Consider the following 57,671-nt stretch of genomic DNA (forward strand, 5'->3'; position numbering starts at 1 on the left):
TATTATAATAACCACATATTGAGTTTAGAGGGAGCAATTATCTGAATGGGTGATAAGGATATGAAAATGACAGAAGAGAATACAGAGAAGAACGCAGAGCTTATCATGGAAGAGACGATGAAAGAAATCTACGATGAGGTGAACAGGAATGAAGAAGAGGGGTCTGTCCGGCAACATAAAAAAGTGGAAAAAGCGGGCAAAACGAATCGGAAGAAAGCATCGGATCGCTCAGGCAGCCATTTATCTGTGGATGACCTGGGTTCTTCGCAGACCGCAGGTCGGGATAAGAAGGCTGATAAGAAGAATGAAGAAGACTCGTTAGAGGTGAAGTACAAGGCACAGCGTGGCCGGAAGGTGAAGAAAGAAAAAAGAAAACCACTTCCGGAGGAGGAATATGAGGAAGAACTCCTGCTGGATGCAAAGGACGGCGAAGAGCTGGAGCCGGTATTGAGTGCGGAAGATGGAGAAGCTTTTGAAGAGGAGTTTGACGACAGCTTCGATGAGGAAGAAGAAACCGATGAGGAGAAGGCTGAGCGCCGCAGAAAGCGGAAGAAGGTCGCAAAGATCGTGCTGGCGTCGATCCTGGGAGTTACAGCGGCTGTTTATCTGGGGTTTGCGTTCTTTTTCATGAGTCATTTTCAGTTCCAGACCACGATTAACGGAACAGACCACGCACTTGAATCCGTCAGCGATGTGGAAAATTACATGAAGGAACAGGTGGCGGGCTACACGCTTACATTGCATGAGTCTGACGGAGATACGGAGACGATCAGTGGCAGCGAGATTGATCTTACTTATAAAAAAAGTGAAGAACTGGAGAAGCTTCTGAAAGAACAGAATGCCTTTTTGTGGCCGATGAGCCTCTGGAAAGCGCCTGAGATCACAGCTTCAATCGGGGTGGAGTATGACAGCGCGAAGCTGACCGGGGTTCTGGACGGACTTGCGTGCATGAAAGAGGAAAATCAGCAGGCACCGGTTTCCGCGATTCCGGAATACAACGGGACAGAATTCGTGGTTAAGAAAGAAGAAACAGGATCTCAGATTAACCGTGAAGTATTTGAGGTAAAGGTCAGCGAATATATTGCCGGTTTTCTTCCGGAGATGGATATGACGGAAGAAGAGTGCTATGTGAAACCGCAGTTTACGGAGCAGTCCCAGGAAGTCATTGATGCATGTTCGGCGATGAATAAATATCTGACTGCAAGTATTACCTATACATTCGGTTCTTCAACCGAAGTGGTCGATAAAGAACTGATCTCACAGTGGGTGAAGGTGGATGGGAATATGGCCGTCACCTTTGACACGGATCAGGTGGCTGAATACATCAAGGGGCTTGCAAGTAAATATAATACGTATGGAAGACAGCGTACGTTTACGGCGGGAAATGGAAATACAGTCAATGTAGAAGGCGGAGATTACGGATGGTCGATTGACCGGGATGCGGAATATGAGGCACTTGTTGCCAGTATCCAGAAGGGAGAGACTGTGACGAAGGAGCCTGCATACAGGACAACGGCGGCGACACACGACGGCCCTGACTGGGGGAATACGTATGTGGAAGTGGATCTCACAAACCAGTATTTGTATTTGTTCGTTAACGGAGCGGTCGTAACCCAGGGACCGATTGTTACGGGACTTCCGAGCAGGGGCGATGCGACGCCGCAGGGAGTTTATTACATTAAGTATTGCCAGAAAAATGCGACGCTTCGAGGACCGAAGCAGCCGGACGGCACATACGAGTGGGAATCACCGGTATCTTTCTGGATGCCGTTTAACGGAGGAATCGGGCTGCATGATGCACCGTGGCAGGCTGCGTTCGGAGGAACCCGCTATCTGACACACGGTTCAAGGGGATGTGTGAACCTTCCGTACAGTGTAGCGGAGACTGTATTTAACAACGTGTCAGCTGGGACACCGGTCGTGTGTCACTATTAAAACAAAATCATATGAAATGAATGGATTCAGGACGACAGGAATGCCGTCCTGATACGTTGAAAGAGGGTATTATGTACGAATTAATAAAAAGAGACGGTCTTGCCAAAAGAGGAAGACTCCACACGGTTCACGGAGTGATCGAGACTCCGGTGTTTATGAATGTCGGTACCGTGGCGGCTATCAAGGGAGCAGTGTCTACAGCGGATCTTCAGGAGATCGGAACGCAGGTGGAACTTTCGAACACTTATCATCTGCATGTGCGTCCGGGGGATCAGGTGATCCGGAAGCTTGGAGGACTGCATAAATTTATGGTATGGGACAAGCCGATCCTTACGGATTCCGGTGGATTTCAGGTGTTTTCGCTGGCAGGTCTTAGAAAGATCAAAGAAGAGGGCGTGTATTTCCAGTCCCACATCGATGGAAGAAAGATTTTCATGGGGCCGGAAGAGAGCATGCAGATCCAGTCGAATCTGGCATCCACGATCGCGATGGCATTTGACGAATGTCCGTCGAGTGTGGCGACAAGAGAATATATTCAGGCTTCTGTGGACCGGACAACGAGATGGCTGGCGCGCTGTAAGAAGGAGATGGAGCGTTTGAATTCCCTTGAGGATACGATCAACCGGCAGCAGATGCTGTTCGGGATCAATCAGGGAGCCATTTATGAGGATATCCGGGTGGAACACGCGCAACAAATCGCCGAAATGGATCTGGATGGGTATGCAATCGGCGGACTTGCAGTCGGTGAGTCTCATGAAGAGATGTACCGCATTCTTGACGCAGTCGTTCCACATCTTCCGCTTAACAAGCCGACCTATCTGATGGGAGTGGGAACTCCGGCCAATATTCTGGAAGCGGTGGACAGAGGAGTGGATTTCTTTGACTGTGTCTACCCGAGCAGAAACGGAAGGCACGGGCATGTTTATACCAGACATGGAAAATTGAATCTGTTTAATGCGAAATATGAGCTGGATACCCGGCCGATTGAAGAGGGATGCCAGTGCCCGGCGTGCCGGAAGTATTCAAGAGCATATATCCGTCATCTGTTGAAAGCAAAAGAAATGCTGGGAATGAGGCTTTGCGTTCTGCACAATCTGTATTACTATAATCACCTGATGGAGCAGATCCGGGATGCCATCGACGAAGGAAGATACAGCCAGTTTAAGGCCGAAACGCTTCGTGCGATGGAAGAGAAAGAAGACTAAATGATAGTAAAATCAGAAAAATCCGGATGAAATTGTGAAAATCACTTGATGAAATCCAAGTTATTGTGTATGATAGCAATAGCGTTTATGAAGATTTAGGAGGAAGTAACATGAATAATTTAGTAATTATTGCAGTTTATGCATTGTTCTTTGGTGGGCTCTGGTTCCTGTTGATCCGTCCTCAGAAGAAAGAGCAGAAGAGAGTACAGCTTATGCTTTCAGAACTTGAAGTAGGAGATACGATTCTTACAACGAGTGGATTTTACGGTGTTGTGATTGATATTACCGAGAATGATGTGATTGTTGAATTCGGAAGCAACAAGAACTGCCGTATCCCGATGCAGAAGCAGGCTATTATGCAGGTTGAAAAGCCGGGAGCAGCTCAGTAGTGCTGTAAGGGTGAAAAAAGCATTGCATGTTTATGCAGTGCTTTTAAAATATATTAATTGGAAACGTTACCGATAACGTTTCCGGAAAGAGTAAGAGGTGCAGATATGAGAGCAAGTGGTATACTGATGCCGGTGGCAAGTCTTCCGTCAGAATATGGAATCGGGGCGTTTTCAAAAGAAGCCTACAAATTCGTTGATATGCTTAAGAAAGCCGGTCAGCGTTACTGGCAGATTCTTCCTCTGGGACCGACCGGATATGGGGATTCGCCGTATCAGTCTTTTTCAACGTTTGCAGGGAATCCGTATTTTATCGATTTGAATACGCTGGTTAAAAAGGGCTGGCTTAAGAAGAAAGAATGCCGTGCCTGTGATTTCGGAAATGACAGCCGCTATATCGATTATGAGAAGATCTATTTGAACCGTTTTGAGATCCTGAAGAAGGCATTTAAGAGAAGCGGGATCGAAAGCGCTCCGGAGTTTCAGACATTTTGCAAAGAAAACGAGGAATGGCTGGATGATTATGCCCTGTATATGGAGCTGAAGCAGGCGAATGGCGGAAAGAGCTGGAGCGAATGGGCGGATCCATATCGTTTGAGAAATGCTGAGGCATTGGAAGCGTTCAGAAAAGAGCATAAAAAAGGGATCCGTTTCCAGAAGTTCCTGCAGTTCGAATTTCTGGAAGAGTGGAAAGCATTGAAAGATTATGCAAATCATAAAGGTATCGAGATCATCGGAGATATTCCGATCTACGTGGCATTTGACAGTGCGGATGCGTGGGCACATCCGGAATTGTTCCAGTTTGACGAGAACAGAATGCCGGTCGGGGTTGCGGGATGTCCGCCGGACGCCTTCAGCGCAACCGGGCAGCTCTGGGGCAATCCACTCTATGACTGGGCGTACCACAAAGAGACGGGATTTGAGTGGTGGATCAAACGGGTCGCGCACTGTCAGAAGTTGTATGATATTATACGAATCGACCACTTCCGAGGATTTGATGAGTATTACTGGATCCCGGCGGCAGATGAGACGGCTGAATTCGGTCACTGGGAGAAAGGGCCGGGCATGGATATTTTCCGGGCCGTGGAAGAAAAACTTGGAAAGCTCAGGATCATTGCGGAAGATCTGGGCTTCCTTACGGATTCCGTGCTGCAGCTTGTGGCTGATTCCGGATTCCCGGGAATGAAAGTTCTGGAGTTTGCGTTTGATTCCAGAGAACCGAGCGATTACCTTCCGCATAATTATACCAGAAATTGTGTGGTTTATACGGGCACTCATGATAATGAGACGCTTGCGGGATGGTATCGTGAACTGAATGAGAAAGACAAACGCCTTGCACTGAAATATATGGGATATAAAGAACTGGAAGAGCAGGATGCCGTCTGGGCGGTTATCCGCCTGGCACAGGCAAGTGTGGCCGATACCTGTATTATTCCGATCCAGGATTATTTGTGTCTGGGAAATGAGGCGCGAATCAATCAGCCTTCCACGCTTGGCGGCAACTGGATCTGGCGACTTCAGAAAGAAGAGGTTAGCAAGGAACTTATTAAGAAGATCCGGAAGATGACGAAGCTCTACGGAAGACTGCCGGAATAATTGACGAGAGGACTGTTGAACTTTGGGAATGACGATCAAGGATATTGCAAAGAAATGTGGTGTTGGCATCAGTACGGTATCGCGTGCGCTGAACGATCATCCGGATATCAATCCGGAGACGAAAGAGAGAATTCTGAAGACCGTGGCAGAATCGGATTTTGTGCCGAACAACAGTGCCAGAAATCTGAAACGGACCGATGCGCAGGCGATTGCGGTGATGGTTAAAGAGATTGATGATCCGTTCTTTGCAACTATGATGCAAGTCCTGGAGCGTGAGATACGGAAGAGACATTATGCTTTTTTCATCCGGCATATGACTCGTGGAAGAGACGAGCTGGAGGAAGCGGCCGAATTGATCGCGGAGAAGCGGCTGAGAGGCCTGATCTTTCTCGGAGGAAGCTTTGAGAATAAGATGGACCGCCTGAAGAAAATTAAGGTTCCTTTTGTGGTTTGTACGGCTTCTCTGACTGCGGTTCCAGAAGGAAGACTGGCATCCTGGGTCGCCACAGATGACTATCATGCAAGCAGGGAGATCGTAAATTATCTCTGTGAAACAGGCAATAGAAATATTGCAATTCTGGCTTCGGATAAGAATGACAGCAATGTGGGTTATCTTCGGATGAAAGGGTATGAGAAGGCACTTGAGGAACATCAGATTCCTTTGCGGGACGAACTGATCTGCTATCTGGATGAAACGGATACAGCTTATTCTATGGAAAACGGATATCGGATGATGCAGAAGCTGCTCATAAGAAAATGTGGATTTACAGCTGTTTTTGCAATTTCGGATCTGATGGCAGTCGGGGCGATCCGGGCTTTGCGAGAAGCCGGAAAGCGAATCCCGCAGGATGTGGCGGTTGCGGGATTTGACGGTCTTGCATTTGCAGAGTATTTTGAACCACCGATTACAACGATGGTGCAGCCTGTCGAAGAAATTGCAAAAGAGTCGGTGGTGATCTTATTTCAGATGATTGAAACGCAGAAAAGTTGCGAGGGGAGAATTCTGCCGGCGAAGCTGGTTGTCAGAAAATCGACAGAGAGGGGACATATCTAACAGATAGGTCCCTTTTTCATTTTGTTTGATGCCAAAAACAGAGAGCACTCTAATTTTTGCGCTTTTACGAATTAAAGGCTTGAAACTATGATGAAAATAGGATATTATAGTGTTTAACAGATTTTGAGGGGACGATGGTCTGACCTCTGAACCGGAGATTAACGGAAGGAATGAATAAGATGAATCTGAATATTGGTGTGATTAAGGGAGACGGAATCGGTCCGGAGATCGTGACCGAGGCAATGAAAGTTCTGGACAAGACCGGAGAAATATATGGTTTCCGGTGTACATACGAGCAGCTTCTGATGGGAGGAGCATCGATCGATGTGCATGGAGTGCCGCTGACAGATGAGACGATTGCGAGAGCAAAGGCAAGTGATGCGGTTCTGATGGGATCGATCGGCGGGGATGCGAAGACATCTCCATGGTACCAGCTGGAACCATCAAAAAGACCGGAAGCCGGCCTGCTTAAGATTCGTAAAGCGCTGAATTTGTTTGCAAATCTGCGTCCGGCAGTTCTCTATGAAGAACTTGCAGCCGCTTGTCCTTTGAAAGAAGAGATAACAGAGGGCGGATTCGATCTGATGATCATGCGTGAACTGACCGGCGGATTGTATTTCGGAGAGAGAAAAACAGTTGAAGAAGAAGGAGTCAGAACAGCTTATGATTCTTTGACATATAATGAGAATGAAATACGCAGGATTGCCGTGAGAGCGTTTGATATAGCTATGAAGAGAAGAAAGAAAGTGACCAGCGTTGATAAAGCAAATGTACTGGATTCTTCCAGACTCTGGAGAAAGGTTGTCGAGGAAGTCGCGGCGGATTACCCGGAAGTGACGCTGGAACACATGCTGGTGGATAACTGTGCAATGCAGCTTGTAAGAGATCCGAAGCAGTTTGACGTCATTCTGACTGAGAACATGTTCGGTGATATTTTGTCGGATGAGGCCAGTATGGTAACCGGATCAATCGGAATGCTTGCGAGCGCAAGCCTGAATGAGACGAAGTTCGGTCTTTATGAACCGAGCGGTGGGTCCGCACCGGATATTGCCGGTAAGGGAATCGCGAATCCGATTGCGACGATTTTGTCTGCAGCAATGATGCTTCGGTTTAGCTTTGATCTTGACAAAGCAGCGGATGCAATTGAAGCAGCTGTTTCGCAGGTACTGAAGGACGGCTATCGTACCGGTGATATTATGTCGGAGGGATGCACGAAAGTCGGAACTGCACAGATGGGGGATTTGATCTGTGAACGGATTCATTAGGAAGTCTTGCTTGGCTGAAGTCAGTATAAAGCATACATAGAGGATATTCAGGAGGATACATAGAAATGAAAAGCGATAATGTTAAAAAAGGGATGCAACAGGCACCACATCGGTCCCTGTTCAACGCATTAGGATATACCAAAGAGGAGCTGGATCGTCCATTGGTCGGAATCGTCAGTTCTTACAATGAGATCGTTCCGGGACATATGAATCTGGATAAGATCGTGAACGCAGTAAAAATGGGAGTTGCCATGGCAGGAGGAACACCGGTTATGTTCCCGGCGATCGCTGTCTGCGATGGAATTGCGATGGGACATATCGGAATGAAATACTCTCTGGTAACCAGAGATCTGATTGCAGATTCCACCGAGGCAATGGCACTGGCTCATCAGTTTGATGCACTTGTTATGGTTCCGAACTGTGACAAGAATGTGCCCGGACTTCTGATGGCAGCAGCACGAATCAACGTGCCTACTATATTTGTCAGCGGTGGCCCGATGCTTGCCGGTCATGTAAAAGGCCAGAAGAGAAGCCTTTCCAGCATGTTTGAAGCAGTTGGTTCTTATGCTGCAGGCACGATGACAGAAGAAGATGTATGTGAATTTGAAAATAAAGTATGCCCGACCTGTGGTTCTTGCTCCGGTATGTATACCGCGAACAGTATGAACTGTCTGACAGAAGTACTCGGTATGGGACTTCCGGGCAATGGAACCATTCCGGCAGTTTATTCAGAGCGTATCCGTCTTGCAAAGCATGCAGGCATGCAGGTAATGGAACTTTACAGAAAGAATATCCGTCCGAGAGATATTATGACAAAAGAAGCGATCCTGAATGCCCTCACTGTAGATATGGCTTTGGGATGCTCTACCAACAGTATGCTGCATCTTCCGGCTATTGCTCATGAGATCGGCATGGATTTCGAGATCGATTTCGCAAACGGAATCAGTGCAAAGACTCCGAATCTTTGCCATCTTGCACCGGCAGGCCCGACTTATATGGAAGATCTGAATGAGGCCGGTGGTGTCTATGCAGTGATGAACGAATTGAATAAGAAGAACCTTCTGAATACAGAGTGTATGACCGTAACCGGTAAAACGGTGGGAGAAAATATTGCGGGATGTGTTAATAAGAATCCGGAAGTTATCCGTCCGATCGACAATCCATACAGCCAGACAGGCGGCCTTGCAGTATTGAAAGGAAATATCGCGCCGGACGGAAGTGTTGTAAAACGTTCGGCAGTTGTAGAAGAAATGCTCGTCCACGAAGGACCGGCCAGAGTATTTGAATGTGAAGAGGATGCAATCACAGCCATCAAGGGCGGACAGATTCATCCGGGAGATGTTGTCGTAATCCGTTATGTCGGACCGAAGGGTGGACCGGGTATGCCGGAAATGCTGAATCCGACTTCTGCAATCGCAGGAATGGGACTTGGCTCATCGGTTGCTCTTATCACCGACGGGCGTTTCAGCGGAGCTTCCAGAGGCGCATCTATCGGACATGTTTCGCCGGAAGCAGCAGTAGGCGGCCCAATTGCACTGATCGAAGAAGGAGATATCATTGAGATCGATATCCCGAATCTGAAACTGAATGTCAGAGTTTCGGATGAAGAACTGGCAGCGAGAAAAGAAAAATGGCAGCCGAGAGAACCGGAAGTTACAACCGGTTATCTTGCACGATATGCATCAATGGTAACATCCGGAAACCGCGGTGCGGTGCTGGAGATACCGCGTTAAGAATAAAGTACAAAGGGGAATGCACAACATGCGGTTAAATGGTTCTGAAATATTGATAGAATGTTTAAAAGAACAAGGCGTTGATACCGTTTTCGGATATCCGGGCGGGGCAATTTTGAATGTATATGACGAATTATATAAGCATAGTAATGAAATTAAGCACATTCTGACTTCTCACGAGCAGGGCGCGTCTCATGCAGCAGACGGTTATGCCCGCGCCACCGGAAAAGTCGGTGTATGTTTTGCAACAAGCGGTCCGGGAGCCACCAATCTGGTAACCGGAATCGCAACAGCATTTATGGATTCGATTCCAATCGTGGCTATCACATGTAATGTCGGGGTGCCGCTTCTTGGAAAAGACAGTTTCCAGGAAATTGATATCACTGGAATCACCATGCCAATCACAAAATATAATTTTATCGTGAAAGATGTCAATGAGCTTGCAAAGACGATCAGAAAAGCATTTGCCATCGCACAGTCAGGAAGACCGGGGCCGGTTCTGATCGATATCCCGAAGGATGTTACCGCAAACATGGCAGAGTATGAACCGATGAAGATCGAGCCGGTGAAGAAGTACAAAAAAGATATTTGTATGGAAGATGTAGAACAAGCGTTACAGATGATTCGTGAAGCTCAAAAGCCTTATATTTTCGTCGGAGGCGGGGCAATCCTCTCTGATGCAAGTGAGGAATTAAGAGCGTTTGTAGAGAAAGTTCAGGCGCCGGTATGTGATACTCTGATGGGAAAAGGAGCATTTCCGGGTACAGATGAACTGTATACAGGAATGCTTGGTATGCATGGAACCAAAACTTCGAATTTTGGTGTCAGCGGATGTGATCTTCTGATCGTAATCGGTGCGAGATTCTCAGATCGTGTTACAGGAAATGCAAAAAGATTTGCGGAAAAGGCCAAGATCCTTCAGATCGATATCGATGTAGCAGAGATGAACAAAAATGTTATGATTGATTGTGGTGTCGTAGGCGATATCAAGGAAGTACTTACCTTGATCAATGAGAGACTTCCGAAGCAGAATCATGATGAATGGATTCGGAAGATTCAGGAGTACAAACAGAAATATCCACTGACTTATCATCCGGATATTCTGACGGGACCTTTTGTTGTCGAAGAGATCTACAGACAGACAAAAGGGGAGGCACTGATCGTCACAGAGGTCGGACAGCATCAGATGTGGGCGGCACAGTATTATAAATATACCAAGCCGAGAACCCTGCTGACTTCCGGAGGACTTGGAACCATGGGATATGGACTTGGTGCATCCATTGGTGCCAAGATGGGATGCCCCGAGAAAACGGTTGTTAATATTGCGGGAGACGGCTGCTTTCGTATGAATATGAATGAGATCGCCACAGCTGCCAGATATCAGATTCCGATCATCCAGGTGGTAATCAATAATCACGTACTCGGAATGGTGCGTCAGTGGCAGAATCTGTTTTATGGTCAGCGTTATTCAGCGACGGTACTGAATGATGCAGTGGATTTTGTAAAACTTTCAGAAGCTATGGGAGCGAAGGCAATTCGCGCAACGACGAAGAAGGACTTTGAAGCCGCTTTTCAGTCGGCGCTTGCGTGTGACGGTCCGTTCGTAATAGATTGCCAGATTGATTGTGATGATAAGGTATGGCCGATGGTGGCACCTGGAGCTGCAATCAGCGAGGCGTTTGATGAAGGAGACCTGCAGGCAGAAAAACAAGAACAATAATTTTAAAGCAGGAATGGAGGAAAAGACTATGAAAAGAGTTTACAACTTTTCAGCAGGACCGGCAGTGCTGCCGGAAGAAGTGCTTAAAGAAGCAGCAGAGGAAATGCTGGATTACCAGGGAACAGGGATGTCCGTTATGGAGATGAGTCATCGTTCCAAAGCTTTTGAGAAAATTATCACAGAAGCGGAACAGGATCTTCGTGATCTTATGAATATTCCGGACAACTATAAAGTATTATTCTTACAGGGCGGAGCAAGCCAGCAGTTTGCAATGATTCCGATGAACCTGATGAAGAATAAGGTTGCTGATTACATTATCACAGGTCAGTGGGCGAAAAAGGCTGCCGCTGAAGCTGAGAAATACGGAAAGGTAAACCGTATCGCATCTTCTGCAGATAAGACATTCAGCTATATTCCGGATTGCTCTGATCTTCCGATTGACGACGATGCAGATTATGTTTATATCTGTGAGAATAACACAATTTACGGAACAAAATACAAAGAACTTCCGAACACCAAGGGAAAACTTCTGGTAGCTGATGTATCTTCCTGTTTCCTTTCTGAGCCGGTTGATGTGACAAAATACGGCATCATTTACGGTGGCGTTCAGAAAAATATCGGACCGGCAGGTACCGTAATTGTGATCATCAGAGAAGATCTGATTACAGAGGATGTTCTTCCGGGAACTCCGACCATGCTGCAGTATAAAACACATGCAGATGCGAAATCACTTTACAACACACCTCCGGCATATGGCATTTACATTTGCGGAAAAGTGTTCAAATGGCTCAAGAAGATGGGCGGTCTTGAAGTGATGAAAGAGCGCAATGAGAAGAAAGCGAAACTTCTCTATGATTATCTGGATCAGAGTAAGCTATTCAAGGGCACCGTTGAGAAGAAGGATCGGTCTCTTATGAACGTACCGTTCGTAACAGGCAGTGATGAACTGGATGCCAAATTCGTAAGAGAAGCAAAAGAAGCAGGCCTTGAGAACTTGAAAGGTCATCGTACAGTCGGCGGTATGCGTGCAAGTATCTACAACGCAATGCCGTACGAAGGCGTAGAAGCACTGGTTGCATTTATGAAAAAATTTGAGAAGGAGAATCTGTAGTTATGTATAAATATTATTGCTTAAATCCAATCTCAAATGTAGGTCTTGATAAATTCACAGATGAATATGCACCGGCAAGCGATGCAAAGGGAGCAGACGCCATTCTGGTAAGAAGTGCGGCAATGCATGAAATGGAATTTGACAAAAGCCTGAAGGCAATCGGCCGTGCAGGAGCCGGCGTAAATAATATCCCGTTGGAAAAATGTGCAGAACAGGGAATCGTCGTATTTAATACACCTGGAGCAAATGCGAACGGGGTAAAGGAACTTGTGATTGCAGGTCTTCTTCTTGCATCCCGTGATATCATCGGAGGTATTAACTGGGTTCAGGAGAATGAAGAAGATGGAAATATCGCAAAAGACGCCGAAAAAGCTAAGAAAGCTTTTGCGGGATGTGAGATCGAGGGCAAGAAGCTCGGAGTAATCGGACTTGGCGCAATCGGTGTTCTTGTTGCAAATGCGGCAACTAATCTCGGAATGGATGTTTACGGATATGATCCGTATGTTTCTGTAGATTCCGCATGGAGACTTTCCAGAAGCATTCATCATGCCAAAAGCGTAGATGAACTTTATAAAGAATGTGATTATATCACGATTCATGTACCGGCACTTCCGGATACCAAAGGCATGATTGATAAGAATGCGATCGATTTAATGAAAGATGGTGTTGTTGTGCTGAATTTCGCAAGAGATGTTCTTGTGAACAGTGAAGCGATGGTAGATGCTCTGATCAGTGGCAAAGTAAAGCGTTATGTGACCGATTTTCCAACACCGGAGATCGCAGGCGTGAAGAATGCGATCGTTATCCCACATCTGGGCGCTTCTACAGAGGAATCTGAAGACAACTGTGCGAAGATGGCTGTTCAGGAACTGAGAGATTTCCTTGAAAATGGAAATATCAAAAATTCTGTCAATTATCCGTCCTGTGATATGGGCGTGAAAGACAAGACCCGTATTACGATCATGCACAGAAATATTCCGAACATGATCGGTCAGTTTACCGCATTGCTTGCAAAAGACAATGTCAATATCGATGACATGACGAACAAGAACAGCGGTGCATATGCATACACTATGATGGATGTGGATTCTGAAGTCGGTGCTGAGGTTGTGGATGGACTGGAAGCAATCGAAGGAGTACTCAAAGTCAGAGTGATTGAATAGAGAAACGATAAGAATAACAGTGGGCTGCGCAGGATATGCGCAGCTCTTTTCGTGTGAAAGAAGAGTTCGGGCATATATTACAAATATTACAAATTCTACTCTGATTTTTAATATATCTTAAGAAAATCTTCCATTGTATACGAAGTTACTATGCCTTATAATGTAGATGAAAACAAGAAAAACATAGATATTGTGGGGTAATACGAATGAAGAAGAAAGACATGAGAAGGGCGCGTGCAAGAGCAAGAGCAGCCATAAAACGTAGAAATAAAAAGAAACACGGCAAAGTTTCCACAATCAGTATTCTGGGAGTACTGATGGTATGCCTGGTATCGGCATTACTGCTCAGCCATGGAGCTGTCGCAGGAGGACAGCAGGAAATACCGATTACGCTGAAGGTGGATGACATTTCTGTTGTGCAGGGAGAGGAAAGGCCGCTTCTTACAGCAAAAGCCAGCTGCGACGGAGATGTGGAGACGGTCCTGGATGAAGATACGGGGTATACGATCCAGGATCTTGTGGATGAGTTGAACCGTGGTATCGGCTTCACGCTGGAGTGCGATGGAGACGGAAGTACGGAAGGAAAGTTTCCAATCAAGGCAGAACTTACCAGTGAGATCACCACGCCGCTTTATGCAGAGTGGTTTGGTAAAGTGAAGGTTGATGTTGAGGATGGTGTCTTTGAAGTTAAGAACCAATACGGAGAATGGGATGACAGTCGATTCAAACGCTGGGACGGTACATATGTTGCAAATGATTTTATCACTTATCATGGCAGGACCTATTATTTTGGAGAGGACGGCAAGAAAGTAATTGGATGGCAGGAAATTGCTTCGGCCCGTTATTATTTCGATAAAAAGGGTGTCATGCAGACCGGCTGGTATGAAGAAGACGGCGCAAAATACTATTTTGACGATACGGGAATGATGACGGTCGGATGGCTGACACTGGATGATAATAAGTATTATTTTGATCAGGAAGGTAAGATGCTGACCGGAGAACAAAAAATCGGTGTGAGAAAATGCGTCTTTTCCGAAGACGGAGTTCTGGAATCTGAGGAAGGCGGCGTAGATCCGAACGCACCGATGGTTGCACTCACATTTGATGACGGACCGGGGCCAAGAACTGCTGAGCTGCTGGATGTTCTGGCGGAATATGATGCAAGAGCGACATTTTTCATGCTGGGAACTCAGGTGAGCAAGAATCCGGATACTGTGAAGAAAATGGCAGAGATCGGCTGTGAACTGGGCAATCACTCCTATGATCATACAAATCTGACGAATCTGGATGCAAATGGAATCCAGAAACAGATGAGTGACACGAACAATCAGCTCGTCGAAGCTTGTGGACAGAAAGCGACGGTCATGCGTCCTCCTTACGGTGCGATTAATGATACAGTTAAACAGAACGCAGGCTTGCCTATGATTCTGTGGTCTATAGATACTCTGGACTGGAAGACGAGGAATACGCAGTCCACGATCGACGCAGTTATGAATAATGTCCAGGACGGAGCTGTCATTCTGATGCATGATATTCATACACAGTCCATTGATGCGGCCATTGCATTGATTCCGAAGCTTCAGGAAGCCGGATATCAGCTTGTTACCATCAGTGAGATGGCAGAGGCGAAAGGAATCCAGATGGAAAATGGCGGAAAATATGGATTCTTCCAAAAAAGTGAATAAAAGGTGTTTGCAGTTTTCTAAAAATGTGGTATCATATAGCATAGTAACGCTTTACAGTGTGAAACTATAGAACGAGAGGTACAAAGAAATGGCATATGAAATAACAGGGCATACTGTCCTTACCGGCCTCCTTGGAAGTCCTGTGGCTCACAGTATTTCGCCAATGATGCACAACGAAGCATTCCGCCAACTGGGGCTGGACTATGCATACTTGGCATTTGATGTCGGGACAGATCATTTGAAGACTGCTGTGGAAGGTCTTAAAGTCATGGGAGTCAGGGGCTTTAACCTTACAATGCCGGATAAGAATCTGATGTGTAGTCTGGTTGATAAGCTTTCACCTGCTTCAGAAATCGGTGGGGCAGTGAATACAGTGGTAAATGATGACGGCGTGTTGACCGGATATACAACGGATGGAATCGGATTTATGCGATCAGTTAAGGAAGAAGGCATGGATATTATCGGGAAGAAGATGACACTTCTCGGAGCAGGAGGAGCTGCGGCCGCAATCATGATTCAGGCGGCACTGGACGGAGTGGCTGAGATCTCCGTATTCAATATCCGAGATGATTTCTTTACACGTGCAGAAGGTATTATGGAAAAATTGAGAGGGCAGACGGAATGTAAGCTAAATCTTTATGATTTCTCAGATCCGGAAGTTCTGAAGAGAGAGATCGCAGAGAGTGTCATCCTTGTAAACGGAACTTCCATCGGAATGGCACCGCGTACAGACCGCTGCATTATAACTGACGACAGTGTATTCCGGAAAGATCTGTTTGTCTTTGATGTGATTTATAATCCGGAGGAAACCCTTCTTCTTAAGAAGGCGAAAGCGGTCGGATGTCAGACAGCAAACGGTCTGAATATGCTCCTTTATCAGGGCGCGGCTTCTTTTGAACTCTGGACCGGGTGTGAGATGCCGGTTGACATCATCAAGGAAAAATATTTTAAACGTTAATTGACAAATCGGTTTGAATTGTGTATTATGGTTTATATGCTGATAAAATTGAATATTCTACTATCGAAATACGATGAAAAGAAGTAGTAGGTATAATGAAGTGTCACAGAGAGTCCTTGGCAGGTGCGATAAGGATACAACGAGTTATATTGAATTCCTCTTGGAGTAGAGTGCTGAATTACTGTAACAGTATTAGTAGGCATCTCCGGAAGCAGCCGTTATCTGCAAGGGTATAACCGGAATAAAGGCGTACCTGTCGAGGCAGTTGCTGTGAAGTAACTGTGAAATGAGGTGGAACCACGAAGTATGATTACTCTCGTCCTCTGTATGTGCAGAAGACGGGAGTTTTTTTATTACCATTGACTCAATAGGAAACTTCGTTTCTGCAAAAGTACGCTTCCCGGTGGGAGCATGTTTTTCAAAATCTTAAGCGACAGAAAGGAAAAAGACTATGATTATTGTATTAAAACCAAGAACAACAGAAGAAAATATTTTGCGAGTAGAAAACATGGTGCGCGCGAGAGGGCTCGAGACGCATACAGTCCGTGGTGAAGAGCTTACCATTATCGGATGTATCGGCGATACGGTCCGCGTTGACCCGCGGCTTTTTGAAGTGGATAAAAGCGTAGAAAAAGTTATGCATGTGCAGGAACCGTATAAACTGGCGAACAGAGCATTTCATCCGGAAGATACGATCGTTGATGTTGCAGGTGTTAAGGTCGGCGGAGGCCATATGGCACTGATCGCCGGACCCTGCTCTGTAGAAAGTGAAGAACAGGTGATCGAGATCGCTAAGGCGGCTAAAGAATCCGGTGCAAATATGCTCCGCGGTGGGGCGTTCAAGCCGAGAACCAGTCCATATTCTTTCCAGGGAATGGGACTTGCGGGGCTGGATATCCTTTGCAAAGCAAGAGAAGTAACCGGCCTTCCAATCGTAACGGAACTGATGTCTGCAGAGTATCTGGATTTATTTGATGAAAAAGTAGATTTGATCCAGATTGGTGCAAGAAATATGCAGAATTTTGATCTCTTGAAACAGCTTGGTAAAACAAAGAAACCGATTCTTCTGAAGAGAGGGCTGAATGCAACATATGAAGAGTGGATCATGTCGGCAGAATACATTATGTCATCCGGCAACCCGAACGTAATTCTGTGCGAAAGAGGTGTACGTACATTCGAAAGCTACACCAGAAACACACTGGATTTACAGGCAATTCCGGTAATCAGACGTTTGAGTCATCTTCCGATCATCGTGGATCCGAGCCACGCAGGCGGAAAATGGTGGCTGGTAGAACCGATGTCCAAAGCAGCGGTTGCAGCAGGGGCAGATGGTCTTATGATCGAAGTACACAACAATCCGGAGTGTGCGCTCTGCGATGGAGGACAGTCTTTGAAACCGGCGAAATATGATACCCTGTTGAAAGAGATCCGTCAGATTGCAGAAGTTGTAGGTAAGAAAATGTAATTGACAGGAGGATAGAACATGAGTGAACCAGGTATCAAAATGGTCGTTGATTTAAAAGAACATAGTTATCCGATATATATAGAAAGGGGAATTATGGGTCAGGCTGCCGAACGGATCAAAGAAGTATATCATGGCAGAAAAGTGATGATCATCTCGGATGACAGTGTGTACGCTTATTATGGAGAGGCAATTAAGAAAGAACTCTCAGGAAGTTTTGAATGCTATGAAACAATCATTCCTCATGGCGAACCGTCTAAAAGTTTTCAGACCCTTCCGAGGGTATACAGTTCACTTCTGAAGGCGAAGATTACCAGAACGGATCTGATTGTGGCACTCGGCGGTGGGGTGACCGGTGATCTGGCAGGATTTGTGGCAGCAACTTTCTTAAGAGGAATTCAATTTGTCCAGATCCCGACTTCCATATTGGCACAGGTGGATTCGTCTGTAGGAGGAAAAGTGGCAGTTGATCTTCCGGAGGGAAAGAACCTGGTTGGCGCATTTTACCAGCCGAAAATGGTTCTGATCGATCCGGATGTACTGGACACTCTTCCGGAACGCTATGTAACCGATGGAATGGGAGAGGTCATTAAATACGGATGCATCAAGGACGCAGAATTATTTGCAAAACTAGAAGAGTACGGCTCTTTCGAGAATCTGAAGGCGCATTTAACCGACGTGATCGCGACTTGTGTAAACATTAAAAGAGTGGTCGTGGAAGAAGACGAATTTGACATGGGAGAACGGATTCTTCTGAATTTCGGGCATACGCTGGCACATACGATTGAGCAGTATTATCACTATGAGAGAGAAAGCCACGGAGAAGCGGTTGCTATCGGAATGTATCAGATCACCAAGATCGCGGAGGAGAAGGGGCTTACGAAAACGGGGGAGGCCGAGAGAATCAAGAATGTCCTGAAGGCTTATGGACTTCCGACAGAAGCGCATCTTCCGCTTCCGGAATTGATCGAGGCAATGAAGCTGGATAAGAAAACAATGGGAAATAAATTGAAGGTCGTGCTGCTTCACGAGATCGGAGATGCTTATGCATATCCGACGAGCATAGAATTTTTCGCGGGAGACCGTCAGGTATAAAAAAAGAGTTCCGAAAGGAACTCTTTTTAAAATCGTGAATTTATTTCTGGTTCGCCATGCGCCCCTCAAGAAGATCGTGAATCTTGTCGGTCGGGTTCAGAACGGAGCTGATCGGGATGTCATGATTCAGAGAATCGATGATCAGTGCGAGGAACTTGCTCATGTCTGCTTTGATAAAGTACGGCTTTGAGTTAAGTTCAGGCGGAAGATACGTCAGGTTGGTCGTGATCAATCCATCCATATAGCCTTTTTCGTAGTATTTGTCGAATTTTCCGAGACCTTCCGTGAAAAGACCGAAGGTGGTGCAAACATATACACGTGCGGCGCCGCGGTCTTTGAGCTGCTTGGTTACATCCAACATACTTTCTCCGGATGAGATCATATCATCGACGATGATGACCGTTCTTCCATGAACATCATCCCCGAGAAACTCATGCGCTACAATTGGGTTTTTCCCATTTACAACGGTTGAATAATCGCGTCGTTTGTAGAACATTCCCATATCTACACCGAGTACATTGGAAAAGTATACGGCTCTGCCCATTGCACCCTCGTCCGGGCTGATGATCATCAGATGCTCCTTGTCGACAGCAAGGTCAGGTACAGCCTTAAGAAGTGCTTTCATAAACTGGTAAGCAGGTGAGAAGTTGTCGAATCCCTTCAATGCGATTGCGTTCTGGACTCTCGGGTCATGTGCATCGAAGGTGATGATGTTGGAAACGCCCATCTGAACCAGCTCATCCAGTGCCATGGCACAGTCAAGGGATTCTCTCTTGGTACGCTTGTGCTGCCTGCTCTCATAGAGAAACGGCATGATCACGTTGATGCGGTGTGCTTTACCGGTACATGCGGCGATCACACGCTTCAAATCCTGGAAATGATCATCCGGTGACATATGGTTCAGATGTCCGTTCACGGTATAAGTAAGGCTGTAGTTGCAGACATCGACCATAATGAATAAGTCTTTTCCGCGGACACTTTCTCCGATGACGGCTTTGGCTTCCCCAGTACCAAAACGCGGACAGTTGTGTTCTGTCAGATACGTGTCAGCTTCGTAAGAAGAAAAAATCGCAGGATCCAGAAAATCATGAAGAGATTCCTTACGAAAAGAGACAATATAATTGTCTACCTTCTTTGCGAGCGGCTCGCAGCTCTTTAAAGCGATAATCTTAAGCGGTGCGATCGGCAGCGCTTTTTCCATAAATTCTATATTTGTCATATGTGCCTCCTGTATTCGAATGTCGCTCATTTCTCCTACTCATTTATACCATTATTTTAGAACTATGGCAAGAAAGAGCTGTAAAAAATTGCAATTTTCGCGGAAATCTAGTATGATAAGAAAGAATAGAAAATGGGGAGCTTTTAATTTTATGAAGCATGAGCATATTATAAAGAGTGTAGAAGAAGGAAGCATTGCCTGGGAAATGGGGATCGAACCGGGAGACAGGCTGCTTCAGATTAACGGAAGTATCATAGAAGATGTATTTGATTATCACTATTATACGAACGATGAAGAACTTCTTATTCTGATCCAGAAGGAAAATGGAGAGGAATGGGAGCTTGAGATTGAAAAAGATTATGATGAAGATCTGGGAATCGAGTTTGAACAGGGTCTGATGGATGAGTACCGTTCCTGCAGGAACAAGTGCATGTTCTGTTTTATCGACCAGATGCCGAAGGGGATGCGGGACACCCTGTATTTTAAAGATGATGATTCCAGACTTTCTTTCCTCCAGGGAAATTATATTACGTTGACAAATATGAGCGATCATGATATACAGCGTATCGTGGATTATCATCTGGAACCGATCAATGTTTCGATTCATACAACGAATCCAGAGCTTCGCTGTAAGATGCTGCATAACCGCTTTGCGGGAGATGCGCTGAAGAAGATTCAGATTTTATACGACGGCGGAATCACGATGAACGGGCAGATCGTATTGTGTAAAGGGATCAACGACGGAGAAGAGCTGGAGAGAAGTATCCGGGATATGACGAAATGGCTTCCGAATCTTCAGAGCGTATCGGTTGTTCCGGTGGGACTTACGAAGTTCCGTGACGGGCTCTATCCGCTGGAGCCGTTTACAAAAGAAGATGCAAAGGAAGTACTTGGCATCATTCACAAGTGGCAGAAAAAGATTTATGAAGAATACGGAATACATTTTATCCATGCCGGAGACGAATGGTATTTGCTGGCGGAGGAGGAACTTCCGGAAGAGGAGCGGTATGACGGATATTTACAGCTGGAGAACGGGGTAGGTATGCTGCGCCTTCTTCTGAATGAATTTGAGGAAGCATATGAGCCGCTTGCAGGTGATGGAAGAGAGATCCATCTGTCCATGGCGACGGGCAAACTGGCCTATCCGTATCTGAAGGAGATGCTGGAACGGCTGAAGGCGAAGTACCCGAATCTGAATGTGAATCTGTTTGAGATCCGCAATGATTTCTTCGGGGAGCGGATCACCGTTGCAGGACTGATCACCGGACAGGATCTGATCGCACAGCTTAAGGGGCAGGATCTGGGAGATGCGCTTCTTCTCCCGTGCAGTATGTTGCGGAGCGGAGAGGAAGTATTTCTGGATGATGTGACCGTGACGGAATTATCGGATGCTTTACAAGTTCCGATAGATATTGTAAAATCAAGCGGTCAGGATTTTATAGAAGCAGTATTACAGCAAACGAAAGGGGCAAGATTATGAGTAAACCTGTAGTTGCCATTGTGGGGCGTCCGAATGTGGGAAAATCAACGCTGTTCAACGCATTGGCAGGAGAGAAGATAGCAATTGTGAAAGATACGCCGGGGGTGACCCGGGATCGTATTTACGCCGAGGTAAACTGGCTGGATAAAGATTTTACACTGATTGATACGGGAGGTATTGAACCGGAGAGCAGGGATGTGATCCTTGCCCAGATGCGGGAACAGGCGCAGATTGCGATCGACACGGCAGACGTGATCCTGTTCATGACTGATGTGAAGCAGGGATTGGTAGATGCGGATTCGAAGGTGGCAGACATGCTCAGACGGTCGCACAAGCCGGTGATCCTCGTTGTGAATAAAGTAGATAATTTCCAGAAAATGATGCCGGATGTTTATGAATTCTATAATCTGGGCATCGGTGATCCAATGCCGATTTCAGCGGCAGAGCGGATCGGAATCGGGGATATGCTGGACAAGGTACTGGAGCATTTCCCGGAAAGAAGCGGGACAGAAGAGGAGGACGAGCGTCCGAGAATCGCGATCGTAGGAAAGCCGAACGTTGGGAAATCTTCCATTATCAATAAGCTGATCGGGGAAGACCGGGTGATCGTATCGGATATTGCAGGAACGACGCGAGATGCCATCGATACGGATATTGTGCATAACGGAAGAGAATATGTTTTTATCGACACCGCCGGACTTCGCAGAAAGAATAAGATCAAGGAAGAGCTGGAGCGCTACAGTATCATTCGTACTGTGACTGCGGTAGAGAGGGCGGATGTGGTCCTCATTGTGATCGATGCGGTGGAAGGTGTGACTGAACAGGATGCAAAGATTGCAGGAATCGCACATGACCGTGGTAAGGGGGTTATCATTGTAGTAAATAAATGGGATGCCATTGAGAAAAATGACAAGACCGTGAAGGAATATGAGCAGAAGATCCGTATGGTTCTCTCCTTCATGCCTTATGCAGAAATCATGTATGTCTCAGCCAAAACGGGACAGAGACTTCCGAAACTGTTTGATATGATCGATATGGTCATCGAAAATCAGACACTCCGTATTGCAACCGGTGTTCTGAATGAGATCATGACTGAGGCCGTTGCGCTTCAGCAGCCCCCGTCAGATAAAGGAAAACGACTGAAACTGTATTACATTACCCAGGTCGCTGTAAAGCCGCCGACATTTGTCATCTTTGTAAATGATAAAGAACTGATGCATTTTTCGTATACACGTTATCTGGAAAACAGAATTCGCGAGGCCTTCGGCTTCAAGGGAACTTCGCTGAAATTCTTTATACGTGAGAGAAAGGAGAAGGATCAGTAGGATGGAACGGCTTATTTGTTTGGGAATAGGATATGTGTTTGGATTGTTTCAGACTGGATATATTTACGGGAGAATGCATGGAATGGATATCCGCAAGCATGGAAGCGGAAATGCGGGTTCCACCAATGCACTCAGAACAATGGGTGTTAAGGCAGGCGCGATCACTCTTTTGGGGGATTGTTTTAAATGTGTGATCGCTGTGCTGGTAGTCCGGGGAATCTTCGCAAGCCGGTGTCCGGAAATCCTGCCGCTCCTTTCACTGTATGCCGGATTCGGAGCAGTACTTGGGCACAACTATCCGTTTTATCTCGGATTTAAGGGAGGAAAGGGAATTGCGGCTACGGCTGGTATGATCCTTGTGACGGATCTTAGAATGGCTGCGGTATGTCTTGTGGTTTTTGTGGTGATCGTAGCGGTTACAAGATATGTTTCTTTAGGGTCACTTGTAGTTACGGTACTGTTTCTGGCAGGACTTGTGATCTGTGGACAGATGGGGGAGTTTGGAATGGCGCAGAACTATCTTTTTGAAATGTATGGGGTAGGGCTGTTGTTTACACTATCAGCTTTCTTCCAGCACAGAGCGAATATTAAGAGACTTCGGGAAGGAACAGAGAATAAAATCGGCCTGAAGAAGAAAGAAGCATAGAAAAAGATTAGGAGAATGACAATGAAGAAGATTGGAATTATGGGTGCAGGAAGCTGGGGAACTGCTCTGGCAATTTTACTTTCAAATAATGGACATGATGTGACGGTCTGGTCGATCGACAAAAATGAGGTTGAGATGTTGTCCGAAAAAAGAGAACATACATCCAAACTTCCGGGAGTTGTGATTCCGGATCATATCGTGTTTACCAATGACATTCAGGATGGAATTCTGGAGAAAGATGTAGTCGTGCTGGCGGTGCCGTCACCGTTTACCAGAAGTACAGCGCGTTCTATGAAACCATTTGTGAAGGAAGGACAGATTCTTGTTAATGTAGCGAAAGGAATCGAAGAGAGCACACTTATGACCTTAAGTGAGCAGATTGAAGAAGAAATACCACAGGCAAATGTAGCGGTACTTTCAGGCCCGAGTCATGCAGAAGAAGTTGGACGCAAACTTCCGACGACGGTAGTTGTGGGCGCAAAGAAAAGAGAGACTGCCGAATATCTGCAGAGCATTTTCATGAGCGAAGTGTTCCGAGTTTATACCAGCCCGGACATTCTGGGCATTGAGCTGGGTGGTTCGCTGAAAAATGTCATCGCTCTGGCAGCCGGAATTGCGGACGGTCTCGGCTATGGCGATAATACAAAAGCAGCCCTGATCACGCGTGGAATCGCAGAGATCTCACGGCTTGGAGTGAAAATGGGCGGTAAGATTGAATCATTTACCGGTCTGACCGGAATCGGAGATTTGATCGTGACCTGCGCCAGTGTACACAGTCGCAATCGAAAGGCTGGCTATCTGATCGGGCAGGGCAAGACCATGCAGGAAGCGATGGATGAAGTGCAGATGGTTGTAGAAGGCGTTTATTCTGCGAAGGCAGCGAAGAAACTTGCAGAGAAATATGAGGTCTCCATGCCGATTGTAGAGGAAGTGAACCGCATCTTGTTTGAGGGAAAGAAAGCAGAAGAAGCGGTACGGGAACTGATGCTGCGTGATGGAAGAATCGAACATCCGGCACTTCCATGGGAAGAATAGAAAAAACGATACTATAGGAGGCGTATGTTTACGAAAGACAGAAGCAGGGAAGAGGATGAGAGAGTACGCGGGGAGATCGTGAGAGTCAAACCGGATTATAGAGCGGGACTTACAGAGGAACAGGTAAGAACACGTGTGGAAAATGGATGGACGAACGAGGAAGTGGCGCCGCCAGCATTGACGACAAAAGAGATTATTCATAAAAATGTATTTACGTATTTTAACTTGATTTTTCTGGTGTTGGCGATCCTCCTTTGTATTGTCGGATCGTTCCGTAATCTGACATTTCTTCCGGTCATTATCGCAAATACAATGATCGGAATCATTCAGGAGATCCGTGCAAAAAGGGTCCTTGAAAAGCTGAACATGCTAAATGCTCCGCATGCGGAGGTGGTACGGGACGGAAATGTGCGGAAAATTGATGCGATTGATCTTGTAATCGATGACATCGTCATTTTCGGCGCGGGCAACCAGATCTGTGCGGACGCAGTGGTGGAAGAGGGAGAAGTCAGGGTCAATGAATCCCTTCTTACCGGAGAATCGGACGAGATTACCAAGCGTCGGGGAGACACGCTGCTTTCAGGAAGTTTCATTGTATCCGGAAAATGCCATGCCAGACTGACCAGTGTGGGAGAAGATTCTTATATTTCCAGGCTGACTCTGGAAGCCGGAGCCATGCCGGAAGGGGAACAGTCTGAGATGATGCGTTCTCTCGACCGGCTGGTTAAAGTTGTGGGAATCGCTCTGATCCCGATCGGGATCGTGCTTTTTGTTCAGGGCTTCTTCTTTAACGGGGAGAGTTTCCGGGAAAGCATTGTATCGATGGTTGCAGCCGTGATTGGAATGATTCCGGAAGGTCTGTATCTTCTTGCAAGTGTGGCAATGGTTGTGAGTGCCATGCGGCTTGCAAAGAAACGAGTACTGCTTCATGATATGAAGAGTATCGAGACTCTTGCCAGGGTCGATGTGCTTTGTGTGGATAAGACCGGAACAATCACGGAAAACAGCATGTGTGTGAATAAGGTCGTGAGAGCGAAGGGGTATGAGGAAGAAACTATGCCGCCGCTTGAAGAGATGATCGGGGATTTTGTGAAAGAGATGGAGGCAGACAACGCCACCATGGCTGCTCTGAAAGAATTCTTTAAAGAGAATTCCGGGAAGAAACCGGACAAAGTCATCCCGTTTTCTTCCACTGTGAAGTATAGTGGTGTCATTTACGGAGAAGATGCCTATGTGCTCGGAGCACCTGAATTCGTTCTGAGAAAGATGTTTTCAGAACATCAGGATAAGATTAATCAATTTGCAGAAAAAGGCTACCGGGTTCTTGTTTTTGCAAAATATGATGGAATTCCGGATGGAAAAGCGTTGACCGGAGAGGCAAATCCGCTGGGATATATTCTGCTTCTGAATAAAGTCCGCAAAGAGGCGCCTTCAACGTTTGCATTTTTTGAACAGCAGGGTGTTGAGATCAAAGTGATTTCCGGTGATAATCCACTGACCGTCTCTGAGACAGCAAAGCAGGCAGGAATTCGGAACGCAGAGCGCTATATTGATGCACGGGAACTAAAGACTGAGGAAGAACTGGAAGAAGCTGCCCGGAATTATACCGTATTCGGAAGAGTTGTGCCGGAACAGAAACGCCAGCTTGTGCATGCGTTGAAACGTCAGGGACGTACGGTCGCGATGACCGGGGACGGTGTCAATGACGTACTGGCACTGAAAGATGCGGACTGTTCAGTTGCGATGGCTTCCGGAAGTGATGCGGCGGCACAGGCTTCCCAGGTTGTTCTTCTGGAATCTGATTTTTCCAAAATGCCGGAAGTTGTACTGGAAGGGCGTAGAGTCGTCAATAATATTCAGAGATCGGCCAGTCTGTTTCTGGTGAAGAATATTTTTTCTTTCCTCTTATCGCTGTTCTCTCTGGCTTTCATGATTACGTATCCGCTGGAACCGTCACAGGTTTCGTTGATCACGATGTACACCATTGGTATCCCTGCATTTTTCCTGGCACTTCAGCCGAACAAGGATATCATACGGGGACATTTCTTGACGAATGTGGTTCTGAAGGCGCTTCCTGCCGGACTTACGGATGTGATCGCGGTCGGTGCACTGGTCGTGTTCGGGCAGACATTCGATGTTCCTGCATCGGATATTTCTACAGCAGCGACGATGCTGCTGGCAATTGTCGGATTTATGATTCTTTACCGGATCTGTCAGCCGATGAATCTTTTCAGAAGGGTGATCTGGATAGGATGTGTCGTCGGAATGCTCGGCTGCAGCATTTTCCTTCCTGATTTATTCGCAATCACGGGAATGTCTACGAAATGTATCATGCTGTTTGTAGTCTTCTCCATTGCGACAGAACCGGTGCTGCGCTATCTCACACGGTTTGTGGAGTGGATCAGAGAAGGCTATATCCGGCTGTTTAAGAATCCGGAGAAAAAGAGGGTGTAATGAATCAGACATTTTTGATTTTGACAATATTGGGAATGGTGTTTTTTGGATCAATATATGGAGGCCTGAAAGGAAAAATCGGCAATGGGGTGCTGGTATTCAAAGCGCTTGCCACTCTGATGCCGGTCCTGGCGGCCTTTGCAGGAGTGCGTGCAAATAACAGTATGTCTGGCTGGCTGATGGTCGGGGGAGCAGTTCTTTGCATGGTGGCAGACGTGCTGCTTGAGCTGGTCCTTTTGGCAGGCGTGGCTGTGTTTGCATTAGCTCACCTTTTATTCATTGCAGGATATGCATGCCGTTATGGGATGGAATGGTATACGCTTATTCTTTTTGCTACAGGATATTTGATATTTTTTGTTGGACTTGGAAAGTATCTACCTGAAGCAAAGAAGATGAACCGGAAGAAAATGGTTCCCGATGCAGTTTATCTCACCGGCGCGGCCATATATCCTGCATTTCTCTGTGGAACAGCAGCTATGGCTTTGTCCGGGCTGATTAAAAGTGGATTTTCATTAAGTGCAATACCGGGGGCTATTGGTGGAGTATGTTTTATGATTTCCGATTATATTTTGGCCTGGAGGACATTTACGAAAAGAAAAGAGAGAAAATACAGTCTGATCCTGTTAATATTTTATTATAGTGCGGTGTATTTGCTGGTATGCTGATAAAGTTGTAAGGGGTGCGTTATGGATAGAAAGCAGATGACCAATATCGAAGTGAAGAGAAACAACAGAAACCGTGTGTACCGGTATATATGCAAAAATGGTATTGTATCGAATCCGGATATTTCTTATGCGACGAAGATGAGTTTTTGCCTATAAAATGGATTGCTCTTTTGTGCTCATGTACAGCATAATCTCAGAAAGCAGGGCATACACTGGTATCAGCCGGCAAAGGAGGATACCATATGAATACATTTGACTTATACAAGGACATTGAGACGAGGACAGGCGGGGAGATCTATATCGGAGTTGTGGGACCGGTCAGAACCGGAAAATCCACGTTTATCAAGCGGTTCATGGATGTGCTGGTACTTCCGGGAATGAAGGATGAACACATGAGAGCAAGAACGTTGGATGAACTTCCCCAGTCTGCATCCGGCAAGACGATCATGACGACCGAACCGAAATTTGTCCCGAAAGAAGCGGCTGTGGTCCGTCTGTCAGGGGATACCGATGTGAAGGTGCGACTGATCGATTGTGTCGGTTACATGGTGGAAGGAGCGGCAGGGCATATTGAAAATGGAGACGAGCGGCAGGTGAAAACGCCGTGGTTTGAGTATGAGATTCCATTTACCAAGGCGGCGGGAATCGGAACCAGAAAGGTGATCTGTGACCATTCCACGATAGGAATCGTGATCACGACCGACGGGAGCATCGGTGATATTCCAAGGGAGAATTACCGCCCGGCAGAGGAACAGACGATTCAAGAACTAAAGAGTCTGGGAAAACCGTTTATCGTTCTGGTAAACACCAGAAAGCCTTATAGCGAAGAGGCGAAGAAAGTCGCAAAGGAAATCGAAGAAACGCATAAGGTTACAGCGATGCCGGTGAACTGTGAACAGCTAAAAGAGGAAGACATCCATCATATTATGGAACAGATTCTGTTTGCATTTCCGGTTTCGGAAATTCAGTTTTTCATTCCCAAGTGGGTGGAAATGCTGCCACGAGATCACAAGATCAAGCAGGATATGCTGGAATATGTGCGCCAGGTCCTTAATCATGTCGATGAGATCCGGGATGCGCAGAATGCGGTCGTGACCCCGCAAAGTCCTTACATAACTGAGGCAAAGGTTGGAAAGATCTCCATGGACACCGGATGTGTCGCTGTGGAGATCCGGGTGGATGACGCGTATTATTATGAGACATTAAGTGAACTTACCGGAACCGCGATTACCAGTGAGTATGATCTGATCGGAACGATCAAGGAACTGTCGTCACTTCGAAAAGAGTATGAGAGTGTGAAGGATGCCATGGATTCTGTGAAATTAAAAGGCTATGGTGTGGTAAGCCCCGGAAAAGAGGAAATCCATCTGGACGAACCTGTCGTCATCAAGCAGGGAAATAAGTTCGGTGTGAAAATTCATTCCGAGGCGCCGTCCATTCATATGATACGTGCCAATATCGAGACGGAAATTGCGCCGATCGTGGGGAGCGAGCAGCAGGCAGAGGATTTGAAGAACTATATCAAAGCAGCTGCCCAGTCACCGGAGGGAGTCTGGGGAACGAATATTTTCGGCAAATCCATCGAAGAGCTGGTCATGGACGGGATGCACGGAAAGATTGCGATGATCAACGATGAAAGTCAGGTGAAACTTCAGGATACCATGCAGAAAATTGTCAATGACAGCAATGGAGGGCTGGTCTGCATTATCATTTAACAGGAATATGTGGTTGCACAGATGATTTGGGGTATGTTATACTTTTAGATATCAAATATGCCGGTACCGTTTTTTACAGGTATCGGCTTTGACTGTACGTAAGGAGAAGAAAAGAGGAGAGTATAAATGAAAGCAGCAATTGTTTCAGTAGATACATTGATTTACCAGAAATTAAAAGAGGATGATTGTGCGCCGATCGTCAAAAGGATGCTGGGGCAGGTCAGCTTCCGGACGGAACTGATTCAGCCGGTTCCGAATGACAAAGAGGTGATCCGGAAGGTGCTTGCAAGGATCGCTGATGCGGAAATCGCCGATCTGGTATTGACTATCGGAGGAATCGGGTGCAGGGATGAAGACTGGACACCGGAGGCGACGAAGTCGATCCTGGACAAAGAAATACCGGGCATGGCAGAAGCGATGCGGCTGTATATGGAGAGAACGAGAAAGCGCGCCATGCTGACCAGGGGAGTTGCCGGAATCCGGAACCATACGTTGATCGTGAATCTTCCGGGAAGTCCGAAGATCATCAAGGAATGTCTGGAATACATTCTCCCGGAGATCGTTTATGCGACCGAAGTCGTACTGGGAGAACATGACGATATTAAGGAGTAGCAGATGAAAGTAAGGATATATACCGATGGCGCTGCAAGGGGGAATCCGGACGGACCGGGGGGATACGGGACGGTTCTGGAATATGTAGATACCAAAGGGCAGCTCCATGTAAAGGAATTGTCGCAGGGATATGTGAAGACGACCAATAACCGGATGGAGCTGATGGCGGTGATCGCCGGACTGGAGACCCTGAACCGGCCATGTGAGGTCGAATTATATTCGGATTCTCAGTATGTGGTCAACGCATTCAACCAGCACTGGATCGAAGGATGGATCCGCAAAGGATGGAAGCGCGGGAAGAACGAACCGGTCAAGAATGTGGACCTCTGGAAACGCCTTCTGGAGGCGAAAAAGCCGCATCAGGTTCAGTTTATCTGGGTGAAAGGTCATGACGGCCATCCCCAGAATGAGCGGTGTGACCAGCTCGCGACGACAGCGGCCGACGGAAAGGATCTGATCGTTGACGAGGGACTTTAGACTTTACAAGATAGAAAAAATGTGTTAGAGTGTTTGAGGCAAGTAAGACAGACGTTCGCGGCTGCAGGTGCCGAAAGGTCGCAGGTGAGGAAAGTCCGGGCTTCACAGGGCAGGATGCCGGATAACGTCCGGTGGAGGTGACTCCAAGGAAAGTGCAACAGAAATAAACCGCCTGTCATATGACAGGTAAGGGTGGAAAGGCAGTGTAAGAGACTACCGCCCGTCTGGTAACAGAAGGGGCACATGTAAACCCCATCCGAAGCAAGACCGAATCAAAACGATGTGGCGGCCCGTCACGTTTTAGGTAGGTCGCTTGAACCTGCTGGCGACAGCAGGTCTGGATAGATGAACGTCCAACGACATAACCCGGCTTATCGTTTTGCTTGCCTGTTTATACTGAATTTTTATTTATGGTTTGTCATAGTTATGTATAATGTAGCGGAGAGGAAAGGTGGCTATTGTTAGTCACTTTTTTCTTTTATAAAGTAAATATAGGAGTATGATACTGGAGTGGAGTAAAATGTACGATATCGGAATATGTGATGATGGGTTTGAGATTTGTGGTTTTATTCAAAAGGTAATCAAGGAATATGCAGCAACTCATAACAACTTGATGTATGTGAAAACATGGCATACTGGCGAAGAATTAAAAGAATATCTGGGAAGCGGGAATTCTCTGGATTTGTTATCCGATGGATTTTCTGATAAAGTCAACATCAAAGGGACTGATAGAAGAAAGTCTGGAGTTGGCTATACGATTGCTAGGGGAAAAACCAGGGAAATTTAGATTTGAAAGAGGAAAGGAGGTTCAAAAATGAAAATTCCAAAATAAAATTGTGCTGACTACATAATATCCCCAAAACACAATTTTCTTTTCTTCTTTTCTCTCCTGAAAATTCCCCCAAAATATTTGAATAAATCTGTCAATTAAATAAATTCGAAACAAAATTGGGAAAAGAATTAGAATTTACAGATAGCATTGGATTCCTTCTGGAAAACCCTACTTTTCTGGACCGGTATTCTGGCTATGAGAACTTGAAGATGCTGGCATCTATTCGGAACCTGATTGGAGAAGAAGAAATTCATGCTATACTGCGAAAAGTTGGACTGGATGCAAAGGCGGAAAAGAAGAAATATCGTAAGTATTCCCTTGGGATGAAACCCGACAAAAAAGCTAATTGCAACAAAATAGTATAGGGAGAGGTATCACTCTTTTGAGTAATATCTCTCCCTATTAAAGGTTGTTTATTTTCCTTACGTTATTTTACAGAATTAATGTTTTCTCCTTTTCTGTCTGTCATATTTTTCTTCGCAGTATTTGCACCGGTACACTTCATTTTCCGGATCGGTCAGGACGAAGATATGATCCAGCTCCTGTTCGATGGAAGTGATACAGCGTGGATTCTTGCATTTGATCACATTTTTGATCTCTTTCGGAAGCGTCAGCGCCTTTTTGTCGACGATTTCTTCATTTTCAATGATATTGATCGTAATGTTGTGATCGATGAATCCGAGGATATCCAGGTCGATGATGTCGATCGGACATTCGATTTTGATGATGTCCTTCTTACCCATCTTGTTGCTCTTGGCGTTCTTGATGATAGCTACACAGCAGTCCAGCTTATCCAGCTTCAGATATTTGTAAATATCCATGCTCTTTCCGGCTTCAATGTGATCAAGAACAAAACCTTCCGAAATCTTACCGATATTCAATGTATTCTTTACCATAGTCAGTTACCTCCTAATCCACATGGATATCAAGCAGTGTCAGAATGAGGGCCATTCGGATATAGACACCATACTGTACCTGCTTGAAATAAGCAGCTCTTGGATCCTCATCTACTTCGACAGAGATCTCATTTACCCTTGGAAGCGGATGAAGCACCAGCATATCCGGCGGTGCGAGTTCCATTTTGGCTTTGTCGAGAATATAGAAATCCTTCATACGGACATAATCTTCTTCGTTAAAGAAACGTTCTTTCTGTACACGTGTCATATAGAGAAGATCGAGGTCAGGAAGCGCCTCTTCAAGACGAACTACCTCAGTATATGGAATGTTCTGTTTATCCAGAACGTCATGTCTTACATAATCCGGAAGACGAAGTTCTTCTGGTGAAATCAGTACAAATTCAATATCATCGTAGCGGGCAAGGGCATTGATAAGAGAATGAACGGTACGGCCGAATTTTAAGTCACCACAGAGACCGATTTTCAAGTGGTTCAATCGTCCTTTCAGAGAACGGATCGTAAGCAGGTCGGTTAAAGTCTGGGTCGGATGCTGATGTCCGCCGTCACCTGCGTTGATGACAGGAATGGTAGCATGCTGGCAGGCAACCATCGGAGCCCCCTCCTTCGGATGCCGGATCGCACAAATATCAGCGTAGCAGGAAATCATGCGGATCGTGTCAGAAACACTTTCGCCTTTTGCAGCAGAACTGGATGCTGCTGAAGAAAATCCCATGATGCTGCCCCCAAGATTCAGCATTGCAGCTTCATGGCTGAGGCGGGTACGGGTGCTTGGTTCATAGAATAAAGTAGCAAGCTTTTTGCCGTCGCATGCATGTGCGTATTTCTTTGGATTTGCCTCGATGTCGTTCGCGAGATCCATGAGTTTGTCAAGTTCTTCGACAGAAAAATCTAATGGACTCATTAAATGTCTCATGTAGGAAACCTCCTTTATTTTTGCCAGAATGACGACAGGTCTTCTGGAATTAATCTTTATTCTTCACTATCATATAATAAAACAGACCACATTTCAATAAGGATTTTATCTTTTGGTTTTCCGGCAGTTCGCTCTGATTTGGATATTCAGCCAAAGGAAGAGGAATAAAGAACTGGATTTTATAAAAAAAATAGTATATAATGTCACCGCAGGCAATGAATGCCGAAAGAACGAGCGAATGATAGAAGAAAGAACGTACAGATAAGGAGAGAATCCATTATGGAAACATTACTGGAGATGAGGCAGAAACTGGATGAGATCGATACCCAGATTACGGAGCTCTACGAGAAACGTATGGAAATATGCGGACAAGTGGCGGATTATAAGATAAAAAATGGAAAAAAGGTGCTGGACCGCACACGCGAGAATGAGAAGCTGGCGTCCGTATCTGCAATGGCGACGAATGATTTTAATAAAAAGGGAATCAGAGAACTGTTTGAGCAGCTGATGTCCATGAGCCGGAAACTCCAGTATCAGAAGTTGTCCCAGGAAGGCGTCCTTGGAAGACTTCCTTTTATTGAACTGGATGAGCTGAATGTGGAAGGGGCCCGTGTGGTGTTTCAGGGCGTTGAGGGCGCCTATAGTCAGGCTGCCATGGAGAAATTCTTCGGATCAGGTCAGAAGAATTTCCATGTGCCGACGTTCCGGGATGCAATGGTAGCGATCGAAGAAGGAACGGCGGATTATGCGGTGCTCCCGATTGAAAATTCGACAGCAGGCGCGGTGGATCAGGTCTATGATCTCCTGGTAGAATTTGAAAATTATATTGTCGGTGAAGTCATCCTTCCGGTCCGCCATCAGCTTGCCGGTCTTCCGGGTGTGAAGATTTCCCAGATCAAGAGAGTATATTCCCATCCGCAGGGACTGATGCAGAGCGCCAGATTCCTGGATAATTACGGGGACTGGGAGCAGATCAGTGTCGCGAATACGGCGGTTGCGGCGAAGAAGGTGCTGGAGGAGAAGAATCCGGAGCAGGCGGCTGTGTGCAGTGAATATGCGGCAAAGCTTTACGGCCTGGAGATCCTGGAGCAGGACATCAATGCAGAATCCGATAATTCGACGAGATTTATTGTCATTACGAACCAGAAGGTATTTTTGAAACATGCCTCAAAAATCAGCATCTGCATGGAAGTTCCGCACGAAAGCGGATCCTTGTATCACCTGCTTTCACATTTTATTTACAACGACTTGAATATGACCAAGATTGAATCACGCCCGATCGAAGGAAGAAGCTTTGAATACCGCTTCTTCGTTGATTTTGAGGGAAATCTTGCGGACGCGGCCGTCAAAAATGCGATCCGCGGTTTGAGAGAAGAGGCGCTGAATCTGAAAATTCTCGGCAATTACTAGATTCAGAACAGACATATGCTTTGACATTTGCAATGGGAAAGGACAAATGAAATGAGAACGAACGAACTGGTATTATATCGCTATATGGAACATGAAGATCTGCTGCGTGATATGACATTTTTGATCGAAAATGCAGATAATGAGTATTATAATAAAGAAGATCTGAAGGGACTTTTATATGAATGCCTGAATGAAATGATCGAACTGGCGAGCTGTTACGGATTTGAAGGAAATCTGTGGCATAATTTTCTCACTTTACTGCTGGCAAACAGTGAGAATGCGTACAGTACTGCATGCGAGATCGTAGGTGAGATCGAAGGAAGTGTCAATGAGGCAGCACTTCATGATTTTGAAATTTTCAAAGAATTGTTTGATTATGACCTTCACCGGATGGAGAAGGAGATTGGGACTACCTGTATTTACATGATCGAGGATTATCATCACACAAACGGGCACGGAAAAGTCTTTAATAAGAGGATCCGCGACCGCATCTGCGATCTTGCAAGGGCACTTGGACAGGCAGGATCCGCGGAAGAATTCAAGCGGATCATCACCGGATTTTACAAAGAATTCGGAGTGGGCAAGCTTGGACTTCATAAGGCGTTCCGCGTGGAGCACGATGAAGACGGTGTGCAGATCGTGCCGATCACTAACATCGCCCATGTTCATCTGGACGATCTGGTGGGATACGACATGGCAAAGCAGAAGCTCATCGACAATACGGAGGCATTTGTAAGCGGAAGACGCGCGAACAACTGTCTGCTGTTCGGAGATGCAGGGACAGGAAAATCCTCTTCGATCAAGGCAATCCTAAACCAGTATTATGACAGGGGATTGAGAATGATTGAGGTTTATAAACATCAGTTCCAGGATCTGAATGATGTGATCGCGCAGATCAAGAACCGCAATTACAAATTTATCATCTATATGGATGATCTCTCTTTCGAAGAATTTGAAATTGAGTATAAATATTTGAAAGCAGTGATCGAGGGCGGACTGGAAAAGAAGCCGGACAATATTCTGATCTATGCGACCTCCAACCGCAGACACCTGATCCGTGAGACTTTCAAGGATAAGGCAGACCGCGATGAAGAACTGCACACCAACGATACGGTGCAGGAAAAACTCTCACTGGTGGCAAGATTTGGTGTTACCATTTATTTTGGAAAGCCGGATAAGAAAGAATTCCAGAAAATTGTCAAAACACTGGCGGAACGAAACGGGCTTACGATGCCGGAAGATCAGCTCCTGCTGGAAGCAAATAAATGGGAACTGAATCACGGTGGCCTGAGCGGAAGAACGGCGCAGCAGTTCATCGATTATCTGCTTGGTAAGAATTAGGAGTACTTGCGCTTTCGGACAGGACTTGTTATACTAATATGATACTGGAATTATAAAAATCGGATCAAGGAGATCATGGTATGAAATGGAATAAATTCAGAATAGAGACAACGACGGAAGCGGAGGATCTTGTCAGCAGTATGCTCATGGATCTGGGAATCCAGGGCATTGAGATCGAAGATAATATTCCGATGAGTCAGAGAGAAAAAGAGCAGATGTTTGTGGATATTCTTCCGGAGACCGGCGTGGATGACGGAGTTGCCTATATCAGCTTCTATCTGGAAGAAGAGGATGACAAGGAAGCGGTACTTGCAAAGGTTCGCGCTGAACTTGAGGATATGCGTGCGTATATCGAGGTGGGAAGCGGATCGATTGAGGAGTCGCAGACGGAAGATGTGGACTGGGTCAATAACTGGAAGAAATATTTCCATCAGTTCTACGTAGATGATATTTTGATCATCCCGTCCTGGGAGAATGTGAAGCCTGAAGATGAGAATAAGATGATTGTACACATCGATCCGGGCACTGCGTTTGGCACCGGTATGCATGAGACCACGCAGCTCTGTATCCGGCAGATCCGCAAGTATACCACGGAGCATACACGGATTCTGGATGTGGGATGCGGCAGCGGTATTCTGGGGATGCTTGCATTGATGTTCGGAGCCGAATATTCCGTCGGAACCGATCTGGATCCGTGTGCCATCGATGCGACCCGTGAGAACATGCAGGTAAATGGGATCACCGAAGATCGCTATGAGGTGATGATCGGTAATATCATTGATGATAAAGCGGTGCAGGATAAAGTGGGTTATGAGAAATATGACATTGTTGCAGCCAATATCCTTGCGGATGTGCTGGTGCCGCTTACTCCGGTTATTGTGAATCAGTTAAAACCGGGCGGAATCTATATCACCAGCGGAATTATTGATGACAAAGAAGAAACGGTAGTGAATGCTGTGAAAGCAGCGGGACTTGAGGTCCTTGAGGTGAACTATCAGGGAGAATGGGTTTCCGTAACTGCACGTAAGAATTAGATGGGATGAGTGAGTGATGCATCATTTTTTTGTGACACCTTCGCAGGTGGAAGAACCGTATATCTATGTGGAAGGGCAGGATGTTAATCACATGAAGAATGTCCTTCGGATGAAACCGGGCGAACAGGCCGGGATCAGTGATGGGAATAATCTCAAATACGTCTGTGAAGTGGTATCTTACGAGGAAGGAAGGGCTACACTTCGTATCCTGGAAAAAATGGAGGCGGATACAGAGCTTAGCAATGAATTGTATCTGTTTCAGGGACTTCCCAAGGGAGACAAGATGGAGCTGATCGTTCAGAAAGCGGTGGAACTCGGAGCGGTGAAGATCATTCCGGTCGCAACGAAGCGTTCTGTCGTGAAGCTGGATGAGAAGAAAGCTGCAAGAAAAGTGGAACGCTGGAACAGCATTGCCGAGAGCGCCGCAAAGCAGGCCGGTAGAAGCCGGATCCCGGAAGTGGAGATGCCGCTTTCGTACAGCGAGGCTCTTAAGAAGGCCGCAGAGCTGGATGTGGTGCTGATTCCGTATGAGCTTGCCAAAGGGATGGAGGAGACAAAACGGATCATTCGTTCCATCAAAAGAGGGCAGTCTGTTGGAATCTTTATCGGGCCGGAAGGTGGTTTTGAACAGGAGGAAGTGGAAGCAGCCATCCGCAGTGGTGCAAAAGAGATCACCCTTGGAAGGCGGATTCTGAGGACCGAGACAGCGGGACTAGCGATTCTTTCTGTGCTGATGTTTGAACTGGAAGAGCAGCAGTAGGATTTCATTCAGAAGAGACAGATGGCAGGAAAGCAGAACCGGCATAAGATATAGTGAGGAAGAAGTTAGGAGACGATAAAAATGGAAGTTTATCTGGATAATTCAGCTACGACCAGAGCATATGACAGTGTCAGGGATATCGTTGCGAAAACGATGTGTGAGGATTACGGCAATCCATCTTCCATGCATAAAAAAGGCGTGGAGGCGGAAAAATATGTCTGGGGCGCAAGGGAAACGCTGGCAAGGCTGATGAAAGTGCAGGAGAAGGAAATATTCTTTACATCCGGTGGAACAGAAAGTGACAATCTGGCACTGATCGGAGGCGCGCGTGCAAATCATCGCGCCGGAAAGCATCTGATCACGACGGCGATCGAGCATCCTGCTATTTTGAATACGATGAAATATCTGGAAGAAGAGGAAGGGTACCGGGTCACATACCTTCCGGTTGATATGTACGGGCGGGTGCGTTTGGATGCCTTGAAAGAAGCACTCTGTCCGGAGACGATCCTGGTATCAATCATGTATGTAAATAATGAAATCGGATCCGTACAACCGATCGCGGAAGCAGCAGGAATCGTGAAGTCCTATAACCGGAATATTCTGTTTCATGTGGATGCCGTGCAGGGCTTTGGAAAATACAGGATCTATCCGAAGAAAATGGGAATCGACATGTTCTCGGTAAGCGGACATAAGATTCACGGCCCGAAGGGGATCGGATTCCTCTATATCAATGAAAGGGCAAAAGTAAGACCGATCATTTTTGGAGGAGAACAGCAGAAGAATATGCGATCCGGTACGGAAAATGTTCCGGGTATTGCCGGAATCGCGCAGGCAGCAAAAGAGATTTATACGGGACTGGACGAAAAAGTGGCGCATATGAGGTGGCTGAAGCAGAAATTTATAGAAGGTGTCAGCCAGATCGAACATACAAAGGTTCATGGACTTACCGATGAGACGAGCGCACCGCATATCATCAGTGTGGGAATTGCAGGGATCCGGAGTGAGGTTCTGCTGCACACACTGGAGAGCAAAGGAATTTATGTATCATCCGGTTCTGCATGCTCATCGAATCACCCGTCTGTGAGCGGAGTGTTAAGAGGAATCGGTACAGGTAAAGAATATCTTGATTCCACAGTTCGCTTCAGTATGTCAGAATTTACAACGGAAGAAGAGATTGATTATACATTGCAGACATTATACAATTGTGTGCCGATGTTAAGAAAGTACACACGCCATTAGGAGGAAAGTATGAAGTTTCAGACTTATTTGATAAAATATGGAGAGATTGGAATCAAGGGAAAGAACCGGTATATGTTCGAAGATGCGTTGGTGCGTCAGGTAAAATTCGTTTTGAAAGATGTAGAAGGAGACTTCCACGTATACAAGTCACAGGCCCGTGTCTATGTGGACTGTGAAGGATACTATGATTCCGACGAAGTGACGGAAGCACTTCAGAGAGTGTTCGGAATTGTGGGAATCTGTCCGGTAGTCCGGGTATCTGACCGTGGATTTGATGAATTGAAAAAAGATGTGGTTGCATATATGGACGAAATGTATCCGGATAAAAATATCACATTTAAAGTCGAGTCCAGAAGAGCAAAGAAGACTTATCCGAAAAAATCGATGGAGATCAATTGTGACCTTGGAGAAGCGATTCTGGATGCTTTTCCGGAAATTCGCGTGGATGTTCACAAGCCGGACGTTCTTCTCCGAGTAGAAGTCCGCGAGGAAATCTATATTTATTCGGAAATTATTCCGGGACCGGGAGGCATGCCGGTCGGTACGAACGGCAAAGCCATGCTTCTCCTTTCAGGAGGAATTGACAGCCCGGTGGCAGGGTATATGATCTCCAAGAGAGGAGTCGGACTTGAGGCGACTTATTTCCATGCACCGCCGTATACCAGTGAGCGCGCAAAACAGAAGGTGGTCGATCTGGCGAAGCTTGTCTCAAAGTATACAGGACCGATCAAGCTTCATGTGGTGAATTTCACCGATATCCAGCTCTATATTTATGAGAAATGTCCGCATGACGAGCTTACTATTATTATGAGAAGATATATGATGCGGATCGCAGAGCATTTCGCAAAACAGGATGACTGTCTGGGACTGATTACAGGAGAGAGCATCGGACAGGTGGCGAGTCAGACGATGCAGAGCCTTGCGGCTACAAATGATGTCTGCACTCTTCCGGTATATCGTCCGCTGATTGGTTTTGATAAGCAGGAAATCGTGGAAGTGGCAGAGAAGATCAACACCTATGAGACCTCGATCCTTCCGTATGAAGACTGCTGTACCATTTTTGTAGCAAAACATCCGGTAACAAAACCAAATGTGGAAGTGATCAGAAAATCGGAAGAAAAACTGGCGGAAAAGATTGATCAGCTTTTTGACGAAGCAATTCGTTCGGTAGAGACGATTATCGTAAAATAAAGGAAACAAAGCCTAAAAAATAAGATGAAGGCTCCGAGAAACCTTCATCTTATTTTTAACTAAATATTAAACTAAATATGGGTTCAGGATTTCAAGAATGTGATCGACTTCTTCACTGTCAGCGTGAATGTTGAGATCAATCGGTTTTGAAAGATCCAGACTAAAGATACCCATGATAGATTTAGCATCGATAACGTATCTTCCAGATACAAGATCAAAATCATAATCAAACTTTGTGATTTCATTTACGAAAGATTTTACTTTATCAATTGAGTTTAAAGAAATCTGTACTGTTTTCATGTGAAAGTTCCTCCTTGTTTTGAATTTATATAGATATATTATAGTTTGTATAGAGAATTGTCAAGGAATAAAATGCCAAAGAAAACGATATCTTTTTGTAAAATCTTATAGAATTTGAAGGTGGGAAATGTGATGAGAAAAGCAGCGTTACACAATTTGGGGTGTAAAGTAAATGCCTATGAGACGGAAGCAATGCAGGAACTTCTTGAGAAGAACGGATATCAGATTGTCCCGTTCCAGGATGAGGCGGATATTTATATCATTAATACCTGTTCGGTTACGAATATTGCAGACCGGAAATCCAGACAGATGATCCATCGTGCCAGAAAGCAGAATCCGGATGCGGTGATCGTGGCTGCGGGCTGTTATGTGCAGGCAAGGACCGATGCAGGGGAAAAGGATGAGAATATTGATATTGTCATTGGGAATAATAAGAAACAGGAGCTGATCGGGATCCTGGATGCCTATTTTGCACAAAAAGAGAAGCATCAGCAGATTGAAGTAATCGATATCAACCATACTGCAAAGTACGAAGAACTGTCCCTCACAAGGACGGCAGAGCATACAAGAGCCTATCTGAAAGTGCAGGATGGCTGTAATCAGTTTTGTACGTACTGCATTATCCCGTATGCACGGGGAAGAGTAAGGAGCAGAAAAAAGGAAGAGGTTGTGCGGGAGGTAGAGACACTGGCCGCAAACGGATATCGTGAGGTGGTGCTGACCGGAATTCATCTCAGCTCCTATGGTGTGGATCTTAAGGATGAAAATGGGAAGCAGCAGGAAGACCTGCTCTCACTGATTCGGGCGGTCCATGAAGTGGAAGGTATTGTAAGGATCCGGCTCGGATCTCTGGAACCGCGGATCATCACAGAAGAATTTGCGTCTGAACTGTCGAAACTCAAGAAGATCTGCCCGCATTTTCATCTGTCGCTCCAGAGCGGATGCAATGCGACGCTGAAGCGGATGAACCGCCGGTATAGTGCGGAGGAATACTATGAGAAATGCAGGATCCTTCGGAAATATTTTGATAATCCGGCTCTTACTACCGATGTGATTACCGGATTCCCGGGAGAGACAGAAGAAGAATTTGAGGAATCCAGACGTTTTGTGGATAAGGTGGATTTTTATGAAACGCATATATTTAAGTATTCGAAACGCCGTGGGACAAAAGCAGCGGAGATGAAAGGCCAGATTACAGAGCAGGAGAAGGCCGGAAGAAGTGCTATTTTGCAGGAAATGAATGAAAGAAAACAGGCAGAGTATGAAAAGCAGTGGGTTGGTAAGGAAGTAGAAGTCCTTTTTGAAGAGGTGACTGAAAAAGAAGGACGGAAGATGGTGACCGGACATACCAGGGAATATCTCAGGATTTCTGTGCCTTGTACCGAAGACGGAGAGGAAAGCTGGACTAATCAGATAAAGAAAATTAAAATTGTGGATATTTCACAAATTACTCATTGAATTTTATTACAGATTATATTAGAATGGGTATTGAAGTATTGGAGGTCGTAAGATGAAGAATTTATCGAATACACAATTTTTTCAGGTGGAGGCCGGACCACAGATTCAGGCAAAAGATATCCTTGAGATTGTATATAATGCTTTAGTGGAGAAAGGATATAATCCAGTGAATCAGATCGTAGGATACATTATGTCAGGTGATCCTACATACATCACCAGCTACAATGGTGCAAGAAGCCTTGTGATGAAGGTGGAACGGGATGAGATCGTAGAAGAACTGCTGAAGGCATATATTAAGAACGAGTTATAGGATGATTCAGATTATGCGGATTATGGGATTGGATTACGGTACGAAGACTGTGGGAGTGGCGGTAAGTGACCCGCTGGGGATTACAGCCCAGGCCGTAGAGACGATTGTGCGCAAGTCGGAGAACAAGCTCAGACAGACACTGGCAAGAATTGAAGCACTTGCAAAAGAATATGAAGTAGAGAAGTTTGTGCTTGGTCTGCCAAAACATATGAACAATGATATCGGAGAACGGGCAGAGAAAGCGTTGGAATTTGGTGAGATGCTTCGTCGGCGGACCGGCCTTGAGGTCGTGATGTGGGACGAGCGTCTGACCACGGCATCAGCAGAGCGGACGTTAATTGAAACAGGGATAAGAAGAGAGAACCGCAAGCAGTACGTGGATCAGATTGCGGCTGTTTTTATATTGCAGGGATTTTTGGATTCGCTTGCGATGAAGCAGAACCCGGACGAGGGAGACGAATTGTATGAGTAGTGAAAAACTGGTTTTTACTTATGAAGATAGTGGAGAACAGGTAGAATTTTATATTCTTGAGCAGACGAAGCTGAATGGGAATACGTATCTTCTGGTTGCAGATTCTGAGGAGGACGACGCGGAATGTCTCATCCTTAAGGACACCAGTGCGCCTGAAGATGAGGACAGTCTCTACGAGATCACAGAAGATGAAGTGGAACTCGAGGCTGTATTGAAAGTGTTTGAAGAATTACTGGAAGATGTGGATATCGAGATGTAGCAGCACACCGCGCGCCGGGAACCGGGGCGTAGACTCTTTATTTTACGATATGGATGTACGGACGATACATAAAAATATATGGAGGTGTGACGTTGAAACGAACGAACAATTCTAAATTGAAAATCATTCCGCTGGGAGGTCTGGAAAAAATCGGAATGAACATTACTGCCTTTGAATATGAAGACAGTATTATTGTTGTGGATTGCGGTCTTTCATTTCCGGAAGATGATATGCTGGGAATCGACCTGGTAATTCCGGATATTTCTTATCTTAAGAATAATGTTGAAAAATTAAAAGGCTTTGTAATTACCCATGGGCATGAAGACCATATTGGAGCTCTTTCTTATGTGCTTAAGGAGATTAATCTCCCGATTTATACTACGAAGCTGACCATGGGAATCATTGAGAAAAAGCTGGCAGAGCATAATCTGCTTCGCTCCACCAGAAGAAAAGTGGTGCGCCACGGACAGTCTATCAATCTTGGGCAGTTCCGTATTGAATTTATCAAGACAAATCACAGTATTCAGGATGCATCTGCACTTGCCATTTATTCACCGGCAGGTATTGTGGTGCATACGGGAGACTTTAAAGTGGACTACACCCCGGTATTTGGCGACGCGATCGATCTTCAGCGGTTTGCGGAGATCGGAAAGAAGGGAGTACTAGCCCTCATGTCGGACAGTACCAATGCAGAACGACCGGGATTTACCCAGTCTGAACGTACTGTGGGAGCAACATTCGACCGTATTTTTGCGGAGCATACGAACAGCCGTATCATCATTGCGACCTTTGCGTCGAATGTGGATCGTGTTCAGCAGATTATCAATTCTTCCTACAAATTTGGAAGAAAAGTTGTGGTTGAAGGACGCAGCATGGTCAATATCATTTCCGTAGCGTCTGAACTTGGATATCTGAATGTACCGGACAACACGCTGATCGAGGTGGATCAGCTCCGGAATTATCCGCCGGAGAAGACGACGATCATCACAACCGGAAGCCAGGGAGAATCCATGGCGGCACTGTCCAGAATGTCGGCGGATATTCATAAGAAGATTACCATTATGCCGGGCGATACGATCATTTTCAGTTCGAATCCGATCCCGGGAAATGAAAAAGCGGTTTCCCATGTGATCAATGAACTCTCTGCCAAAGGGGCAGACGTTATTTTCCAGGATGCACATGTTTCCGGTCATGCGTGTCAGGAGGAATTGAAGCTGATCTATTCCCTTGTGAAACCGAAATATGCCATTCCGGTGCATGGAGAATACCGGCATTTGAAAGCGAATGCGAATCTTGCAAAATCTCTGGGAATTCCGAAAGAGAATGTATTTATCCTGAAGTCGGGCGATGTGCTTGCTCTGGATGAGAACAGCGCCGAGATCGTAGATAAAGTTCATACAGGAGAGATTCTTGTGGATGGTCTTGGTGTAGGCGATGTCGGTAATATTGTTTTAAGGGATCGTCAGCATCTGGCGGAGGACGGTATTCTGATCGTTGTTCTCACTCTGGAAAAAGGTACCAATCAGCTCCTGGCAGGTCCGGATATCGTTTCCCGCGGCTTTGTCTATGTGCGTGAATCGGAAGGCCTGATGGAAGAGGCGAGATGTGTGCTTACGGATGCGGTGGAGCGGTGCCTGATGAGCCGCCACGCGGACTGGAGCAAGATCAAGCTTGTGATCCGCGATACGATGAATGATTTTATCTGGAAGAGAACGAAGAGAAAACCGATGATCCTACCGATCATTATGGATGTATAGAAGGATTCATGTGCCCCGCAGGTGTTGCGGGGCATCTGTATGAATGCGTATACAGCTGTATGGACAGGATATCGGTGATGTGCAATACAGGAAGTGAGGAACCACATGATAGTTGAAGAACGTCTGGTGACATACTTACATTCTCTGGAACAGGAGAACAGCGAGATCCTGGAAGAGATCGAACAGGCGGCTTTGCGAGATAGTGTGCCGATCATACGCAAGGAGATGCAGAGTTTTCTGAAGGTGCTCCTTGCGATCAAACGTCCCACGAGGATCCTGGAAGTGGGAACAGCGGTCGGCTTCTCGGCGCTGCTGATGAGCGAATATGCTCCTGAAGAATGTACAATTACTACGATAGAAAATTATGAGAAAAGAATTCCCATTGCCCGGGAGAATTTCAAAAGAGCGGGGAAGGAACAGAAGATCACTCTGATCGAGGGAGATGCCATGGAAGTGCTGACAGAGCTGAGTGGGCCATATGATTTTATTTTTATGGATGCCGCGAAGGGGCAGTATATTGCATATCTCCCGGAAGTGCTCCGAATTCTGGAGCCGGATGGCGTTCTGGTTTCAGACAATGTGCTCCAGGACGGGAATATCATTGAGTCCCGTTTCGCGGTGGAAAGACGGGATCGCACGATACACAGCAGAATGCGGGAGTATTTGTATACGCTGAAGCATCACCCGGACCTGGAGACTTCGATCATCCCGCTCGGGGACGGAACGGCAGTCAGCGTGAAAAGAAATAAAGGGAGGTAGAAGCAGATGGCACGACATCCTGAATTATTGATTCCGGCAAGCAGCCTGGAAGTTTTAAAAACAGCAGTTATTTTCGGTGCAGACGCCGTTTATATCGGCGGAGAAGCATTCGGACTTCGTGCAAAAGCGAAGAATTTCTCCATGGATGAAATGAGAGAAGGAATCGCTTTCGCTCATGAACATGGCGTGAAAGTGTATGTAACGGCAAATATTCTGGCTCATAATTATGATCTGGATGGTGTGCGTGCTTATTTTGAGGAGCTTCGGGACATCAGGCCGGATGCACTGATCATTGCCGATCCGGGAGTATTTGAGATTGCAAAAGAGGTATGCCCGGAGATTGAACGCCACATCAGCACGCAGGCAAATAATACGAATTACGGAACCTATCTGTTCTGGCACAAGCAGGGGGCAAGCCGTGTGGTTTCAGCCCGGGAACTGTCGCTTCGGGAGATCAAAGAGATCCGAAGTCATATTCCGGATGATCTTGAGATCGAGACCTTTGTGCACGGAGCGATGTGTATTTCCTATTCCGGAAGATGCCTGCTCAGTAATTATTTTACCGGGCGAGACGCCAACCACGGTGCCTGTACGCACCCGTGCAGATGGAAATATGCGGTCGTGGAGGAGACAAGGCCGGGAGAGTATCTGCCGGTATACGAGAACGAGCGGGGAACTTATATTTTTAATTCTAAGGATCTCTGCATGATCGAGCATATACCGGAACTGATCGATGCGGGAATTGACAGCTTCAAGATCGAGGGACGAATGAAGACGGCTCTCTATGTGGCGACAGTGGCAAGGACTTACCGTAAGGCGATCGATGATTACCAGAAAGATCCGGAGCTTTACCGGAAGAACATGCCCTGGTATCTGGAACAGATCGTGGGATGCACATACAGACAGTTTACGACAGGCTTCTTCTTCGGTAAACCCGGGGATGAATCACAGATTTATGACAGTAACACCTATCTGCGCGATTACACGTATCTTGGAATGGCAGGGGAAGTACGTGACGGCATGGTACGGATCGAACAGAGAAATAAGTTCAGTGTTGGAGAAGAGATTGAAATCATGAAGCCGGATGGAAGGAATCTGGAAGTGACCGTAGAGCGTATTGTAAATGAAGAAGGAGTGGAGCAGGAAAGTGCACCGCATCCGAAACAGGTATTGTATGTCAAGCTGACCGGTGATGCCGAACCATATGATATTTTAAGGCGAAAAGAAATGGAAATGAATGGGGAAGCATAAGAGAAGCTATGTATCAGGAGGACTTCGGTCCTCCTTTTTGTATCTGAATATAATCAGAAATAAGGACGGAGTTTTTCAATTGCGCCCTTCTCAATACGGGAAACGTAAGAACGCGAAATACCGAGCCGTTCAGCAATCTCACGCTGGGTGTATTCTTCATGATTGTATAGACCATATCGCATCTTCAGAACCAGCTGTTCCCGGGAAGTGAGAGCGGATTCCAGTTTACTGTAGAGAAGCTGAATGTCATTTTTTTCCGAAATCCGTGAGCATGCATCTTCTTCTCTGGATTCCAGAATGTCATAGATCCGGATCTCGTTGCCTTCACGATCCGTGCCCACTGGTTCGTAAAGAGAAATTTCACGATTGGTCTTGCGCTTGCTACGAAGCAGCATCAGGATCTCGTTTTGGATACATCTGCAGGCATAAGTGGCCAGCCGTGCGTTTTTTTGAGGATTAAATGTTGATACGGCCTTGATAAGGCCGATCGTCCCAACTGAGATCAAATCCTCCGGATCATCTTCCAGATATTGATATTTTTTCATGACATGCGCAACAAGACGAAGATTCCGTTCAATCAGAATGTGCCGGGCCTTTTGGTCACCTTCTGCATACTTGCGGAGAAAACAGGCCTCTTCTTCGGCTGTGAGAGGTGGGGGAAAGGACTTCAAAAGCAGCACCTCACAGAGTAGTTATTATAGTGTATGCGGGGACAAATCTGAGCGTGCATTTCCGAAAAAAGATTTCCGGCATTGACAAAACGGATGATTTCCGATATGATGGGGATACATTTTCTAAAGGATTTCGGTTTTCTTTTAGCAAATCAAAGTGACGATCCGTCACAACATTTTCAGAAAAGATTTTTGTACTTTTACCGTCAGGTAAAGGAGAATTTTCATGGGATTTTATACAATTTTATCAGCATCGATTCAGGGAATCAAAGTTGAAATGATTCAGGTTGAGGTAGATGTGGGGAATGGTCTTCCGGTATTTCATATGGTGGGTTTCCTGGCTTCTGAGGTGAAAGAGGCGGCAGAACGTGTACGAACGGCTCTGAAAAATACAGGGTTTATGATCCCGGCGAGGAAGGTGGTCGTGAATTTGTCGCCTGCCAATGTAAGAAAAAGAGGAACAGCGTTTGACCTTCCGATTGCGCTTGGCGTACTCATGGCACTTCAGATCCTGCCCGGAAACAGGCTGAAGAATGCACTGGTGGTTGGAGAACTGGGATTGGACGGAAGTGTTCGCAGGACAGAAGGAATTCTCGCAATTGTAGCGGAGGCAAAAGAAAGAGGAATCAGGTTCTGCATTGTACCGGAAGAAAACATGAAAGAGGCGGTATTGATCCAGGGAATTCATATTCTGGGCGTCAAGACACTGGCGGAGGTCTGCGAGTGGGCCAAAGGGCACAACTGTGCAGTCACAGAAGCGGATTTTACGTCTGATTTTGTTCATGAGGTACAAAAAGCGGACATAGATTATAGTGACATTCAGGGACAGGAGATCATGAAAAGGGCGGCGCTTGTGGCTGTAGCTGGAAATCATAATCTGCTTTTTATCGGTCCTCCGGGGGCAGGAAAAACGATGGTTGCCAAACGAATCCCGACGATCCTGCCGGGTCTGACCAGAGAGGAAAGTCTGGAAATCACCAGGATTTATAGTATTGCCGGACAGATCGAAGGGGAGAATCCGCTGATTACAAAGCGTCCTTTTCGGGAGGTTCATCATTCGGTGACCCGGGCAGCTCTGATCGGCGGAGGAATGATCCCTTCGCCGGGAGAAGTGACGCTGGCACATGGAGGTGTGCTGTTTTTGGATGAATTGCCGGAGTTTTCACGCACGGCACTGGAAGCACTTCGACAGCCCCTTGAGGAAAAATGCGTCCATATCGCCAGAAATCAAGGGATTTATTCGTTCCCGGCCGATTTTATGTTGGTGGCGGCGATGAATCCGTGTCCCTGCGGATTTTATCCGGATCTGGATAAATGCTCCTGCTCCCTGTCACAGGTGCAGAAATATCTGGGAAAGATCAGCCAGCCGTTTCTGGACAGACTGGATGTCTGTGTGGAAGCGGCGAAGGTGGAGTATGATGTACTTGTGGGAAAACAGGAAGAATGTACTTCGGAAAAACTGAGAAAAAAGGTGGAAAAGGCGAGAAAAATACAGAAAGAGCGGTTTAAGGACTTGCCAATTGCAACAAACTCGCAGATGCGTAAAGAAGAAATAGAACAGTTCTGCCGCCTGGACAGCCGGGGAGAATCCCTGATGCGACAGGCATATGATGCGCTGCATCTGACGGCAAGGAGTTATTACAAAATTCTGAAAGTGGCACGCACGATCGCGGATCTGGAAGGATCGGAAGTGGTTGAAGAAGGACATCTGGGAGAAGCGATCGGGTACAGGATGATGGATAAGAAATATTGGGGTTGTTAGGAGAAGAAAAATGACAGAATTGTGGCAGGAATACTATCTGGCGAATATATCAGAAATTAGGCCTGGGAAAAAGCGGAATTGGGCGGATCGGGGAATATCTGCTGAATTTTTATATAATATAGAAGAAATCAGTGAAAAAGAGCGCATCATGGCCGGAATCACAGAGGAAGAAAAGCGGATCCTTATGGAAAGCAGGAAGAGTAAGAACTGGAAGGAAGAGCTGGAAAAACTGGAAGAAAGAGGAATTCATTTCCTTGCGTGGGACAGTGACAGGTATCCCGGACGGTTGAAGGAGCTTACAGGTATGCCATATGGGCTATACGTAAAAGGTGAGCTCCCGGAGGAGAATCGAACAAGTGTCGCAATCGTAGGTGCCAGAAGATGCAGTGCCTACGGCGAGAAGATGACATTGCAGTATTCGGAAATACTGGCAGAGGCAGGCGCACAGATCATCAGTGGGATGGCACTGGGAATCGACGGGGCAGCACACAGAGGAGCGTTATCTTCCGGCGGTAAGACCTTTGCCGTACTAGGATGCGGAGTGGATTTGTGTTATCCAAGAGAGCACAAAGGACTCTATACAGATTTGTCTGTGAAGGGAGGAATCCTGTCGGAATATCCGCCCGGTACACCGCCTCTTGCCAATCATTTTCCGGCGCGAAACCGTCTCATCAGCGGCCTTGCGGATGTGGTGCTCGTGATGGAGGCAAAAGAAAAAAGCGGATCACTGATTACTGCGGACATGGCATTGGAGCAGGGAAGAGATATTTTTGCACTTCCCGGACCCGCTGACAGTGCTCTCAGCAAAGGCTGTCACCGACTCATAGATCAGGGGGCAGGAATCCTTCTTGACCCGGAAGAACTGTGTGAACAACTTCACATGATTCCGAAAAATAAGAAAAACGGAATGGCTCAAAATAACCATAAAAATAAAATAATGCTTGAAACTGAAGAGGATTTGGTGTATAGTAAGTGCGATTTGTTCCCGAGAAGCAGAGAGGAGATCCGAAGGCTCACCGGACTTGCTCCGGAAGAATTATCAAGGATTCTGCTCTCGCTTGAATTAAAAGGGTACATATCAGAACGGTCGAAAAATTATTATTTCAGACGAATATAGATTGCAGTGACAGGCATGGAGGAGTATTATGGCACGTTATCTCGTAATTGTGGAATCACCTACAAAAGTGAAAACCATTAAGAAGTTCCTTGGCAGCAACTATGTGGTGGTTGCGTCTAACGGGCATGTAAGAGATTTACCGAAGAGTCAGATGGGGATTGACATTGAACATGATTTTGAACCAAAATATATCACCATTCGGGGAAAGGGTGAAATTCTTGCAAATCTTCGAAAGGAAGTAAAGAAAGCGGATAAGATTTATCTTGCAACTGACCCGGACCGGGAAGGAGAGGCGATCTCCTGGCATTTGATGAAAGCATTGAAGCTTGAAGATAAGAAAGTATACCGGATCAGTTTTAATGAGATCACAAAGAGTGCGGTGAAAGCATCTTTGAAAAATGCGCGCGAGATCGACATGGATCTTGTGGATGCACAGCAGGCAAGGCGTGTGCTGGATCGAATCGTGGGATATAAGATCAGTCCGCTTCTCTGGGCAAAGGTGAAACGGGGACTGAGCGCAGGACGTGTACAGTCTGTGGCACTTCGTATCATTGCGGACCGGGAGGAAGAAATCAACTCCTTTATTCCGGAAGAGTACTGGACGCTGGATGCGATCCTGAATGTCAAGGGGGAGAAGAAGCCCCTTACAGCGAAGTTCTATGGGACAAAAGACGAGAAAATGGTGATTCATAACAAGGAAGAACTGAATCAGATTCTAGCAGGATTGGATGGCGTGCGTTATGAAGTGACCGACGTGAAACGGGGCGAGCGAATCAAGAAAGCACCGCTTCCGTTTACCACCAGTACCCTGCAGCAGGAAGCTTCCAAAGCCCTGAATTTTGCAACATCTAAAACCATGCGGATCGCACAGCAGTTATACGAAGGCGTGGATATCAAGGGCAGCGGTACGACCGGCCTTATCACGTATCTGCGTACGGATTCTACCCGTATCTCAGAAGAAGCAGATGCAAGTGTGAAGGCATACATCGGTGAAGTGTACGGAGAACAGTATGTTACACAGGTAGAAGAGACGAAGAAATCAGACGGGAAGAATATTCAGGATGCTCATGAGGCGATTCGTCCTTCTGATGTGACCAGGACCCCTGCATCGGTGAAGGACTCTCTGTCCAGAGATCAGTTCCGACTGTATCAGCTGATCTGGAAGCGGTTTGTTGCCAGCAGAATGCAGCCGGCCAGATATGAGACGACATCGATCCGGATCGGAGCAGGTGACTATCGTTTTGCAGTGTCTGCTTCCAAGGTGGTATTTGAAGGTTTCCGCCTGGTTTATGTGGAAAGCGATGAAGAGAAAGAAGGGAGCAATATCCTTGTAAAAGGACTGGATGAGAACTCGGTTCTTACGCATGAATCGTTTGACTATAAGCAGCATTTCACTCAGCCGCCTGCGCATTTTACAGAAGCGGCTTTGGTTAAGACGCTGGAGGAGTTGGGGATTGGAAGACCAAGTACCTATGCTCCGACAATCTCCACAATCATTTCCAGAAGATATGTTGCGAAGGAGAACCGGAATCTGTACATGACAGAGCTGGGAGAAGTAGTCAATAATATGATGAAAAAATCTTTCAGCAGTATCGTAGATGTGAATTTCACAGCTTATATGGAAGGACTTCTTGATATGATTGCAGAAGGCAAGGTAGAATGGAAGACTGTGATCCGCAATTTCTATCCGGATCTGGAAGAAGCAGTGGAAAAGGCGGAAAAAGAACTGGATACCGTGAAGATCGAGGACGAGGTTACGGATGTTGTGTGTGAAGAATGCGGACGCAACATGGTGATCAAATACGGACCACACGGAAAGTTCCTGGCCTGCCCCGGATTCCCGGAATGTAAAAATACAAAGCCGTATCTTGAGAAAATCGGCGTTGCATGTCCGAAATGCGGCAAAGACATTGTGCTGCGCAAGACTAAGAAAGGCAGAAAATATTACGGATGCGAGGATAATCCGGAATGTGATTTCATGTCATGGCAAAAACCGTCCACGGAAAAATGTCCAAAATGCGGAAGCTATATGGTGGAAAAAGGAAATAAACTGGTGTGCGGTGACGAACATTGCGGTTATGTAAAAAATAAATAGGAAATTCATTGAGTTCTTGCGAATTGTATGATAATATAGTTTTGCACACAAATTTTTCGCTATTTGTGCGAATAATTTCTACAATAGCCGATGGAGAGGAAAAACCAGAGGTGCAATGCTTTATGGAGGATAAAATGAGCGTACAATTATTGGATAAAACTAGAAAAATAAACAAATTGCTGCACAATAATAATTCCAGCAAAGTTGTGTTTAATGACATTTGTGAGGTGCTGACAGAGATTCTTCTGTCCAACGTGCTTGTGGTAAGTAAAAAAGGAAAAGTGTTGGGAGTCAGTGCTTGTCCGGGCGTTCCGGAGATTAAAGAACTTCTGAAGGGAGAGGTCGGCGGACACATTGACGAGATGCTGAATGAGCGTCTCCTGAATATCCTTTCCACGAAAGAGAATGTCAATCTTCAGACACTAGGTTTTACACCGGAGATTGTGAAAGGGTATCAGGCGATCATTACTCCGATCGATATTGCGGGAGAGAGGCTTGGAAGTCTGTTCATTTACAAGAAAGATGCCTTGTATGAGATTGATGATATTATTCTCAGTGAATACGGTACAACAGTCGTGGGACTTGAGATGCTTCGCTCTGTGAATGAAGAAAGCGCTGAGGAGACCAGAAAGGAACAGATCGTACAATCCGCAATCAGTACTTTATCATTTTCTGAATTGGAAGCAATCATACACATTTTCGAAGAACTTGACGGCATGGAAGGAATTCTGGTTGCAAGCAAGATTGCTGACCGGGTGGGAATTACCCGTTCCGTGATCGTAAATGCACTTCGTAAGTTTGAAAGTGCGGGCGTGATCGAATCCAGATCTTCCGGTATGAAAGGTACTTATATCAAAGTCGCGAACGATTATGTTTTCAAAGAATTGGACAAGATCAAAAGAGAAAAAATGAAATAGAAAACAGAAGAGAAGGGTATCAGGAGTCTGATACCCTTTTTATCTCTCATTAACATAGATCACAATGAAAGGAGAAAGAAAAATGTACGACGGAGACAGAGCGGTCATTTCGATGATCCACAATTATCTCGAAGGCGGAAAGCAGGACGAGACGGTTTACAAATGCACAGTGATCGAGTATCAGAAAGAGATGGAGCAGCTTCATCTGCGGATGAGCACGGGAGAAATAACCGATATTTCTCTGGATGCAGTCTATGAATGCCGGATTCAGACCCTGAAAGGGGAAGCAGTCTGCAAAGGCGTGATCAAAGAGCGGTATGAGAACAGAGCCGGAATGATCTTGATTTTTCAGATTGTCAATGGATTTTATGAAATAAATATAAAGTAATTATAAAATTAAAAAAGGCATGTTGACAAATAGAAGTCGCAGTGCTATTTTATATCTAGACAGTTTTTAGCACTCAAATTTAATGAGTGCTAACAAAAATAGAAATCAAGGAGGAATTACAATGAGATTAGAACCTTTAGGTGACAGAGTTGTATTAAAACAGTTAGTAGCAGAAGAGACGACAAAGTCAGGTATCGTATTACCGGGACAGTCAAAAGAGAAACCGCAGCAGGCAGAAGTAATCGCAGTAGGACCGGGCGGAATGGTGGACGGTAAGGAAGTGACGATGAATGTGGCAGTCGGCGATCAGGTCATCTATTCTAAATATTCCGGAACAGAAGTAGAACTGGACGATGTTGAATATATCATTGTAAAACAGAGTGACATTCTTGCAGTAATCAAATAGTCAGCCGTATATGGCCTTTAGAAAAGAATTATTTTAAAACAGGAGTGATTGAAATGGCAAAAGAAATTAAATTCGGCGCAGAAGCCAGAAAAGCATTGGAAGCAGGTGTGAATCAGCTTGCTGATACAGTAAGAGTAACATTAGGACCAAAAGGAAGAAACGTAGTTCTGGATAAATCCTTCGGAGCACCGCTTATCACAAATGACGGTGTAACGATTGCAAAAGAGATTGAACTGGAAGATGCATTTGAAAACATGGGAGCACAGCTCATCCGTGAAGTCGCTTCCAAGACAAATGATGTTGCCGGAGACGGAACCACAACAGCTACCGTACTTGCCCAGGCTATGGTAAATGAAGGTATGAAGAACCTTGCAGCAGGGGCAAACCCGATTGTTCTTCGTAAAGGTATGAAGAAAGCAACGGACTGCGCTGTTGAAGCAATCCAGAAGATGAGCAGCAAAGTAAACGGAAGAGATCAGATCGCAAGAGTGGCTGCTATTTCAGCCGGTGATGATGAAGTAGGCGAGATGGTAGCAAGCGCTATGGAGAAGGTTTCCAACGACGGCGTTATCACGATCGAAGAATCCAAGACCATGAAGACAGAACTTGACCTGGTAGAAGGTATGCAGTTTGACCGTGGATATATTTCCGCATATATGTGCACCGATATGGAGAAGATGGAAGCAAATCTTGACAATCCATTCATTCTGATCACAGACAAGAAGATTTCCAACATTCAGGAAATCCTTCCGCTTCTGGAGCAGATCGTTCAGTCCGGAGCAAAACTTCTTATTATCGCTGAAGACATTGAAGGTGAAGCACTCACAACACTGATTGTGAACAAACTGCGCGGAACATTCAATGTTGTAGCAGTAAAGGCACCGGGATATGGCGACAGAAGAAAAGCAATGCTGGAAGATATCGCGATCCTGACAGGCGGACAGGTGATCTCAGAAGAACTTGGCCTTGATTTGAAGGAAGTTACCATGGATCAGCTCGGACGTGCTAAATCTGTAAAAGTTCAGAAAGAAAACACGGTAATCGTTGACGGTTTTGGCGATAAAGATGCAATTTCCGGAAGAATTGCACAGATCAAAGCCCAGATCGAAGAGACAACTTCTGACTTTGACAAAGAAAAACTTCAGGAAAGACTTGCAAAACTGGCAGGCGGTGTAGCTGTTATTCGCGTTGGCGCAGCAACCGAGACTGAAATGAAAGAAGCGAAACTCCGTATGGAAGATGCTCTTGCAGCTACCAGAGCAGCAGTAGAAGAAGGTATTATCGCAGGTGGCGGATCTGCATATATCCATGCAGCAAAAGAAGTTGCAAAGATGGCTGAGACATTGACAGGTGATGAGAAGACAGGTGCAGGCGTTGTCTTGAAAGCTCTGGAGGCTCCATTATTCCATATCGCAGCAAATGCAGGTCTGGAAGGTGCTGTTATCATTAACAAAGTCAGAGAAGCAGAACCAGGAAACGGATTCGATGCATACACAGAAGAATATGTTGATATGGTAAAAGCTGGAATTCTTGACCCGGCTAAAGTTACAAGAAGCGCACTTCAGAACGCAACAAGCGTAGCCTCTACATTGCTCACGACAGAATCTGTTGTTGCAAATATTAAAGAAGATGTTCCACCGATGCCGGCAGGAGGCGCAGGCGGAATGGGAATGATGTAATTCCCGTTTTGAATTATTTGTGAATTTTGAAAACTCCTCGTAAAGAGGAGTTTTCTTTTTGTAGGAAAAGTGATACAATGATAGAAATATACAAAAGGAAATTTGGAGGTAAGATATGGGTGATTATTATACCGAACAACTTGTGAAGCGGAACGCCCCCGCAAGCACGATTCTTGCAAAAGCAGCACTGATTTTGCTTACGGTTGTTTCAGTTGGGCTTGTTTTGATCATTCCGGTTGCTATCATTGCACCAATTATTTTGATTTGTTTGGACGTTTTCTTATTCCGCAGTATGGATGTGGAATTTGAATATCTGTTTGTCAACGGCGCTCTTGATATCGACAAGATTATGGCAAAGTCCCGCAGAAAAAAGGTTTTCACGATGGAATTAAATGAGATGGAAGTTCTTGCACAGGCAGGTTCAGCAGAACTTAGACCGTATCAGGGACTTAAGACAGTGGATTTCAGCTCTGGAAACCGGGATGCAAAGCAGTACGAGATGGTGATCGTTCAGAAGGGTGAAAAGAAGAGAGTGGTTTTTGAACCGAATTCAACGATTCTGGAAGGAATGAAGATGCTTGCACCTAGAAAAGTTTTTGTTTAGGGTTGACACAAGTGTAACATGTATTGTATGATAGCAGTTAAATCACAACAAAAGAAGCGAAAGAGAGGAAAAGGATAATGGGAAAGATTATCGGAGAAGGAATTACATTTGATGACGTACTCTTAGTACCTGGGTATTCAGAAGTGATTCCGAATCAGGTCGATTTGTCAACCTATCTGACAAACAAGATTAAGCTGAATATACCAATGATGAGTGCCGGTATGGATACAGTTACGGAACATAGAATGGCGATTGCGATGGCTCGTCAGGGTGGTATTGGTATTATTCATAAGAATATGTCGATTGAACAGCAGGCAGAAGAAGTAGACAAAGTTAAGAGATCTGAATATGGAGTAATCACGGATCCATTTTATCTCTCACCAGAACATACACTTGCGGATGCTAATGATCTGATGGCGAAGTTCCGCATTTCAGGTGTGCCGATCACAGAAGGAAGAAAGCTGGTAGGTATCATTACCAACCGTGATTTGAAGTTTGAAGAGGATTTTTCCAAGAAGATTAAAGAATCCATGACTTCGGAAGGGCTGATCACAGCACCGGAGGGCATTACCCTGGAAGAGGCTAAAAAGATTCTTGCGAAAGCACGCAAGGAGAAGCTTCCGATCGTGGATAAGGATTTCAATCTGAAAGGCCTGATCACGATTAAAGATATTGAGAAGCAGATCAAGTATCCGCTTTCTGCGAAAGATGCCAAAGGACGTCTTCTTTGCGGAGCAGCGATTGGTATTACTGCAAACTGTCTGGAAAGAGCGGAAGCACTCGTGAAGGCACATGTTGATGTTGTCGTGCTGGATTCTGCGCATGGACATTCTGCAAACGTGATCCGGACTGTCAAGATGATCAAAGAGGCATTCCCGGAACTTCAGGTTATTGCGGGAAATGTAGCTACAGGCGAAGCAACAAGAGCTCTGATCGAAGCAGGAGCCGACGCTGTCAAAGTAGGTATCGGTCCTGGATCAATCTGTACTACACGTGTCGTTGCAGGTATCGGTGTACCGCAGATCACAGCGGTTATGGATTGCTATGAAGCTGCAAAAGAATATGGGGTTCCGATCATTGCTGATGGTGGTATCAAGTACTCAGGAGATATGACAAAGGCAATTGCGGCAGGTGCGAATGTATGTATGATGGGAAGTATCTTTGCAGGATGCGATGAAAGCCCGGGAACATTCGAATTATATCAGGGAAGAAAATATAAAGTATACCGCGGCATGGGTTCTATTGCTGCTATGGAAAACGGAAGCAAGGACAGATACTTCCAGACGGATGCTAAAAAGCTGGTTCCGGAGGGAGTAGAAGGACGTGTGGCGTATAAAGGTTCTGTAGAAGACACCGTATTCCAGCTTATGGGCGGTCTGCGTTCCGGTATGGGATACTGTGGTGCTGCGGATATCGAGACACTGAAGACGACCGGAAGATTTGTGAAGATTTCTTCGGCTTCATTAAAGGAAAGTCATCCACATGATATCCATATTACTAAAGAAGCTCCGAACTACAGTGTAGATGAATAAAATGAGATGCCTCGGTGATGCCGGGGCATCTTTTATGTCTGTGCTTCAAAGGCTTAAGAAAAAAATAATGAAATATTCTGCTTTTGTTCGAACGAAATATGGTAAAGTAAAAGAATGAAGCTATAGAAAAAAGGTAGGGGCAGGAATGTTCGGCAAGAGGCGAAAGAGAAGAAGAAAAGAGAAGATATACAGGAACAGAGAAAGAGGATATACAAAGAAGCAGCAGATTCGGCTGCGGCACTATCTGAAGCTGGGCGTAGTTATCCTTGTTTTACTGATTTTGATTCTTTCTGTGATACGA

Annotated in this window: 54 protein-coding genes, 1 other RNA gene and 1 other annotated feature (1 of these 56 cut by a window edge); of the genes, 50 read left to right on the top strand and 5 right to left on the bottom strand. The window is 45.8% G+C overall.

From position 1 onward, the window contains the following. Window positions 1-45 precede the first annotated feature (45 nt). From ACTNA4_RS00585 to aroB, 14 genes are all read left to right on the top strand, one after another. Window positions 46-1,935, top strand: a complete 1,890-nt coding sequence (locus tag ACTNA4_RS00585) for a L,D-transpeptidase family protein (protein ID WP_441028142.1) — start codon at window positions 46-48, stop codon at window positions 1,933-1,935. 71 nt (window positions 1,936-2,006) lie between these two features. Next, complete coding sequence (gene tgt / locus ACTNA4_RS00590) at window positions 2,007-3,140, top strand: tRNA guanosine(34) transglycosylase Tgt (RefSeq protein ID WP_427806439.1); 1,134 nt, start codon at window positions 2,007-2,009, stop codon at window positions 3,138-3,140. A gap of 110 nt (window positions 3,141-3,250) precedes the next feature. After that, window positions 3,251-3,529 (top strand): preprotein translocase subunit YajC, encoded by a 279-nt coding sequence (yajC, locus tag ACTNA4_RS00595; protein ID WP_427806438.1) that lies wholly within the window; start codon window positions 3,251-3,253, stop codon window positions 3,527-3,529. A 105-nt stretch (window positions 3,530-3,634) separates the two neighbouring features. After that, window positions 3,635-5,122: a 4-alpha-glucanotransferase gene (gene malQ, locus ACTNA4_RS00600; protein WP_427806437.1), complete on the top strand. Its 1,488-nt coding sequence runs from the start codon at window positions 3,635-3,637 to the stop codon at window positions 5,120-5,122. A 28-nt stretch (window positions 5,123-5,150) separates the two neighbouring features. Beyond that, window positions 5,151-6,176, top strand: coding sequence for a LacI family DNA-binding transcriptional regulator (locus ACTNA4_RS00605; RefSeq protein ID WP_427806489.1), 1,026 nt, complete (start codon window positions 5,151-5,153; stop codon window positions 6,174-6,176). 179 nt (window positions 6,177-6,355) lie between these two features. Then, window positions 6,356-7,441, top strand: coding sequence for a 3-isopropylmalate dehydrogenase (gene leuB, locus ACTNA4_RS00610; protein ID WP_427806488.1), 1,086 nt, complete (start codon window positions 6,356-6,358; stop codon window positions 7,439-7,441). Window positions 7,442-7,506: 65 nt separating this feature from the next. Then, window positions 7,507-9,174: a dihydroxy-acid dehydratase gene (ilvD, locus tag ACTNA4_RS00615; RefSeq protein WP_427806436.1), complete on the top strand. Its 1,668-nt coding sequence runs from the start codon at window positions 7,507-7,509 to the stop codon at window positions 9,172-9,174. Window positions 9,175-9,202: 28 nt separating this feature from the next. Next, on the top strand, window positions 9,203-10,894 hold the full coding sequence (ilvB, locus tag ACTNA4_RS00620; protein ID WP_427819127.1) for a biosynthetic-type acetolactate synthase large subunit: 1,692 nt from the start codon (window positions 9,203-9,205) through the stop codon (window positions 10,892-10,894). A 28-nt stretch (window positions 10,895-10,922) separates the two neighbouring features. Then, window positions 10,923-12,005: a 3-phosphoserine/phosphohydroxythreonine transaminase gene (gene serC, locus ACTNA4_RS00625; protein ID WP_427806434.1), complete on the top strand. Its 1,083-nt coding sequence runs from the start codon at window positions 10,923-10,925 to the stop codon at window positions 12,003-12,005. Between the two features lie 2 nt (window positions 12,006-12,007). Next, window positions 12,008-13,168 carry a phosphoglycerate dehydrogenase gene (locus ACTNA4_RS00630; RefSeq protein WP_427806433.1) on the top strand — a complete coding sequence of 387 codons (1,161 nt, stop codon included), beginning with the start codon at window positions 12,008-12,010 and terminating at the stop codon, window positions 13,166-13,168. 206 nt (window positions 13,169-13,374) lie between these two features. Beyond that, window positions 13,375-14,853: a polysaccharide deacetylase family protein gene (locus ACTNA4_RS00635; protein ID WP_441015910.1), complete on the top strand. Its 1,479-nt coding sequence runs from the start codon at window positions 13,375-13,377 to the stop codon at window positions 14,851-14,853. 88 nt (window positions 14,854-14,941) lie between these two features. After that, a complete protein-coding gene (locus ACTNA4_RS00640; protein ID WP_427806430.1) occupies window positions 14,942-15,811 on the top strand; it encodes a shikimate dehydrogenase in 870 nt (289 codons plus the stop codon). Between the two features lie 64 nt (window positions 15,812-15,875). Continuing rightward, window positions 15,876-16,138: a binding site (T-box leader), on the top strand. Window positions 16,139-16,262: 124 nt separating this feature from the next. Further along, the gene (gene aroF, locus ACTNA4_RS00645) at window positions 16,263-17,276 is read left to right on the top strand and encodes a 3-deoxy-7-phosphoheptulonate synthase (protein ID WP_427806429.1); all 1,014 of its coding nucleotides are present in this window, start codon (window positions 16,263-16,265) and stop codon (window positions 17,274-17,276) included. 33 nt (window positions 17,277-17,309) lie between these two features. Next, window positions 17,310-18,368: a 3-dehydroquinate synthase gene (aroB, locus tag ACTNA4_RS00650; protein ID WP_441016015.1), complete on the top strand. Its 1,059-nt coding sequence runs from the start codon at window positions 17,310-17,312 to the stop codon at window positions 18,366-18,368. A 40-nt stretch (window positions 18,369-18,408) separates the two neighbouring features. Here aroB and ACTNA4_RS00655 read toward each other — a convergent pair whose 3' ends face one another. Next, on the bottom strand, window positions 18,409-19,587 hold the full coding sequence (locus ACTNA4_RS00655; protein WP_427819131.1) for a ribose-phosphate pyrophosphokinase: 1,179 nt from the start codon (window positions 19,585-19,587) through the stop codon (window positions 18,409-18,411). Window positions 19,588-19,699: 112 nt separating this feature from the next. Here ACTNA4_RS00655 and ACTNA4_RS00660 point away from each other — a divergent pair, with 112 nt between their 5' ends. From ACTNA4_RS00660 to ACTNA4_RS00720, 13 genes are all read left to right on the top strand, one after another. Continuing rightward, complete coding sequence (locus ACTNA4_RS00660) at window positions 19,700-21,067, top strand: DUF512 domain-containing protein (protein WP_441024491.1); 1,368 nt, start codon at window positions 19,700-19,702, stop codon at window positions 21,065-21,067. After that, complete coding sequence (gene der / locus ACTNA4_RS00665) at window positions 21,064-22,392, top strand: ribosome biogenesis GTPase Der (RefSeq protein ID WP_427806423.1); 1,329 nt, start codon at window positions 21,064-21,066, stop codon at window positions 22,390-22,392. Before ACTNA4_RS00660 ends, der begins: the two co-directional genes overlap by 4 nt. 1 nt (window position 22,393) lies before the next feature. After that, window positions 22,394-23,038 (top strand): glycerol-3-phosphate 1-O-acyltransferase PlsY, encoded by a 645-nt coding sequence (plsY, locus tag ACTNA4_RS00670; protein ID WP_427806422.1) that lies wholly within the window; start codon window positions 22,394-22,396, stop codon window positions 23,036-23,038. A 21-nt stretch (window positions 23,039-23,059) separates the two neighbouring features. Next, on the top strand, window positions 23,060-24,073 hold the full coding sequence (locus ACTNA4_RS00675; RefSeq protein WP_427806421.1) for an NAD(P)H-dependent glycerol-3-phosphate dehydrogenase: 1,014 nt from the start codon (window positions 23,060-23,062) through the stop codon (window positions 24,071-24,073). Between the two features lie 24 nt (window positions 24,074-24,097). Further along, the gene (locus ACTNA4_RS00680) at window positions 24,098-26,527 is read left to right on the top strand and encodes a cation-translocating P-type ATPase (RefSeq protein WP_427819138.1); all 2,430 of its coding nucleotides are present in this window, start codon (window positions 24,098-24,100) and stop codon (window positions 26,525-26,527) included. After that, the gene (locus ACTNA4_RS00685; RefSeq protein WP_427806419.1) at window positions 26,527-27,192 is read left to right on the top strand and encodes a lysoplasmalogenase family protein; all 666 of its coding nucleotides are present in this window, start codon (window positions 26,527-26,529) and stop codon (window positions 27,190-27,192) included. The genes ACTNA4_RS00680 and ACTNA4_RS00685 overlap by 1 nt, the downstream gene beginning before the upstream one ends. A gap of 21 nt (window positions 27,193-27,213) precedes the next feature. Then, window positions 27,214-27,348, top strand: coding sequence for a hypothetical protein (locus tag ACTNA4_RS00690; RefSeq protein WP_427806418.1), 135 nt, complete (start codon window positions 27,214-27,216; stop codon window positions 27,346-27,348). A gap of 86 nt (window positions 27,349-27,434) precedes the next feature. Continuing rightward, entirely contained in the window at window positions 27,435-28,907 is a 1,473-nt protein-coding gene (spoIVA, locus tag ACTNA4_RS00695; protein ID WP_427806417.1) for a stage IV sporulation protein A, read from the top strand. Window positions 28,908-29,033: 126 nt separating this feature from the next. Further along, entirely contained in the window at window positions 29,034-29,519 is a 486-nt protein-coding gene (locus tag ACTNA4_RS00700) for a MogA/MoaB family molybdenum cofactor biosynthesis protein (RefSeq protein WP_427806415.1), read from the top strand. Between the two features lie 3 nt (window positions 29,520-29,522). Beyond that, window positions 29,523-29,996, top strand: a complete 474-nt coding sequence (gene rnhA / locus ACTNA4_RS00705; protein ID WP_427806413.1) for a ribonuclease HI — start codon at window positions 29,523-29,525, stop codon at window positions 29,994-29,996. Between the two features lie 39 nt (window positions 29,997-30,035). Further along, window positions 30,036-30,386: RNase P RNA component class A (gene rnpB, locus ACTNA4_RS00710), an RNA gene on the top strand. Between the two features lie 130 nt (window positions 30,387-30,516). Further along, complete coding sequence (locus ACTNA4_RS00715) at window positions 30,517-30,783, top strand: hypothetical protein (RefSeq protein WP_441028145.1); 267 nt, start codon at window positions 30,517-30,519, stop codon at window positions 30,781-30,783. 161 nt (window positions 30,784-30,944) lie between these two features. After that, window positions 30,945-31,193, top strand: coding sequence for a hypothetical protein (locus ACTNA4_RS00720; protein ID WP_441028147.1), 249 nt, complete (start codon window positions 30,945-30,947; stop codon window positions 31,191-31,193). A 75-nt stretch (window positions 31,194-31,268) separates the two neighbouring features. On the opposite strand, the gene ACTNA4_RS00725 is transcribed toward ACTNA4_RS00720, so the two are convergent. Further along, window positions 31,269-31,724, bottom strand: a complete 456-nt coding sequence (locus ACTNA4_RS00725; RefSeq protein ID WP_427806411.1) for an aspartate carbamoyltransferase regulatory subunit — start codon at window positions 31,722-31,724, stop codon at window positions 31,269-31,271. A gap of 13 nt (window positions 31,725-31,737) precedes the next feature. After that, window positions 31,738-32,658 (bottom strand): aspartate carbamoyltransferase, encoded by a 921-nt coding sequence (gene pyrB / locus ACTNA4_RS00730; RefSeq protein ID WP_427806410.1) that lies wholly within the window; start codon window positions 32,656-32,658, stop codon window positions 31,738-31,740. Between the two features lie 279 nt (window positions 32,659-32,937). On the opposite strand from pyrB, the gene pheA reads away from it, so the two are divergent. The 6 genes from pheA to thiI all read left to right on the top strand — a co-directional run bounded on the left by pheA (window position 32,938) and on the right by thiI (window position 39,633). Beyond that, complete coding sequence (pheA, locus tag ACTNA4_RS00735; RefSeq protein ID WP_427806409.1) at window positions 32,938-34,068, top strand: prephenate dehydratase; 1,131 nt, start codon at window positions 32,938-32,940, stop codon at window positions 34,066-34,068. Between the two features lie 51 nt (window positions 34,069-34,119). Beyond that, on the top strand, window positions 34,120-35,409 hold the full coding sequence (locus tag ACTNA4_RS00740; RefSeq protein ID WP_441028149.1) for an ATP-binding protein: 1,290 nt from the start codon (window positions 34,120-34,122) through the stop codon (window positions 35,407-35,409). A gap of 80 nt (window positions 35,410-35,489) precedes the next feature. After that, a complete protein-coding gene (gene prmA, locus ACTNA4_RS00745; RefSeq protein ID WP_427819146.1) occupies window positions 35,490-36,443 on the top strand; it encodes a 50S ribosomal protein L11 methyltransferase in 954 nt (317 codons plus the stop codon). A 16-nt stretch (window positions 36,444-36,459) separates the two neighbouring features. Further along, the gene (locus ACTNA4_RS00750; protein ID WP_427819148.1) at window positions 36,460-37,203 is read left to right on the top strand and encodes a 16S rRNA (uracil(1498)-N(3))-methyltransferase; all 744 of its coding nucleotides are present in this window, start codon (window positions 36,460-36,462) and stop codon (window positions 37,201-37,203) included. Between the two features lie 81 nt (window positions 37,204-37,284). Continuing rightward, window positions 37,285-38,442 carry a cysteine desulfurase family protein gene (locus ACTNA4_RS00755; RefSeq protein ID WP_441028151.1) on the top strand — a complete coding sequence of 386 codons (1,158 nt, stop codon included), beginning with the start codon at window positions 37,285-37,287 and terminating at the stop codon, window positions 38,440-38,442. Between the two features lie 9 nt (window positions 38,443-38,451). Next, window positions 38,452-39,633, top strand: coding sequence for a tRNA uracil 4-sulfurtransferase ThiI (gene thiI / locus ACTNA4_RS00760; RefSeq protein WP_427806404.1), 1,182 nt, complete (start codon window positions 38,452-38,454; stop codon window positions 39,631-39,633). A 66-nt stretch (window positions 39,634-39,699) separates the two neighbouring features. Here thiI and ACTNA4_RS00765 read toward each other — a convergent pair whose 3' ends face one another. After that, window positions 39,700-39,933, bottom strand: coding sequence for an HPr family phosphocarrier protein (locus ACTNA4_RS00765; protein ID WP_427806402.1), 234 nt, complete (start codon window positions 39,931-39,933; stop codon window positions 39,700-39,702). A gap of 132 nt (window positions 39,934-40,065) precedes the next feature. Here ACTNA4_RS00765 and mtaB point away from each other — a divergent pair, with 132 nt between their 5' ends. The 7 genes from mtaB (at window position 40,066) to ACTNA4_RS00800 (ending at window position 46,199) form a co-directional block, all read left to right on the top strand. Beyond that, window positions 40,066-41,391 carry a tRNA (N(6)-L-threonylcarbamoyladenosine(37)-C(2))-methylthiotransferase MtaB gene (gene mtaB / locus ACTNA4_RS00770; RefSeq protein WP_427806401.1) on the top strand — a complete coding sequence of 442 codons (1,326 nt, stop codon included), beginning with the start codon at window positions 40,066-40,068 and terminating at the stop codon, window positions 41,389-41,391. A 52-nt stretch (window positions 41,392-41,443) separates the two neighbouring features. Then, window positions 41,444-41,701, top strand: coding sequence for an IreB family regulatory phosphoprotein (locus ACTNA4_RS00775; protein ID WP_427806400.1), 258 nt, complete (start codon window positions 41,444-41,446; stop codon window positions 41,699-41,701). A gap of 13 nt (window positions 41,702-41,714) precedes the next feature. Further along, window positions 41,715-42,173: a Holliday junction resolvase RuvX gene (gene ruvX / locus ACTNA4_RS00780; RefSeq protein WP_427806486.1), complete on the top strand. Its 459-nt coding sequence runs from the start codon at window positions 41,715-41,717 to the stop codon at window positions 42,171-42,173. Continuing rightward, window positions 42,166-42,432 (top strand): DUF1292 domain-containing protein, encoded by a 267-nt coding sequence (locus tag ACTNA4_RS00785; RefSeq protein ID WP_427806399.1) that lies wholly within the window; start codon window positions 42,166-42,168, stop codon window positions 42,430-42,432. Before ruvX ends, ACTNA4_RS00785 begins: the two co-directional genes overlap by 8 nt. Before the next feature lie 92 nt (window positions 42,433-42,524). Beyond that, entirely contained in the window at window positions 42,525-44,189 is a 1,665-nt protein-coding gene (locus ACTNA4_RS00790) for a ribonuclease J (RefSeq protein ID WP_427806398.1), read from the top strand. Window positions 44,190-44,294: 105 nt separating this feature from the next. Beyond that, a complete protein-coding gene (locus ACTNA4_RS00795; RefSeq protein ID WP_441028153.1) occupies window positions 44,295-44,948 on the top strand; it encodes an O-methyltransferase in 654 nt (217 codons plus the stop codon). Window positions 44,949-44,954: 6 nt separating this feature from the next. Next, window positions 44,955-46,199, top strand: coding sequence for a peptidase U32 family protein (locus ACTNA4_RS00800; RefSeq protein WP_427806396.1), 1,245 nt, complete (start codon window positions 44,955-44,957; stop codon window positions 46,197-46,199). Between the two features lie 53 nt (window positions 46,200-46,252). Here ACTNA4_RS00800 and sigK read toward each other — a convergent pair whose 3' ends face one another. Continuing rightward, complete coding sequence (gene sigK / locus ACTNA4_RS00805) at window positions 46,253-46,870, bottom strand: RNA polymerase sporulation sigma factor SigK (RefSeq protein ID WP_441015934.1); 618 nt, start codon at window positions 46,868-46,870, stop codon at window positions 46,253-46,255. Between the two features lie 226 nt (window positions 46,871-47,096). On the opposite strand from sigK, the gene ACTNA4_RS00810 reads away from it, so the two are divergent. The 10 genes from ACTNA4_RS00810 to ACTNA4_RS00855 all read left to right on the top strand — a co-directional run. After that, the gene (locus ACTNA4_RS00810; protein ID WP_441015937.1) at window positions 47,097-48,632 is read left to right on the top strand and encodes a YifB family Mg chelatase-like AAA ATPase; all 1,536 of its coding nucleotides are present in this window, start codon (window positions 47,097-47,099) and stop codon (window positions 48,630-48,632) included. Window positions 48,633-48,642: 10 nt separating this feature from the next. Further along, a complete protein-coding gene (dprA, locus tag ACTNA4_RS00815; RefSeq protein WP_427819201.1) occupies window positions 48,643-49,749 on the top strand; it encodes a DNA-processing protein DprA in 1,107 nt (368 codons plus the stop codon). A gap of 28 nt (window positions 49,750-49,777) precedes the next feature. After that, the gene (gene topA, locus ACTNA4_RS00820; protein ID WP_427806391.1) at window positions 49,778-51,844 is read left to right on the top strand and encodes a type I DNA topoisomerase; all 2,067 of its coding nucleotides are present in this window, start codon (window positions 49,778-49,780) and stop codon (window positions 51,842-51,844) included. Window positions 51,845-51,978: 134 nt separating this feature from the next. Beyond that, complete coding sequence (gene codY / locus ACTNA4_RS00825) at window positions 51,979-52,761, top strand: GTP-sensing pleiotropic transcriptional regulator CodY (protein WP_427806390.1); 783 nt, start codon at window positions 51,979-51,981, stop codon at window positions 52,759-52,761. An 82-nt stretch (window positions 52,762-52,843) separates the two neighbouring features. Then, window positions 52,844-53,149, top strand: a complete 306-nt coding sequence (locus ACTNA4_RS00830) for a hypothetical protein (protein ID WP_427819205.1) — start codon at window positions 52,844-52,846, stop codon at window positions 53,147-53,149. A gap of 121 nt (window positions 53,150-53,270) precedes the next feature. Then, entirely contained in the window at window positions 53,271-53,555 is a 285-nt protein-coding gene (locus ACTNA4_RS00835) for a co-chaperone GroES (RefSeq protein ID WP_427806388.1), read from the top strand. A 53-nt stretch (window positions 53,556-53,608) separates the two neighbouring features. After that, window positions 53,609-55,234, top strand: a complete 1,626-nt coding sequence (groL, locus tag ACTNA4_RS00840) for a chaperonin GroEL (protein ID WP_427819207.1) — start codon at window positions 53,609-53,611, stop codon at window positions 55,232-55,234. A 115-nt stretch (window positions 55,235-55,349) separates the two neighbouring features. Beyond that, a complete protein-coding gene (locus ACTNA4_RS00845; RefSeq protein ID WP_441028156.1) occupies window positions 55,350-55,838 on the top strand; it encodes a DUF6106 family protein in 489 nt (162 codons plus the stop codon). 77 nt (window positions 55,839-55,915) lie between these two features. Beyond that, window positions 55,916-57,370 (top strand): IMP dehydrogenase, encoded by a 1,455-nt coding sequence (guaB, locus tag ACTNA4_RS00850; RefSeq protein WP_427806385.1) that lies wholly within the window; start codon window positions 55,916-55,918, stop codon window positions 57,368-57,370. A 145-nt stretch (window positions 57,371-57,515) separates the two neighbouring features. Further along, window positions 57,516-57,671, top strand: partial view of a peptidoglycan recognition protein family protein gene (locus ACTNA4_RS00855; protein WP_427806384.1) — the start only. Its footprint extends 570 nt past the window's final position; only the first 156 of its 726 coding nucleotides appear in the window; its start codon is at window positions 57,516-57,518; its stop codon lies off the right edge, out of view.

Source organism: Bariatricus sp. HCP28S3_A7 (genome assembly GCF_052066375.1).
Classification (GTDB): Bacteria; Bacillota; Clostridia; order Lachnospirales; family Lachnospiraceae; genus Allocoprococcus.

Coding starts and splice junctions, on each gene's coding strand:
- pheA (WP_427806409.1), top strand. CDS start 32,938: ATGGAAACATTACTGGAGATGAGGCAGAAACTGGATGAGATCGATACC.
- prmA (WP_427819146.1), top strand. CDS start 35,490: ATGAAATGGAATAAATTCAGAATAGAGACAACGACGGAAGCGGAGGAT.
- ACTNA4_RS00585 (WP_441028142.1), top strand. CDS start 46: ATGGGTGATAAGGATATGAAAATGACAGAAGAGAATACAGAGAAGAAC.
- thiI (WP_427806404.1), top strand. CDS start 38,452: ATGAAGTTTCAGACTTATTTGATAAAATATGGAGAGATTGGAATCAAG.
- ACTNA4_RS00605 (WP_427806489.1), top strand. CDS start 5,151: ATGACGATCAAGGATATTGCAAAGAAATGTGGTGTTGGCATCAGTACG.
- ACTNA4_RS00675 (WP_427806421.1), top strand. CDS start 23,060: ATGAAGAAGATTGGAATTATGGGTGCAGGAAGCTGGGGAACTGCTCTG.
- tgt (WP_427806439.1), top strand. CDS start 2,007: ATGTACGAATTAATAAAAAGAGACGGTCTTGCCAAAAGAGGAAGACTC.
- yajC (WP_427806438.1), top strand. CDS start 3,251: ATGAATAATTTAGTAATTATTGCAGTTTATGCATTGTTCTTTGGTGGG.
- guaB (WP_427806385.1), top strand. CDS start 55,916: ATGGGAAAGATTATCGGAGAAGGAATTACATTTGATGACGTACTCTTA.
- topA (WP_427806391.1), top strand. CDS start 49,778: ATGGCACGTTATCTCGTAATTGTGGAATCACCTACAAAAGTGAAAACC.
- ACTNA4_RS00700 (WP_427806415.1), top strand. CDS start 29,034: ATGAAAGCAGCAATTGTTTCAGTAGATACATTGATTTACCAGAAATTA.
- malQ (WP_427806437.1), top strand. CDS start 3,635: ATGAGAGCAAGTGGTATACTGATGCCGGTGGCAAGTCTTCCGTCAGAA.
- pyrB (WP_427806410.1), bottom strand. CDS start 32,658: ATGAGACATTTAATGAGTCCATTAGATTTTTCTGTCGAAGAACTTGAC.
- ACTNA4_RS00655 (WP_427819131.1), bottom strand. CDS start 19,587: ATGACAAATATAGAATTTATGGAAAAAGCGCTGCCGATCGCACCGCTT.
- ACTNA4_RS00810 (WP_441015937.1), top strand. CDS start 47,097: ATGGGATTTTATACAATTTTATCAGCATCGATTCAGGGAATCAAAGTT.
- codY (WP_427806390.1), top strand. CDS start 51,979: ATGAGCGTACAATTATTGGATAAAACTAGAAAAATAAACAAATTGCTG.
- rnhA (WP_427806413.1), top strand. CDS start 29,523: ATGAAAGTAAGGATATATACCGATGGCGCTGCAAGGGGGAATCCGGAC.
- aroF (WP_427806429.1), top strand. CDS start 16,263: ATGATTATTGTATTAAAACCAAGAACAACAGAAGAAAATATTTTGCGA.
- ACTNA4_RS00640 (WP_427806430.1), top strand. CDS start 14,942: ATGGCATATGAAATAACAGGGCATACTGTCCTTACCGGCCTCCTTGGA.
- ACTNA4_RS00800 (WP_427806396.1), top strand. CDS start 44,955: ATGGCACGACATCCTGAATTATTGATTCCGGCAAGCAGCCTGGAAGTT.
- ACTNA4_RS00750 (WP_427819148.1), top strand. CDS start 36,460: ATGCATCATTTTTTTGTGACACCTTCGCAGGTGGAAGAACCGTATATC.
- ACTNA4_RS00685 (WP_427806419.1), top strand. CDS start 26,527: ATGAATCAGACATTTTTGATTTTGACAATATTGGGAATGGTGTTTTTT.
- ACTNA4_RS00630 (WP_427806433.1), top strand. CDS start 12,008: ATGTATAAATATTATTGCTTAAATCCAATCTCAAATGTAGGTCTTGAT.
- der (WP_427806423.1), top strand. CDS start 21,064: ATGAGTAAACCTGTAGTTGCCATTGTGGGGCGTCCGAATGTGGGAAAA.
- ACTNA4_RS00775 (WP_427806400.1), top strand. CDS start 41,444: ATGAAGAATTTATCGAATACACAATTTTTTCAGGTGGAGGCCGGACCA.
- mtaB (WP_427806401.1), top strand. CDS start 40,066: ATGAGAAAAGCAGCGTTACACAATTTGGGGTGTAAAGTAAATGCCTAT.
- ACTNA4_RS00845 (WP_441028156.1), top strand. CDS start 55,350: ATGGGTGATTATTATACCGAACAACTTGTGAAGCGGAACGCCCCCGCA.
- ACTNA4_RS00785 (WP_427806399.1), top strand. CDS start 42,166: ATGAGTAGTGAAAAACTGGTTTTTACTTATGAAGATAGTGGAGAACAG.
- plsY (WP_427806422.1), top strand. CDS start 22,394: ATGGAACGGCTTATTTGTTTGGGAATAGGATATGTGTTTGGATTGTTT.
- ACTNA4_RS00755 (WP_441028151.1), top strand. CDS start 37,285: ATGGAAGTTTATCTGGATAATTCAGCTACGACCAGAGCATATGACAGT.
- ilvD (WP_427806436.1), top strand. CDS start 7,507: ATGAAAAGCGATAATGTTAAAAAAGGGATGCAACAGGCACCACATCGG.
- leuB (WP_427806488.1), top strand. CDS start 6,356: ATGAATCTGAATATTGGTGTGATTAAGGGAGACGGAATCGGTCCGGAG.
- ACTNA4_RS00830 (WP_427819205.1), top strand. CDS start 52,844: ATGTACGACGGAGACAGAGCGGTCATTTCGATGATCCACAATTATCTC.
- ACTNA4_RS00715 (WP_441028145.1), top strand. CDS start 30,517: ATGTACGATATCGGAATATGTGATGATGGGTTTGAGATTTGTGGTTTT.
- ACTNA4_RS00725 (WP_427806411.1), bottom strand. CDS start 31,724: ATGGTAAAGAATACATTGAATATCGGTAAGATTTCGGAAGGTTTTGTT.
- ACTNA4_RS00680 (WP_427819138.1), top strand. CDS start 24,098: ATGTTTACGAAAGACAGAAGCAGGGAAGAGGATGAGAGAGTACGCGGG.
- ACTNA4_RS00835 (WP_427806388.1), top strand. CDS start 53,271: ATGAGATTAGAACCTTTAGGTGACAGAGTTGTATTAAAACAGTTAGTA.
- ACTNA4_RS00660 (WP_441024491.1), top strand. CDS start 19,700: ATGATAAGAAAGAATAGAAAATGGGGAGCTTTTAATTTTATGAAGCAT.
- ACTNA4_RS00740 (WP_441028149.1), top strand. CDS start 34,120: ATGAGAACGAACGAACTGGTATTATATCGCTATATGGAACATGAAGAT.
- dprA (WP_427819201.1), top strand. CDS start 48,643: ATGACAGAATTGTGGCAGGAATACTATCTGGCGAATATATCAGAAATT.
- ACTNA4_RS00765 (WP_427806402.1), bottom strand. CDS start 39,933: ATGAAAACAGTACAGATTTCTTTAAACTCAATTGATAAAGTAAAATCT.
- ACTNA4_RS00690 (WP_427806418.1), top strand. CDS start 27,214: ATGGATAGAAAGCAGATGACCAATATCGAAGTGAAGAGAAACAACAGA.
- ACTNA4_RS00635 (WP_441015910.1), top strand. CDS start 13,375: ATGAAGAAGAAAGACATGAGAAGGGCGCGTGCAAGAGCAAGAGCAGCC.
- ruvX (WP_427806486.1), top strand. CDS start 41,715: ATGCGGATTATGGGATTGGATTACGGTACGAAGACTGTGGGAGTGGCG.
- serC (WP_427806434.1), top strand. CDS start 10,923: ATGAAAAGAGTTTACAACTTTTCAGCAGGACCGGCAGTGCTGCCGGAA.
- spoIVA (WP_427806417.1), top strand. CDS start 27,435: ATGAATACATTTGACTTATACAAGGACATTGAGACGAGGACAGGCGGG.
- ilvB (WP_427819127.1), top strand. CDS start 9,203: ATGCGGTTAAATGGTTCTGAAATATTGATAGAATGTTTAAAAGAACAA.
- ACTNA4_RS00795 (WP_441028153.1), top strand. CDS start 44,295: ATGATAGTTGAAGAACGTCTGGTGACATACTTACATTCTCTGGAACAG.
- groL (WP_427819207.1), top strand. CDS start 53,609: ATGGCAAAAGAAATTAAATTCGGCGCAGAAGCCAGAAAAGCATTGGAA.